This window comes from Mastigocoleus testarum BC008 (assembly GCF_001456025.1).
GTDB lineage: Bacteria > Cyanobacteriota > Cyanobacteriia > Cyanobacteriales > Nostocaceae > Mastigocoleus > Mastigocoleus testarum.
The window spans coordinates 1-57,671 of sequence record NZ_LMTZ01000146.1 but is presented as its reverse complement, the minus strand read 5'-3'; the positions used below and the strand labels follow the sequence as shown (position 1 = coordinate 57,671).

Here is a 57,671-nt window from a genome sequence, read left to right as displayed (position 1 = left end):
TTCCTGCAACAGAGGAAACATTAATAATTGTCCCCGTGCCGCGATCGCGCATCGCTGGTAAGACTCCCATAATACACTGAAAGACACTGGTTAAATTTAAATCTATTACCCGTTGCCAATCAGATAGTGAAGTTTGACTTAGAGTCCCTGTATAACCAATGCCAGCATTATTGACGAGAATATCTATATTCCCAAAGTCACCAATAATATTCTGGATATTTTCTGACACTGTTTCTACATTTTCTAAATCAAGAGGATAAAATTTTGAGTTTACCCCCAACGCCTGAGCTTCAGATGCGACCTTTGCCAACTTATCAGTTGTTCGACTGACTAAAGCAATACCTATCCCCGCTTTTGCAAATTCCAAAGCGGTGGCTTTACCGATACCACTACTAGCCCCGGTAATTAGGGCAGTTTTTTTTTGCTCCACACTCATGCTTTCTTCCAATATTTCGAACGCTTTGACCGCACATCTATCCCATTATTGAAGTCTCTTGGCCTGGATAGATTAAGCTGTGCTTAAAATTCAAAATTTTTTGATGATTGCTGCTATACTCCCTTCAACGGGTATATGACTCGTCGAATTATCAAATAGATTCTAAGGCACACACATATTTCTCACTAAGAAATAAGCAGCTTGCCTTGAATACCGATAGCGGCTACTCTGCAAGGACATATCCTGGCGGACCTTGTATTTCATGGTCTTAAAGTAAATAAATTAGTCCGGTACAAACCACCCTGTACTATCGAGTTAATTGGTAAAAAAAGTACAAATGCCTATGGCTGAGAAGATTGTTAAAAATCTTTACGTGCCATAGGCAATTATAGCATTGCTGTTTTATTTAAACTAAAAATTCCTACTTTTAAGAAACATCTAGTTCCTGGAAAGATCCAATGGCGCGAAATTTTTCATAGCGCAACTGGCGTCTTTGTTGGGGAGTTAGGCGAACCAATTCTTCAAGATTATCTAACAAAGCTTGTTTGAGAGTTTGGGCAGCTTGTAAAGGGTCTGAATGAGCGCCACCAACTGGTTCGGTTAATATTTGGTCGATAATACCAAGATTTTTTAAGTCGTTAGAAGTAATTTTTAGTGCTAAAGTTGCCTGCGGTGCTTTAGAAGAATCTTTCCAAAGAATTGCAGCACATGCTTCAGGAGTAGCAACGGTATATACAGAATGTTCAAACATCATTAACCGATCGCCTACACCGATTCCCAATGCACCACCGGACCCTCCTTCCCCAATCACCGTACAGATAATTGGTACTTCTAAGCGAAACATTTCCCGTAAATTATAAGCAATAGCTTCTCCTTGACCTCCTTGTTCGGCTACCACTGTTGGTAAAGCTCCAGGAGTATCAATGAAAGTTATAATCGGCATACTGAACTTATTGGCATGTTCCATTAGGCGCATTGCTTTGCGGTAACCACCGGGAGAAGCCATCCCAAAATTACGAGCAATGTTATCTTTGGTGTCCCGACCTTTTTGATGACCCAACATTACCACCGGCTGTCCGCCCAAACGAGCAACTCCACCTACTAAAGCCGGGTCATCAGAACCACCGCGATCGCCATGTAGTTCCATCCACTCATCGGTAATCGCTTGAATGTAATCTAAAGTACTAGGGCGTCGCGGATGACGAGCTACTTGTAGTCGTTGTGTTGGTGTCAGGCTACTGAAAATTTCTTCACGTAATTGCATAGCGCGTGTTTCTAGTTGACGAATCTGACTAGAAACATCGACGCCATTTTCCTCAGCAAGTTGACGAATTTGCTCAATTCGATTAGCAAGTTCTGCTAGCGGCTTTTCAAAATCTAGTAGTAGCGGTTTGCGCTCTGTAGTAGCCATTCTTAAAGTGATAATTGTTGAATTATAGAGATTTTGTTGGTATATCGGGGAAATTAAGGGCTAAATAATAGATCTTACCTGAGCTCGGGACTAAAAAATCCCTCTAAAACTCAATTAGTTTTTTAGAGGAGAAAATTTAGGTAGTGCTTCTTATCTTGCAGCCCTGGGCTTAATCTAGGTAGTAAGTCATCACAAATAGCGATTTTCCTACCCTGTTTACATAATTCCTAAATAATAGTTAAAAGCCGAGTTTATTTTTGGGCTCTATTTTTTTGGGCTTTGTTAAACTCTGCTCGGAGACATTCAAGAAGTAAACTAAATAAGTAAACTACCAAGATAGAACATCCCAGATGAGGTTGTTGACAGTTAACAGTTAACGATTGTGATGTTAATAGTCAACCGCCAACTCTCAACTTCTCGTTATCCAACAAGCAATGGTCTAAATCCGTGTTTTACGGATACTCGACCTATTTGCTCCATCTTTTCTACGGTAATCTGATTTCGTCCCCAAGAAAAGTTAGTATGTAACTTCTCGAACTCCAGTAACATTGACTCGGCAAAGCAAGCAAATAACTGACGAGCGGGAACTTCCATATTGACTATTTTCATGATTTTCCAGTCAATATCAAGAGAATGCTCTACAATTCCGCCTTTAAGTATGTGTATGTCTGGATGTTGAATTTTTGTCGCTAAATTTTTAGGGTAGCCACCATCAATCATTAAGCAAGGTTTTTTTAAATTTTTTGGATTAATTTCCATGCCCTTTGGCATGCTCGCAACCCAAACGATAATATCGGCTTGGGGAAATGCATCTTCCATCCCAATAATCTTTCCCCGTCCAAGTTGAGCTTGCAATTTTTGCAAGCGTTCTTGGTTGCGGGCGATCAGCAATAAATCCTGAACCTCGGTTTTTGTATCCAACCATCTGCAGACTGCGCTACCAATATCTCCGGTTGCGCCACATACTGCGACTGTTGCATTCTGAAGTTCTATTCCTAATTGCTTTGATGCTTCCTCAACTTGCCGACAAATTATGTAAGCAGTGTGGGTATTTCCGGTTGTAAAGCGTTCAAACTCAAGTTTGATATTTCGGACTTGCTGAAATTGCTCTAATTTGAAGTTTTCAAAAATTATTGAAGAAAAACCACCCAAAGCAGTGATGTTTATGCCATGCTTTTGAGCATGAGCCATTGCATTTAAAATCTTCCTGGTTGCAGCTTTAATTCGACGATTAGCTAACATCTCCGGTAGAAAGCAAGACTCAACATAGCGCCCCTCAATTTTTTGTCCAGTAACGCTGGTTACTGTGATAGTGTCAACAATTTGAGGGGGAGCACTACACCAAAAATCCAAACCTTGGTCGGCGTATTCTGGATAACCCAATTCTTTTGCTACTGATTGGGCGTGATTTAAGCTGGTAAGATGTCCGATTAGACCAAACATGAACTATTTGCCAACGGGCGTTTGCCTCGTGTAAAACGTGGAATAAATGTTTTGAAGTTTTGAAATTATGATTTTCAAGTAAAGACGCCCCAAGGGGACGTCTTCAGGAACAGTTATTAATGAGGAGTTAAAGGCAAAAGAAATTTTAAAGAATGTCTGATTAAATTTTTCCTTAAACTTTCTTTGAATTTAATGTATTACCGCACCAATAACCGTATCCATCGACTCAGCACTTTTGTAATTGTGTTATTTGGCTTATTAAGCGGCTCTCAGTCCATAAGCAGAAAGACGCATAATTTCACGAGTAGAGAAACCAATATTGCTTAAAGCTTCACCATACTGAATCATAAAGTCTTCAATTAAGGCGTCTTTTTCCATAGCCATATTTTCAGCATCTACAGCTACTTGTTCTAGCATTTGCCAAACTATGGGTAAGTTTTGACGGTTTGCTTCTTCCAATTCAGCTTTGGATTCCTCAAAGTGTTCTTTTAACCATACTTCGCCAAAATTAAGATGAGTGTATTCGTCTTTCACCACACCTTCGGTTATTTTGCGCGCGAATGGATCGGCAACTGGAATATAAATGTTGTATGCCGCAATTGCAAAACATTCAATAATTAAAGACTGGATTAACAAACAGGTAACAACTTTACCTTCTGAGAAAGCTGTCTGAAAATTTTGATGTAATTTAGAGAAAAATTGCTTGGCAAACTCCAAATCGGGAGTCACTTTGAGATTGCGTCCGCAAGCTTCAAATCCCTTTTTGTGACGGCTCTCCATCTTTGAGAGACGAGTTAGCTCTTGTATATGTTCTGGCAGCAGTTGTGCTAGTTGGATGTAATTTTCATGGGCTTCTTGTTCCCCTTCAATCACAATGGCATTGACACGAGTATAAGCATCTTTGTAAATCTCACTTTGATAATCCATTTCGGATTGATTTGCAAGCTGCTGCATGGTACGTTTACTCCTTTAGACGAGAACTGTGGGTTAGGAGAATTGAATATACCCTGTGACATTTAGGGCAGTATTACTGAGCTTTAATTTAACTTAGCAAGTACACTATAATTTTCACTACATTTATACTTTTTGCTTTTCGCGAGCATACTTGTTACTACTTAGCTTTTAGCAGAACAAATGACACAGAGCAAAACAAGAACAAATTGCATCACATCCGTAATATTACAACGAGAAGGCAGTGAATTAACGATTGTGACAGGAGATGCTCTAGTATTAAACAGTAGATACATTGCTATGGATTAAGTGTCAAAAACATCTTTAAATTTTAATTATCTCAGCTTTTTAAACATTGGAGTACTGCTACTGGGGAGTTTTATTGTTTTATTGCCTCTGTTAATAGTATTACTGACATCGTTCTCCCCTGAGGGTACAACCTTACAAATCATACCGAAAGATGGTTGGTCTTTAAGTAACTATAAAGAAGCTTGGAGTCGTGGTAAATTTCTTTTGGCTTTTTGGAATTCAACTTTTGTTGCTTTATCTGTAACTGGCTTTCAGATATTCACTTCGGCATTAGCTGGTTATGCCCTTGCTAGATTGAAATTTAAGGGGCGTCAAGCTTTATTATTAATTATTTTAGCTACATTGGTTATTCCGTTTCAGTTATTGGTGATTCCAACATTCTTAGTACTTAAATGGGGAAATCTGATTAACACTTATGGGGCATTAATCCTACCAACCGCAGCAAATGGCTTTGGAATCTTTTTGATGCGGCAATTTTTCCAAACTATTCCTGTTGAGTTAGAAGAAGCCGCAGCTATGGATGGAGCAAATAGGCTGCAAATACTATGGCAGGTTATGTTGCCCTTAGCTCGTCCAGCTTTGGTTACATTGTTTTTATTTACCTTTATTGGTGAGTGGAACGATGTATTTAAGCCGTTGGTATTTACCACTAGACCAGAATTAAGGACTGTGCAGTTGGCTTTAGCAGAATTTCAAGAACAATTTACTAGTAATTGGCCACTACTGATGGCTGCGGTGACAATTGCTACTCTCCCTGTCATAGTTTTATTTTTAATTGGTCAGCGTCAATTTATTAGAGGCATAGCTACTACGGGGATTAAAAATTAACTATCTATCTAAATCTTACTTCGCCCTGTTTTAATTCATTTATTATACATTGCGACAATAAATACATTTACATTTATTGGAATATTTTTCTATGCTCCAGTATTAATAAAATTAATAGATAGTATTATAAATAGTTACTAGCATTTGTTTTTCATCGATCGCAAACAGTGAATAATTCCTACTAAAGGTTAGTATTCAGGAACGTAATGTATTTACTGCTTACCTTAAACATATCCTTTGATTTTCATTAATTAATAACTGGTAATTAGTAATTTTTTCGATAATGAAAAATGACTAATTACCAGAGAAAAAGGAATACTTAGGTAGAGAATAAACTTAACAGATTATAAATTAGTAATTACCCTTTAACTTTTATATTTAATTCTGATAGTTCCGATTTATTAACAGAAGATGACAAATTATTGTACTTGCTGAAAAATCGAAAATAAACCGAACTGCAAAACTCTTTAATTGGGAAAAGTAAATAAGTTAAAGGATTAATTGTCACAATAATGTTACGAAAATCTCGCTTAGCCAAGGCAATTATTTGTTTTGCAACCCAATCTCCTGACATTACTCCAACTGGGTTGAGATTACTTTTAAATGGTCCAAGAATTAGTTTTCGCACCACACAAGGAGCATCTAACCGACGCAGAGTAACTAAATCTCCTAAAGTCCGTTTGGAAAGTTCGTAAAGCGGGCTAAAGGCTGGGTTAACCTCTGCTTCTGATGTGTTTACCCATACTTCTTTCAGCGCCATATCTTTATTAGTTCGCACAGTATCAAAAAATAACTCCATCAAGCGCCAACTAGAAAAAACGTTAATTTCATAAGATTTGGCGATCGCTTCGGGAGTTCTTTCACCATAAACATTGATACCGTGATTTAGAATCAGGATGTCAATTTTGTCCAACACTTCTTTTAATTCAGTTTCTTGACCAACTTGCCAATTAACAGTTTTAAAATTGACATCATTACCATTAATTTTTAAAGTTATAGGCTCAGATTTGGAACTGAGGGCAATAACTTTAGCTCCACGTGAGTGTAGTTGTAATAATAAAGAACGTCCCAAAGTGCCAGATGCACCAGTGACAGCTATCTTTTTCCCTTTCAAAGACAAAGCTGTACCCATAAGCTTGTCAAAAAATGTAAATGTACCGCAATAGTAAGCATTATCATTATCAAAATGATGCCGCCAATGATAAGTTCGATTGACGAACCAACGAGATGGTGATTCAGTAAAAACACCAGGTGCATGAGTTAAATCAGTAGTTTCTGCTGCCCATTGGCTACCAATACCGCGAGCAATACAACTAAATAAAAAAACTAATGTATAAAGTATTCCGATCACAGTAGCCCAATGAAAATCAGGAGCCAATTGAAAGCAAATCCACCACCCAAAGAAACCGAATAGGAGCATTACCAGAGATTCAGGTAAATCATTACGCCACTGGGATTGACGGTATACAGTATCGCTAATAACACTATAGTCACGGCGAAAAACACGATGATGCCAAACATGTTGGCGATAAAGCCAAGACCACCGATGTGAAACCATGTGGTATATGTCGCGTACCAGTTCAGCGAATAAAATCGACCCCAATCCCCAGGCTGTAGCCGTTAAGTAAAAAGATAACATTGTCAATCACACACCTTTTATCAGTTAGCAGTCTGTGGCTAAAGCCAAGCCCCCTTGGACTACGGTTAACATTTGATATTTAGCATTCAAAAGTTAACAGTAAACTGTCAACTATGTATTTATTTTTTGATTTAATCTACGAATTGGTACGCTTTTCGCAAACAAAGCTACTGTTTGCCAACTTCCCATAAATTTACGCATAATGTCAATCAGGAAGACTTTTGAGTTTTCCTAATGCAATCAAAGATTTTAGAGAATTTATATTATTAATAGAATATTGGAATAAAATCGACCCTTTGCAAAAATAGCGTGCTTGGTGAAGTAATCTCAAGTGCTTTTAAGAACAGATAGAAATTAGAAATGGATTGAAATTCATCTTCTAAATTAATCAAAAATAATCAAAATCCATCTGGTAGGTCGCTAGTTTCTTGAATATGGAGTCTAATATTACGTTCTCCAGCACTACCCAACTGCAATTCCATCACTTCACTACCTAAAGGTTCCAAACACTCCAACAAGAAACGTAGTTGTGGGGTGCTAGCTCCTGTATCAACATACAATCTGTCTGACAAGTTATTAATTCGCTTCCAAGTCATGTACATTTTGGCAATCATTTGTTCTAACTGGGAAGCTTGATTGACTAAATCGGCTGCAATACTTAAACAACCAACTCTTTGAGCTTCTTCCAAAGCTGTTTCAATATCAACTTCTTGCACGTTCAAAGCTTGAACTTGGACTGCAGCTTTGAGATACTTTGCTAAACTCCGCGCCTCAGAAGTAACTTGCTTGAGAGTATCCAAGTCCGGGTTTGAAGCTATTTCTTGTTGGATAACATTTTGATGGGGTTCTGGTAACTTCTCCATTTCTTTTACCAGAGGTGCAATGTAGCGAGCTGGTAAAGAATTTTCTGCAGCTTTTTCTTTAACTGTTTCGGGTAACAACTCCGAGGACATCGCTGTCCATTCTTCTGCAAGTTGCTTAACTTCTCGGCGAGTAATTTTATCTCCTTTTTGTGCTGCTTCGCTCACCATTTGTTGCACTTCCGGTGAAGCTTTAGCCGCTTCAACAAAAGCCCGTTTGCTAAAATTATTAATTGATTTTGGCTCTAGTTTTCCTTCCTCTAAAAGAGTATCAGCACTGTTAGCGAGTTGGATCCATGAATATGCCTGACTTTTACTAATTTCCCGTTCCTTCAACCAATGAAGAAAACCAGTACCGCGACCGTCACCACCCCGCTTCTCGCGATCGCGTACCGCTCGTAAAATTCGCCCCCGCCAAATATCCGTTTGTAAATCAAAGCGATCGCATACCTGCCATGCGACATCTACCTGTTTGAGGAAATCTGATTCGGGAATTTGATCGTCTTCAGGGTCGGGAAGTTCAAAAGTCAAATCTGCTGGCTGCTGTAAAGCTTCCGCCAGCTCATTGATATTGTCGGTCAGTTGCACGGCTGAAAATTGGTAAGGTTTGCGATCGGCTTATTATTGCACAATCTGGGGACAATGGTTATCCATGAGTACCACTTTTTTCTACAGGATTGGGCAAGAATTAGCTGCTTTAACTGTGATCAAATTTCACCATATCAAATGAATTTATGTCGTTAAATTTTCTAATATTTGTAATTCTTCGCAATAATTAACAACAATAAAAACAGTGCATCAAAAAGCACAAATAAGTTTCATGCTGTGTAAATATCCGACGCAAATTATTTTCCTACCCTATTTGAGGTGAATAAATATCAAGGCTAATCACAGTAAATTAAGGGATTTTCGAAATAAAATTTTCAAAATAAAACTTGCAAAATAAAACTTTCAACTAAATATCATTCCTAAGAGAGTTGCTTTTTCTTATTTGTTATTAAATAACAAAATACAGTACTATATTTTATTTTTTACACTAAATAAGTCAGCTTACTGTATAGTTTAATATTAAAATCTTAAAATTATACATATATTCCCACAAGCAAAGTAGATTTTTAACAGTACAACAAGAAGCTAAATTTTAAGATAATGTTTTTACAGGGGTAGATAAAGTTTTAAAACATGGGATCAAACTTTACAAACAAGGAAAGGCATAATCTCTAAAAAAGAGGAAAATCAAATTAGAATAAGACCTTATAATTTGCTAAAAAGATAAATCATAAAGATTATCAAGCAGCATTATTTTTAATGATTGGTCGTATCCATTATGATTTAGGATAAAACCAAAAAGTACTTAATTATTACAATCAAGTATTACTACTAAGCTGTGAGTTTGGGGATAAGCTTGGAGAAGCAAGTACTTTGGGTAATATTGGTCTTGTCTATGTTTTGGAATAAAGCAAAAATTACTCAAATACTACAACTACTTTTAAGAAAATTCCGTGTAGTAGGCGGTAAGGTTAGGGAAGCTTGAATGCTAACACTGTTGCAAGTTAGTTGGGACAAAATACTTGGCAATCGTCGTAGATGGTATATTAATATTCCTTTTGCAGTATTAATCCATCCCTATTAATCCAGTCAATGGGAAATATGGAAATACCTGATTGTTGCTCTTTATTCTGGTGATAAGTTTACAAGCAACAATAGATTAATTAAAAGAGCAGTCAAATTTAAAGTGTCCCATCTGGATGAATTTTTAGCTAGAAATTAACTTTAATTACAGCAATAAAATTTACTAGTTCTAAAGATGTATAAATTGTAAATAAAAATCATTCATTTTTTATCGTCAACTACCAAAAGTCAAGGTTTTGCTGTTAATAATCAAAATAAAATGGGACCAAATTTACTTTCAATTATAAATATTTTCTATACAAAGAATTTTTGGTGATTTTTTTTGTATCAAGCAAAAAACTTTATTTTAGAAAGAATCTCAGGTCTGATTTGTGAATGAAAAAACATTGGTATACCTGTATTTATTGGGTTGAACAACAATCACTCAATCCAATTAAATAAAAAATCAAAATAATAAGCCATGAATCAGGTAGATTATCTCAGGATTAGTTTAATCGATCGTTGCAATTTTCGTTGTCAGTATTGTATGCCAGAGGGTGAAGAATTAAACTATATCCTCAGGCAAGAATTTCTCACAGATACAGAATTATTAGCCCTGCTTGAAGAAGTTTTTATTCCTCTTGGTTTTACTCGGTTTCGTCTAACTGGCGGCGAACCTTTATTACGCCCTGGAGTCGTTAGGTTGGTCAAAGAAATTGCATCCCTTAGACAAACGAAAGACCTTTCAATGACAACTAATGGTTTTTTGTTAGCACCAATTGCACAAGAGCTTTATGAAGCTGGGTTGCGTAGAATTAATATCAGCTTAGATTCTTTAGAACCAGATACTTTTAAAGCAATTACTGGTCGCCAAGGTCGGCAAAGTTGGGAAAAAGTTTGGAATGGGCTGCAAGTTGCCTATAAAGTTGGTTTCAATCCGTTAAAAATCAATGTGGTGGTAATCCCAGGCGTCAACGACAGTGAAGTTTTAGATTTAGCCGCACTTACTATAGATAAACAATGGCATGTACGCTTTATCGAATTCATGCCCATTGGCAATAGTTTATTATTTTCCGATAGGGGCTGGATCGCATCTGAGGAGTTACGTGACAGGATCCGGCGAAAATGGGGATTAACAGAATCTCAGGTTATTGGAAATGGACCTGCAGATGTGTTTAAAATTCCAGGAGCAAAGGGAACCTTGGGATTTATTAGCCAAATGTCTGAATGCTTTTGTGACCGGTGCAATAGAATGCGCCTGAGTGCAGATGGTTGGCTGCGCCCTTGTTTGTTAAATGAGGCTGGTCAACTGGATCTAAAAACGGATCTACGCAATGGCGTGAGTCCAGCAAAACTACGAGAGCAAGTAAGAAAACTGTTATTAATAAAGCCAGAAATTAACTTTAAGCAGCGCGACAATGGTAATCAGACAGGAGTCTACAATCGTACCATGTCACAAATTGGTGGTTAAGAAAAAGTGACAAGTCAGTTGTCAGTTTTATTAACTGACTGACTACTGACCATTGACCACCAACGATTTTTTTAAGCTTTCCGTGAGTAGTATTCCACCACCAGCAGTTCGTTGATATTAAGTGCCACCCATTCACGTTCGCATAGACCGTTAACCTTACCAGTCATAGTATTTTTATCAAATTCCAGATGACTGGGAAGATTAGCCAAGCCCGGATATTGTAAATTGGTTTCTACCATCTTGCGTGACCTGTCATTATTCCTGACAGTAATAACTTCTCCAGGACGACATTGGTAGCTAGCAATATTGACTTCTTTACCATTAATCAAAATATGACCGTGATTTACCAACTGACGTGCAGCCGGGATTGTTGGAGCCATACCTAAACGGAAAATGGTATTATCCAAACGCATTTCTAACAATTGCAGTAGTACCTGTCCGGTAGAACCTGTTACGCGTCTGGCTTTACGCACATAACGCAGCAATTGCTTTTCTGTGAGACCGTAGTTATAGCGAAGTTTCTGCTTTTCTTCCAAACGAATAGCGTACTCGGAGCGCTTTTTACGATTCTGACCGTGTTGACCGGGAGGATAAGCGCGTCTAGCACTTTTGCGAGTCAATCCTGGCAATTCTCCCAGGCGGCGTGTAATTCTTAGACGTGGTCCTCTATATCGGGACATGAGTTTCCTTAACTATATTCCTCTTTAAATTTTACTCAGACATACCATTGTGACATTCCTTGGCTAAAAATGCGAGAATTTTTTAGTCAATTTTGTCAATATCTTAATTTGCCTGAGAGCATGGGTGAATTATCTAGCGTCTCATAACAATAAATTGTATTTACAGCATTAAGCACATAGGTTAGGAAATTATATTTTGCGAAGAAGGGACCAGGGAAGAGGGAACAGGAAATGTTCTGACCTCAAGCCACAGCCCTATATTTCCTGAGGTTATATAATTAAAAGCTTTTAACGGAAAGAAATATAATTCACATTAATCAAGCTTTCTAGAAGGAGATTAATATGATGAAATAGCAATAATTATGGTGTTTGGAGATATTTAATGCTATTCAAATCAAACAACAGGCATATTTTGAATTCACGTTCTGAGTATAAGAACACTGGAGAACAGCAAAAATATAACTTCAATGATATAGGTACTGGAATGCTTCTACATAAATTAATGAAAATCGCTGTACCAGTATTATCAGTTGCTGGTGTTGTAGTAATTTCTTTTCCAAGTCCGGCAGATGCTGTTTTTAGCAGACAAACAAATGGTTACCGAGTATGTGCGGGAAGATTAGTAAATAGTAATGTTAGTCCGGAAGCCGCGTCAAAAGCTTGCGCTAGAGCACTTTATCCACAAAGATTATCCACATGTCTGACGAAAATTGTTAAACAGACTCAGTTGGAAGCTAAAGATGCGCTAGCATCTTGTGAAAAAGCACGACGTCCTGAGGAATTAGCAAGTTGTGTAGTCGGTATAAGTAGAAACAGTAAAGAATCTGTTGACCCAGAAGTTTTAAATTTTTGCGATCGCAGTCTCTTACCAATACGTTTTGCTCAGTGTGTAGTTGGTTTAAGAAGCGAAATCGATCTTGTTCCTACCCAAGCCATGGAAACCTGTATTGATGCAAGCGATCCTATAACTAATATTTCGCCTTGATATGGCAAAAATTTAAGCTCGAAATACAATTTGCAACCTATCCACTATTTATCAAAATGGATAGGTTATTTATCAAAATGGATAGGTTTTTGCTAAGGGAAATAGTATTAAATACAAGAATTTATAGCCATAGATAATGGTAAAGGCTAATTAACAGTCTGCAATAGGTTCAAGGGTCAATAACTCAGGGCTAAAGCCGCTGAGCTTGTAAGAAACAGTTCTTACTGAGAATTGACTAGGTTATAAGCCGTTCCGTTAACTGCTACGAACTTACCGATGCTTCCCCAGTCTGTATTATCTTCAAGTCTAATTGTTTAGACGTTGCGTCAGGGCAAGACATGTTGTTAACGGTAGCCGAGGGGACTAATAACTTTACTCTTGAGGATTATATCCATGTTAAGAGTTCCAGTGATCGATAAAAATGGTAGGGCTTTGATGCCAACAAAACCCAGCAGGGCTCGACGTTGGCTAAAAGAAGGTAGAGCCAAGGTGTACAAAAACGATTTACAGGTATTTGCAATTCAATTGACTTTTGAGCCAAGTGACCGTAAAGAACAACGTATCGCAGTTGGAATTGATCCAGGGAAACACTTTACGGGCATTGCGGTACAGTCAGCCAAATTTACCTTGTGGTTAGGACATTTGTATTTACCATTCCAGAAAGTCAAAGTATTGATGGAGCAACGAGGGATGATGCGTCGTACTCGCCGCAGTCGGAGAATTAACCGCAATTTACCGGTGCGCCAACGTGCTCACAGACAAAAAAGATTTGACAATCGTCGTCAAAATAAAATCCCCCCTTCAATCAGAGCTAATCGTGACCTAGAGAAACGGGTGCTTGACGAACTAGAAAGATTATTTCCACTGTTATTTAATGTAGTAATTGAGCGAGTTAAAGCATACGGCAATAAAGGATTTAGTCCTGTAATGGTCGCTCAAGAATGGCAGTTAGACAGATTAAGTTTTGATTACGGGATTGAAACTATTGAGGGTTGGCAGACGGCACAAATACGACGTGAATTAGGTTTAATCAAACAAAAGGACTCCAAGTCTGACGCCGTAGTAGCTACCCATGCCGTAGATGGCATTGCCTTAGCTGCCAGTCAATTCATGAGTTATCAAGTTACCTCAGTTAATTCTAGAGGTTGGGTTGGCAGTGTTGATGTTACTGCTTGTCCATTAACTGTTATTCGTCGCCCTCCCGTCAGTCGCCGTCAGTTGCATTTATTGCAATTCAGCAAGGGTGGCAGCCGTCGCAAATATGGCGGAACTGTCACCAGGCACGGATTTAGAAAAGGCGATTACGTTGAGGCAAATCAAGGAAAGAAAATCGTTAGAGGTTGGGTGAGCGGTGACACCAAAACACAAATTTCTGTCAGCAATGCTGACTGGAAACGGCTTGGCCAGTTTTCTAGAAATAAAATTCAACTACTTAAACGCTCTAACGGCTTAATTGTCCAATGTGGTTAAAACCACCGGGGCGTTTCTTGCTCGGCGTTCCCTTGCAACTTGCGTTGTTGCGGGGTCCGTTCGCGTAGCGCGTCCAAGCGCTGTTCCTCTCAGCTATAAATAGGCTGAGTTTCCTTAGCGCAGCGTTCGGCTACGCCGCGTCTGTGCGTTAGCATAAACTACCGCGAGGTTTTTATGAAAATTTGCAGTCAGTGATGAATTCCCCAAGCAAATAATGATAATGAGGAGCTACACACCCGAGTCCTGAAACCCTACATGTACTTTACCCTTCATCCCTCAAGCCCTACAAGCATTTCACCCTACATCCCATTATTTTTTTGGAGCGGTATATTTTAAATGTACTTTTTTCCAAACCTAAATATTATTTTGGGTATAGGTTTTACAGCCCATACCCATTTGTTCGATATTGTAGGTATACACCCAAAGTAGGTAATTGATAAGTCTACGTCGTCAAAAATAAACTAGAATTATTCTTGTATTTTGGATTACTGTAATCCAAATCAAGGTGCAAATAGTTGAAATTAGATTTCCAAATAAAATTTGGATTGTAAAATAAATAATTTTAGATGCGGCCCCGACAAAGTATAAATTATTTAACAACTAACTTGCTAGGCAATTAGTTATATGGGCAATTTATTTGCTTCATTAATCTTTCAGAACATATCCACAGTAGATTCAAAAATCTCTACTTACTCATTTTGTTTAAACAAACTAAGTCTAGATTTGATTTTTCTGCAAATTAGAAACACTCCCTTTCCTGAAAGACTAAAACCTAAACTGAAATGCTTAATTTTTGCAGCCCTATAAAAATCAACCTAAAGATAGATTCTTAATCTCTTGATTAGTTGTTAAATCCTTTCTGCGAGGAAAAGATAAATATTACGTAGATTCAAGGCTTTTATTCGTCTTGTTCGCCAAATACCATTTGTAATACCATCGAGGTCTCACCTTCTTGATGATATTTATCTGCCCAAGCGCGAATAATTTCATCTAATTCTTCGTAAGCTTCTTGAAAGCGCCCTGATGGGATATTTAATGTCTCTAAAATTCTTTTGACATTAGGCTGTTTTTCTGACCAATCTCTCATCATGCGGAAAAATCGTGCAGTATCTTCTACCATGATGTATTTACGCTCTTCGTCATTAGCAGTTGCGTAATATGGACGAGTAAGTGCGTAGAAAGGCATGCCCCAAGGTGAGTCAATGCGGGAAACGGTTCCCGAATAAAGTAGACGACGTTTGATATGTTCTGCCAATGCTTCACTTAAAGGCATTTGGTTTTTTGGAGGAAAGTCTTCCTGAGACCTATTGTGGAGAAACTCGATGAGGTCAAGAAACTCAAATGAGGTAATTAGTTGAGCGTCAGGTAAATTTGATGGTAACTTCTGCTCTATCTGTTTTTTTTCTTCACTTGTTAAACTTGTGCCCGGAATACGAGAGCGTCCTGGTTGCCAAGGATATTTTTCCATCCAGACGTAAGGTAACTGAATCAGGTAGCGAGGTTCTTGAGAACCAAGCATTTTTAATAGTTTACCTTTGGTTAATGCTTGTCGTACTTCTTCAACAATGACTTTAACCCGCTTTGGCTCTAGATGGTGTAAATGACCAGTCATTCGCAGGTTTTCCCCTTGCTCCAGGTAGGTCATGTAAATAGCACATTTTGCCGCAGTTGCTGCTGCATCAAGAAAAGCCCCATGTCTGTGCCCGCTAGTTCGCATTGCACTAAATGCTAAGTAGAGCATGATCTGATCCATCGCGCTGGGGTCTAAGCGTTTAATCAGATCTACATCGTTAGTCATATTACAAACACTTTAATAATACGTTGATAAAGTTCTAAGTTTCAGTTGAGATCGGTAGTATACACCCAAGTTAATAAAATATCTCAAATATTAGATGATTTTTTTTGAGTTGTCGTTTTGACATCAGTAATTCAAGTATCACAATCAAGAGTGTATCAGTATTTTCTTGCATGTAGGTACAGGTAGGCAAGATAATAGCATATACTCAAAATTTCGTCTTTAGCTTTGCATCAGTGTAAATTAAGCTAAGAATGTAGCCACAATGGGTAGCTTTAAAATAGAGAATTAAAAGTTACAGCAGACATTAGATCTCTGCTTTGATTTTGTCGTGACAAGTAAGCAAGTTTACAAATTATGTAAGCGGCATCTAAAGTACAAACCAATTGTGTCACAGCCCAAGTACAACCCTAATTTTATTTTTTGTGTGAGAAATCTTAATTAACAAGTTTTACTTATTTAATCAGTAAATCAAAGTTAGGCTGCAAAACCCAAAACAGACTCTACATATTATGGTTTGGTAATGCCCGTTATTCTAGGTCGCAGTACTTAAACGATTCCTCTACAAATCAAAGTTAACCCTTTTCGCAAACAAGTAACTCAAATTCCTATTCATTGTTGTTAACAAAGTTATTTGATTAAAGTATACAGAATCGTAGCACTGGGCAACTTAAAATTACGTGCGAAATAATACATTGAATGGATATATGGCTGGGATCGTAATTATAACTCAGTGGTAGTTAAGATTTGATTAATTTAAATACCTAACTTAGTTTAAGCTGTACTTTGGAATGGTAAGTTAAGAATTACGATCGTAAAAGTCTGAAAAGTTTGTAGAGACGCTGTATTAAACGTCTCCACCAAATTTATGGAAAAAATTTGCTTTTACGACCTCAAGTTAACAATAGCTTGAAGTGAGTAAATCAATTTTAATCTTCATCAAGAGCAGGGAAAAATTCTTCGATTTCCCACAAATTATCTTTGTTTTCCAGAAACCAAACACGAGTTTCTAGATTCAGTTTGCTCCAAATATCCTCAACGGGTATGTGAGGAGAAGAGTACTGGTACTCTTTACCAAGATGTTTGAGATTTTCCGCAACTTCATAAGGAATGCCAAATTCTGACCAGTTGATCTCTCTAAACACCCCAGATACCCCCTTCCCTGGGTCATAAATTAATTGTGCTGCTCTAATTAAGTCCGCAAAGTGTACTAATTTAAGCTTACTCAAATCAGATACTGGAAGGGCATTTTCATTTTCTTGAGACATAGTTTTGACTGGAATTAGGTTAGTAAACGTCTTTCGGACTTACAACCAGAGACTTCCACATATGCCTAATTTTAGTTGAGTTAACAGTAATTGAGGGGATAAATATGCTTTAAGAACGTAATTGTGCCACCATTGCTGCAGGATCCCAGTAGGCTCGGGTTGTTTTAATTTTTCCGGAATCATTAAATTCAAATACAGTTATACCTTCAAAGATTACAGTTTTGTTAGTTTTGCTAATTCCTTGGATTTTCCACTTTACAGCAGCTTCATGACCGGCAATAAAAATATGTTCTGTGGTGGCTTCAAGGCTTGAAAATACAGCTTGTAGTTGTCCAATAAATTCCCGAAATCCCTCATGGACTTTAGCGGGTGGTTCGCCCACTGGATCGTGACTCACAGCATCTTCGGCAAAGTTTTCTACCCATCCCTGAGGATTCATCGCCGCCATATTCGCGTAGTAGGTGGCTATTACTTCTTCGATTGCTTCTGGCGACATGAATTTAACTTCCTTTCCCGAGCGACTAAAATTTGCAATATCAAGATGTTTATTGCAGTTTAAAATAAGGTAGCCCATGCGCAGAACCCTAGGATTCTTAATTCACATGGGCAGTAAGTTGTTTACCCTGGCTTAGCATTGTAACAGCAGTTTGTTGTTTCCTATTAACCCAGTTATTAATTCTCAATTAGGACTGTTACTGCTGCAACTGCAATCAACATTTCGTCATTCTTGTCTTTAAGAACGGGAATGGCTTTTCCTTCAACTACCATCCCACCAGATTCAAGTGTCAGAGTCTTCTTACCAAAAGGTAATACAGCTAAAACTTCTTCTTCTCTTACTTGTTCTGGATAAGGTACCGCGACTTGTACCTCCACTATCATCTCATTTGGATCGTTTAAACCAGCAACTTCCCAAACACCAGGTAAAGCATTATGAGCGATCGCATTTCTTACCGCCCTTGCTGCTGCGACTGTGGGTTCTTGTCCGTGTTGGTCAATTCCCATAGCCATTTCGATGATCAAACGTTTGCGTGGCACAGAAAAACCTATACCTGAATTTTAATATTTCAACTTATAGTTTATAGCTTAGGGGCACAAAGCCCACTCTTTCTGGGGGTAGGAGTTTCAAACAAGCCTGTGTGTGTAGAGCGACAGTGAATTATTTTTCTGGATTGCTTGGTAATAAAGTCCAACCAGCTTTCAATAGTTTTTGGTAAGTTGCAAAACCTTTAGAACCGCCAGGAATTTGGTAATCTGGCTCAATATATTTTCCAAAAGCTGTATATGGACGCCATGGTTCGTGAGATGCACAGCGCAAATGTAAAATTTTCTCACCATCCTGACCAGAACGAGATAACCAGCACATTTGTCCTTTCACAACAAACTCCCTTTTATTTATTTGGAGATGCACGAACTGACGTTAGTATTTATACTTTTAAGTGATATTTTTGCAAGTTTTAAATACCCGAATTAAATACTTGAAATTAGTTGCAATATAAAAAACCACAGACATTGTAGGCTTTACAATACAGATACGTAAGCAATTTTGCAAATAAGTTATTGTTAGGTACTTGCATGCATCCAATATAAACTGTGGTTAAAAATATTGCGTGTATCTATAAATACTTAACGCTAGATAATCCCGTACTATACGGATGGAGCATATAGTTTGTCACCAATTAAACTGCGAATTTTCTCAACTAATTGTGAGTAAATATAATCTCCTAATACTGGTGTTGAACGAGAAACATCAACATGTTCCGCTAAATCAATCCACGATTTACAACCCGCATATTGCCGACGATAGATAATTTCTTGGCTTTGGGGTAACTTATAAGTTCTTAGTAATAGAACATACAGTGGTTGTGATGGCTTCCACTTCAAGCGATCACAAATAAAGTATTTGTTCCAAATATGAAACGGTAGTAGCAAATTAACAATTGATTCATTATTAATTGGCAAAATGTCAGTAATAGAAGCCCAACTACTAATTCGAACCGTTTCTGGACGCCAACCAGGTGTTACAGGAGAGATGATATCGGCGTACTCAGATTTGAGCATAAATGCCTGTTGGTGCTCATAGGTCGGATATAGCAAAACTTCCTTTTGAGCAACATGGAAACTACCACCTCTTTCATGAATGCCTCCTTTACGAAGCAACATAATCGTTTTACCTGTTTCCAAGGCTTTAATAGCAACTGCCCATTCTTTTAGTGCATGAGAAGTTGTCTTCAAATCTTCCATAAGCATCTACTGTAACCCCGAAATTAATTTAACCCTAAGACTTATAGGCGACGAGACGATGAAACAATTCTGGGAAATCAATTAGTATCCAGGAAATCAGAAAAAGTACCAAAAAGCAACGCTGTAAACAATTAAACGTCGTAATTAGACGTTTCCTGACTAATCCTGGTAAGAAAATAACCAGTAAAAATTAATGAGTTGTAAAGTAAGATACTAACTCATTCAAAAACGTTCCTGTAATAGTTAAAACTGGTATTCCTACCATTGATACAGTTGAGGTCTAGAAAGACGAACATTTGAAATAAATTGTTGCCAACTGTTGATTAGATATCTACCTATAAGTGGAGTATGCCACAAAAGTCAATTAATACCTATCGCAAGAGAGATGAGAAAGATTTTTTCATGACTTTCACTTTTAATTCCATATTTAATTCCGCGATCCAACGACGCGAATGTAAACATTACAGTAATATTGATTCCGATCGCCTTGTAATCTCAGATCTAAATATTACTCCCTTTCCGCCGAGATGATTACCTATGAAAATTTATCCTTTTCTTCCCACACTTCCCCCTCTCACTCAATTAGGTAATTTTCCACCAAGGTGGGAGTAGCTTCCTCTTTATGTTCCTCAGTTCTACCAAGCTAACGCTCAAAAAATAACTATACGCAGCAAATATAACGAAATACTAGTCTTTGTTGAGAACTTTAAAGACTAATGAATTTAAGTAAAAAAGGCGAGACAGAACTAGCCACCAGTGATACCTTAAAAATATAAAGACACCAAGCAAAGCGCAATAACAATTTACAGGGTTGTTGACAAGGTGTCATCGGTCCCCAGCCCAAGTAAGCTCCAGTATACATATTGAGGTGGCAAAGTCAGTGCTACAAAATGACACAGCCAGATCCCTATGCGGAAAAACAAAAGTACGTGGAGTTTGCAAGTAATAGAGTAAACCTTAGTAATTTTTGACAGTTTCTTTAGATTAAAGTTAGTAGAAATTTGAACAAGAAGTACTTTCTGTAAGAACCCAGTCTCCCTAAGACTGGGTTTTGCTATTGCAATACATGTCAGAATATTGTATTAAAATACACGGATTTTTTACTTGTGGTCGGTATTCTCCATTTTAGTCCTTACACCATCTACACTTATTGCTTTGTCCTGAGTAATACTGGTAGAGAAAGAAATCAGTAGGATAATGGAAAGTCTAATTTTATTGACTAAAAGGAGAATTTAATCGTGTATTTCCGCTATTTGCAATTTTTTTTTATATTTATTTTGGGAACATTATTAGCAGCATGTGATGAGCCTCAGGAAAAAAAAGTACAAAATGCAAATGATTTACCCTCTCAAGAACCAACCACAATTGTTTATGAGGATTTGGTTGTTAAAAACCAATCAGATTACCTATTAATTCCTGTGGGGATATCCCCAGATAAGAACGAACAAAGAGAAGGTTTATTTAGTCGTAAATCAAATAAAAGCACAAATTTCTATAATATAATTTTTTATAATAAAAAAACTGGAGAAACTAGTCTTTTATTAAATAAGCAAGCAATTATTAAATCTTTTAATTTTTTAGAAATTGATGTGCCACCAATAGCAGAACAGGCAAAAAAAACATCGAAAAATGTTTGGTTATACCGAATGATTACAACTGATACCAATCAAGATGGGAAATTAGATGATTTAGATGCAATCATTGGATATATTTCTGATTTTGCAGGGAAAAATTTACTTCAGATTACCCCACCAAATACTCAGTTAGTAAACTGGTCTGTTTTACCAGAACAAGGAGAGGTTTTAATTAAGCTTATAAATGATTCAGATAAAGACTTAAAGTTTACGGACAAAGATAAAATAAATTTTATCAAAGTCGATCTTAATAAACCCAAGATAGGTACTAATTTTATAAATAATGAACTAGAACAGAAAATTAAATCTTATTCACAGCAGGAAGAATAAATGACATATGTATGCATTTTGCAGATTCTATAAGTACTTTAGAGTAACTGTAGTAATTCATTACAGTTTTTTTATTAATTTCCATTCATTTAGTTATCTATTCCCCTGTAAGCAAGATATTATGCTTGAATCTATAGATTATCACTGGCTTTAATAGCATTGTAAGCATATCCATCAAAGGAATTTAGTAAGCGTTCGCGCCAAATATAAATTGAATCATCTCGTTCGAGTATCTTAGTAGAAGATATGCTTGCTATCCACATGAAACTAGCAAAAATAATATAGTCAGCAAAATTTGCTTCATCTCCACCAAGATAGGGTTGAAATTTCAGAGTTTTCCGTAACGGTTGGAGTGCTTGGTTTAAAGCTTGAACAGAATCACGATTTGGTTGAGCAAATTCTTCGAGAGTTTTTCCCAGTTTTGCTTCACGAGACTTGCGGAAATAATCTTTATCTTTCTCGTGCAGTTTTTCAAAAACATCAAGAACGACAATCTTAAATATTATTGGATCGATTTGTGTCTCACACCAAAATTTAATAAATAATGCTTCTGACTCAGCAAATTTTCCTCCAAATAAACTTGGTTGTTGGGAATAATTACTTTCCAAGTAACAAGCAATATCCCAACTATCAACTATAGTTTTATTGTCATCGACTAATACTGGAACTGCTATTTGTTTAGAGAAAGCTATAACTTCTTTTTCTACATAGCGCCAAGGAATTCCTTCAAATTCCAATCCTTTATGCTTTAATGCCATTTTTACCCGCCAGCAGTAAGGGCTAAACCGAATATTATCTTCTGCTCCTGCTAAGTCATACAGCTTCAGAACCATCTCTCCCTCACCCGTAATATTCTCTGGCAATATATATTCTCTAAAAAGAAATTTTATTCTGCTTTCTAATAATATTTTTGGTCTCTATAAATAACTTAATTTATTAATTAAGTATTAAATTAATTAAACAGTAATTTTATTAAGCACCTTGGTTATAATAGATGAAATTCAAATCAATTAAAAATACTCTAAGCAATACTTCTTAAGTATCTACATGAATTTCAATTAATTTGTGCCGAGATGATGCACCAGACTTAATGGTGACATTGGACTTGGGAATATTAAACTTTTTCGCCAATATCTTAATTAATTCTTGATTGGCTTTACCATCTACTGGTGGTGATTTGAGATGAACTGTCAAACTACCATCTAATTCTTCTATGATTTTTTGCTGTTTAGAATTTAGTTTGGCTTTTACTCTTTTTTGCATTGGAAATTATGTTGGTGTGTATGGCTAAATTTACAGGATGCAGTATTAGGCATTCTGGAACAACACACCAAATATCTAGACTAATAATGATTCATAAATTTATGTTGATTCATTAATCGATCTAAAAGATTTTACTCCCAATATTTGTAAGCAGTATATGCTAAGGTTACAACTCCAGTAATAATCGCCGATTCATCAACTTCAAATTGGGGGTGATGTAAAGGATGATTGATTTCTCGATCTTTAAACCCCACACCCAAACGAAACATTGAACCTGGAGCATGTTGTAAATAAACAGAGAAGTCTTCTGCACCTAAGGAAGGTTCTGGTAAAACTTGAATGCGATCGCTTCCCCAAGCCTCTTCACCTGCAGATTGTAATATTTGAGTTATGTCATAGTCGTTTTGAACGCTGGGTACGCCTTGGCGATAATCAACTTGATATTTTGCACCGTAGGCTTGACAAACATTACCGACAATTTCTTCGATCCATTTGGGAAGTTGTTGGCGAGTTTCTGGATGCAGCGATCGCACAGTTCCCACCAAAGTAACTTGATCGGCAATAATGTTTGGTGCTTTACCACCATTAATTTGTCCGATACTTAATACCACCGGACGTAAAGGATTTTGGGTGCGGCTAATTGCTTGTTGTAAAGTTGTAATGACTTGAGAAGCAATCCAAATTGCATCTATTGCTTCATGGGGACGAGCACCGTGACCAGATTCACCAAGAATAACTATCTCTAGTTCATCTGCAGCAGCAGTTAAAGCACCATAACGTAATCCAATGGAACCACCAGCAATTGAAGGAAAAACATGGACTCCCAAAATTGCAGAAACATCATTCATTGCTCCATCTTGTACCATCCAGTTAGCACCTTGGGCAATTTCTTCTGCTGGCTGAAATAAAAACCGGATATTCCCTGATAAATGTTGGGTCATTTCAGCAAGTATCATGGCTGTTCCCAAGCCAACGGTTGTATGTACGTCATGACCGCAAGCGTGCATTATACCTTCGTTACGGGAAGCAAAATCCAAACCAGTGCGTTCTTGAATAGGTAAAGCATCCATATCCGTACGAATCGCCAAAGTTCGTTTGGAATTACCGTTACCTTCTAACTCCCCAATCACACCTGTTTTACCGACACCTTCTTCGACATGTAGACCAGTAGAAGACAAAACACCAGCAACAAAAGCAGCCGTTTGATACTCTTGACCGCTCAATTCAGGATGTGAGTGGATATGGCGGCGAATTTCAAGCAAACGGGGTGATATTTTTGTTGCGATGTCTTTAATTCGGCTAAGCATGTAATTAACTAAGGTAGATTTTTTCCATGATAGATTTAGCTTTACATTTTATATTCAACTTAAGATTCAATTGTTGCTTTGCGTACATTTGATATTTAATAATTAACAGTTAACTGTCCGATGCAATCGCCAAATTATTCCTTAGAGGCAAAACAGTCAACTGTTAATGCTTATTAGTTTGTGTTTTCTTTTTTGTTTTTCCGAGATTTATTTAATTCTTCCAACTCTTCCTGTAGAGCCCATGCATAGGGTTTGTCGGAAGTGACTAATCCTGTAGGCATAGTTGTTAGACGAAAATGTGCCCCTCTAAAGTTAGTCAGGAGAAAGTTCGCACCTTGAAAGTTTGCACCTTCTAAATTAGCTCCTAGCAAACCAGCAAATCTTAAATCTGTATTTTGTAAGGATGCTGATTTGAGAACTGCACCAGTCAAAGAAGCATTGCTAAGATCTGCTCCATCTAATATTGCTCCGTCCAATATTGCTCCTGTTAAATCTGCACCTCCTAAATTCGTTCCAGATAAATTAGCACCCATAAGATTTGCATCGCGCAAATTTGCTCCATTTAGATCTTGCTGTGTTAAGTCCGCTCCAGATAGATCGCAACGAGGACAAGTATTAGAAGCTTTTAGCTGTTCCACATCCTGTGGATTAAGTGCTATTGCTTTGTGTCCTAACCCAAATATACAAGCCAAACTTAAGAGTCCAATACCAAATTTTTTTTGTTTCATCTTTAATTTATGTCAAGCAGTTTTATGTCAAATAATGAAAACTTACATAAGCTTTTACAGCCATACCTAAAATATACGACCACCCAAGCAAATGACAGTAATGAAGTCAGTATGAAGAAGTAATGAAAAATTGGCAAACTACAGGTTGAGTTGGCATTACACTATAGACACAATATCTAAACTAATACTATGGTTATTTGTTTACGCTACAATCACTTATAGTAGGATCGCCGGTCAAATGAAGTAGATATAAACTAGGTGTTAAATTAAGATAAATTATCGCATCTAATGTAGTCAAAGTTCGAATAAGTATCCTACAATAAGAACATCAACAGATATACCGAAACTCTATAGTCAACTAAATATCTAATCCCCCTGGGCCTCATATAAGCAAAGGCTAGGGGGATTTAATATTTAATTAGAATTTATAAAAATTTTAGATATCAAAAGTAGTTGTGAAAACAATAATTTAAGACTAGTAAGTTATCTTAAAATAAAGTAAAAAATACCAATTTTTAGTTATTATCGAGCCTTGTTTTTGAAAATCAAATAACTGCTTATTGTGAATGAGCACACAACATAAACTATTTGTTAAATCTAGATAAATAATTAAGACTAAGAATGCCACCCCAAAAGGCGCAATCCTGGCAAGATTATATAATAAGTTATTCCTAAAAATAAACTTGATAAAATACCTACTAAAACAAAAAATACTAGAGGTACTAATAGCTCAAACCATTGAGGAATTGGATTAAATTGAAATAAATCGCTGGGGAAAGAGCCAAATTGGAGCAAAACAGCAATTGGAACGGATGTACCAAACGCTGTAGTAATTGCATAAATTACATGATGACTGCGAAATCCCAAACCAAAAGCGAGAAGGGGAACTGCAACTAGAATAAATCCAATTAATCCCTCAGCACTATTAGCAGGAGTAACCACCTGTAAAGTCATCCAACCTAAACTATAACCAATTAGACCAGTTAAAGCTGACAGAAAGTAACGCCTTCGCTGACCAAAACATCCTGCTGTTGTTAGCCCCCAAGCTGTTCCCAGACCAGTTATAGCAAATAAAATCATTGTTGCACCATTTATTGTCTCCGAATCGGAAGTAATATACGGCAATCCAAAAGATATAAATTCTGCAAATCTTAATCCCCAAATAGTTCGGTATGCCAGGATAAATCCAGCAGTTGTACCGAGTAAAGCACCTATTGCTGTTAAACACATAGACCAAACTGTATTTAAGCAAGCTTTCAAAAAGTTGAGAATGAATTTGAAAGTAGAAGTAGTAGTTTGGTTGACAATCGTAGTTGTGTTAGTCCAAATGGTGTTAAATTTCTCTTCAATTCTAGAGATTAATTCACTGTATTTGGGTGGTAAAGTAACAGGAATGTTGAAATTAACAGGAATTTTGGGATTTGATATCTTAGGATTAACCTTAGGGTTAGAAATAGGTTGATTATTAACGTTAGTAGTAGCGTTGCTTTGATTTTGGGAACTGGGGATAGAGTTGAGAGATAACTGAAAAATCTTTGCCAAGCGTTTTTTGATTATTGCAACACTTCTCGGACGCGATCGCACATCTTCATCCGTCATCTCATCTAATAAGTCTGCTAGATAAGGATTAACATCAACTAAGTTACGCCACTTTAACTTATGTTTTACTGGGTCTTCAAGTTTTTGGGGACTTTTTGCAGTGAGTAACTCAATCATTGTTCGACCCAAAGCATAAAAATCAGCAGCAGGTTCAACATTACCACCAACTATTTGTTCTGGGGGACTATAACCTGAGGAAAATAACCTGGTAGAGTGTGGTTGAGCAGATGAGGAGTTTTCAAATTGTTTGACCCCACCAAAATCAATCAGTACCAATTGAGAACCCAAAGCATATTTACCCACCACAGGAGAAGGTGAAGGGTTTCGCAGCATTAAGTTAGAAGGTTTAATATCGCGATGAATAATTTTACGTTGGTGTAAGTGTCCTAAAATTTCTATGGCTTGGGTTAACCAATCTAAGACTAAATCTGGAGGACAACCATTGGGATATTGTTGCTTTACATTTTCAAGAGTTTGACCCTCAATTTTTTCCATAACTAAGCAAGGTAAATTTTGTGGTCCTTTACTACCAGTCCAGTTTCTGTGAAAATAACCACTCCGCTCTACTTTGGGAACGCCAGGATGACGCAAGCTGATTAAAACGGAAGCTTCTTGAGCAAACAATTCCCGTGCTTTGGGAGAATCTTCAATTAATACTTTTAATACTTTTTCTGTTTGGGTTTCTCTATCCCATACTGTATAAATTTGTGCAAATCCTCCGGACCCCAAACGTCCGAGGGGTATAAAGCGATTTAAAAGTTGTAAGGGCGCGCCACAACTGCTACAAAAGCGATCTCCCCAAATTTGCGGATAAGGGCGGGGACACTCAGGATTTACGCAGTGAATTGTACTTTTGTTAGTGTTGGGCACAACCGTAAACCAGAATATTTTCTGAATTGATTGTACACATTAATTCAGTTATCAGAAATCAGGAGTCAGAAGTCAGAAGTCGTAGAGACGTAGCATGCTACGTCTCTACAGAAGTCAGGAGTCAGGAGTCAGAACAGACCGCACTCTAACGAGCGTTAACGCCTAGCGCAGCGTACCGGATGCGCAAGGTAGCGCAGCTATAGGTATTGTGGGGCGTCAGCACAGCAGAAATCAGAAGTCAGGGATTAAAAGTAATAAATTACTCATTACTTATTACTTATTACTTATTACTTATTACTTCTTCCCTGTTCTCCATCAAAAACTATATCCATTCCAACGGTGAGGAAAAGATGAAAATAATAAGTTTGAGTCAGATTCGCTATCGTAATTGCGGGTTTCTTCATCAAGAAATTTGATGACTTTGTTGTAAGTGTCTTCTGCTTGTTGGGAAGAATCACCAATACTTGTTAATCCTAATTTTCCAAACTGAGATAAACATCCCATTAAGTGAAATACCGTACCTGTTTCCGTACCGGTGTCAAAATGTAATCTATGATGGGCAATAATATCCATTAAATCGTTAGGCAAAAGTCCTTGATAACGGTCTTTTTGTAAGTTATCTGTGGCAATGTAATATTTTGGCTGTCCTTGTTGTGAATAAAATAAACCTGTAGAAAGGTCATAGCGACCGGTGGTTAATAATTTCAAGGTCATGAATGGATGGGTTGTTCCACCCTTGCGTAGATTAATTTCAATTGCTTGAATATCCCATTTTCCCCCATCTTGCTCCACAGCAATGACATCTAAACTATATCTTTCCAAAGCTCCTTTTTGGGCTAATTGTCTGCCAACTTTTAACCCCAAATCTTGCAAATGCAATCGATAAGCTTCATCTGCGGGAAAAGTACAACCAAGATATATTTGACCATCTGGACCACCTAAAATCTGGTCGTGAGTTGAAATAATCTCTACTTCTCCGGTGGGTGTAATTCTTCCTTGGACGCTGGGTGAACGCTTAATTTTTCCTTCAACAAAAGCTTCAACAATTGCTCCCATCTCAACAATTTTGCCGGAAAAATTTTCCCAGGTTTCTTGTGTGGCTTGAAAGCGTAATTCAGGGAAACTTTTACTTATGGCTGTAACTCTTTGAGGGTGAGAACTATTGGGAGGTGCAAAATCAATAATTGGTTTGAGATCTAGTAAAGCATTTCCTTCCCCAGAAAAACCTTCATTGAGTTTGATTACCATCCTTTTCAAATCTGGTTGACGTTCCCACAACTGAGCTGCAACTTTTGCTAAATCCTTTTTATTCCAAACTCGTTCGCTTCCATCGGGATGGGGAACTCCACTTTCAGCAAAAATTTGTCTGCTACCACTTTTTGTCCCCCAGATTTGTAAATCTGGTGCAGCAGCATATAAAGGTACCCCTAACTTCAATGATAAATCTGATTCTAAACTGGTGGCGTTGTAACAAATCATAAAGGATTTATCTAATCTCAAGGCTTGACCAATACGTTCGATTAAACGAGGACGCTCCAAAATTTTTTGAGTTAAGGGTTTAAGGGAAGCATCGTAGGTAGACAGTAATAACAAACGGTTGCGAGCATGGGAAAATGGAATTCCTGGCAGTAATTGCAAATAATAATCAATTATACTGGGATGCAAAGGTACTGATGTGACGTATATTAAGCGATTTCGAGGATTTCGCAGCCTAATCAATGAAAATAACAATCTCTCTTCATAATGCTCGCAACCTTCAACTTTTTTGAGTTCTCGCTGGTCTATGCTTAGGGAAGGTACAACCAAAATATCTGCATCGCTTTTATCAAATAGCTCGATTGTTCTCCAGCGTTCTCCCAGGTGAGATTGTAATTTACGAAATTGGTCTGCATTTTCAAAGTGATAATCGTCAAAGCTTTCCATATTAATTTCCCAGCTTCCCATCCTTTATGATGCCTTATTCTGTCATAACCCAATAAGGACGCAGATATTGATGATGTAACAGTTCTTTGAGTTATAGCAGCGGATATAGCGCTTAAATAAGTATATTTTTGCTTTTTAAGAGGATAGTGAAGAGTGTTGACTGATTTTTTCTCCATCGCGATCGCATTAATTAACAACAGGAATTTTTTTATCAGGTGTAAATTAATTGCGCCAAGGTCATGATAATGATACAAAATATGTTTTGTGAGGCATCAAACATCATAAAATGCCACAACTTATTTTTATGAAACACTTCAAGATATTCATATCACTTACACTATTTTTTATTAGTGCATCTTCTCCTGTAAACTCAAAAAAACCACCCAAATCTTGGGCGATGTTAGCTCGTAAAGACCTTACAGCCATTAAACTTATACTAGAGAAAAATCATCCCGGAGCTTTAGATACAGCTAATCCTAAGTTTATCGAGTGGTTAGAAAATGGTTATATCAAAGTATCTAACTTAGCAAAAAATAGCAGTAGTTTTGGGGGTTACTATTTTGCTTTGCGTCGATATACAGATGGTTTTAATGATAGCCACCTCAGTATCAAAATCCCTGAAGAATTTCAAAATGAAGATAATCAATGGCCAAATTTTGCCCTATTCTTACGTAATGAAAGGTTTGTAGTATCCGATTTATCAAGTCTGAACTTGAGTGATGTTGCAAATACAGAAATTCCTCGAGTTGGAGATGTACTAATAGGTTGTGATGGAAAGTCCGCAGAGGAAATTTTTTCTACTAATGTACTTCCATTTTATGGAATTGAAGGACTTGCAGACTCGAGGCGCGATCGCGCCCCTTTAATTCTGTTTGATGAAGGTAATCCTTATATTAAACGTCCAAACCAATGCATTTTTGAAAATAAATCGGGTCAATACAGTCTCAATCTCAACTGGCGAAGAATTTCTTTTGAGAAAAAGCAACAGATATTTCAACATATTCTCAAGCTTAAACGTCCAAAAATTGATTTTAGAAAAGTAAAACCAGGTTTTTTTTGGATTACTTTATCCAGCTTTGGAACGATGAGACTGTCTGAATCTGGCTTGGAAGTAGATCCCGAAGAAAGTAAACAATTGAATGGGGTGATAAAAACAGCTAAAGAAAATCGAGATGCTTTGCAAAAATCTAAGGTCATTGTGTTCGATATGCGCGGAAATACCGGCGGTAGTTCAATTTGGGGTAGTAAATTACTAGATGCTATCTGGGGTGAAGGATTTATTGAGCGGTTATCTGGCGCTAATGTTGAAGCTGTGGAATATCGAGCATCTCCCGGTAATATTGCATGGATGAAGAAGATTCAACCCAAGCTAGCAAAGATTTACGGGACAAATAGCGATACTATAAATCGCTACAAAGAAATAATTGCTGGGATGAAACAAGCTTTAGCTAAGGGTGAAAATTATTATCGGATAGCCGGTGAAGTAGTCAGTAATGAAAAAGCGATTCGTGCTGGAGAAATTACTCCAAAAATTTATTTATTGACTAATGGAGGTTGCTCAAGTACATGTCTTGATTTCGCCGATTTAGTTATGTCGATTCCCAAAGCAGAGTTAATTGGTACTGAAACTTCTGCAGATACAGAATATATCGAAAATCGTATCGCTCAATTACCAAGTCAAAAAGCCTGGTTATATTTTTCGATGAAGGTATATCGAGGTCGAGTTCGCGGTTCTAATCAACCTTATCTACCAACATATCGCTGGAATGGTAAAACTTGGGATACCAAGGAACTAGAGAATTGGGTTTTAAAATTATCGAGCGAAAATATTTGAAATCGCACCTAAAGATTGGAGAGAAATCATCAACTATTAAACTATTTTCTGTAAACTATTTCCTGCATCTACCCTACCTCATTTTTAGTTTTTATTAATTTCAATGAATGAATTTAATTTATATAGCTAACTGAACCAAAATATTCCAGGTATAATTCTTCTGTTTCCCATGCTTTAACAGTTCCAGTGTATCTAAAATTAAATAATAAAATCACAGTATTAAAATTTTGATTGAGAGGACTAATAAACTCAGCAAACCTAGGAATAATTACACTATCATAGGAGAAACCTTTAAGAAGACCTTCGATATTGTTATCGGACTGTGCCAAAAATTCTGCTTCCCTGAAATCTTCATCGTAAAAATCGATTTCAAATGCTTTTGTAAAAGTAGAACCAGCAAAATCTCCATCTTCCGAATAAAAGATTTGTAAAATATTTTCTAAAGAATCCAGTGAATCTGTTTTTCCCAGCCACAAGGATACAATACCAACTTCTTCCATACAACTAACAAAATTGCCATTAAAAACAACTAGTTCTTCGCAGAACTTGTTTTATCAATAAAAAATTGACCAACCCAATATACTAAAATCCCGGCTAACATCCCAGGAAAGACTTCCGATATCCCAGTTGCAGTTTTAAAATTTAAGTTCCAAATTATAACTGATACCATACCCATACCCATCATCAGTAAAGCAATAGGGGTATCAATTGGTTTTTGCCATACCCTTACTATTAATAATGGTCCCAAAGCTGAAGCGAGTATTGACCAAGAAAAAATCACTAACGCAAATACATTGTTATTTTCAGCTAAAGCAATAGTCATAACAATTGCAGTCACACTTAAAGTTCCTAATTTTGCCAACTTATAAGACTTCGCCAACTGGGGAAAAATATCCTGGGTAAGGGCTGCAGAACATGAAAGAATTTGTGAATCTGCGGTAGACATAGTTGCAGAAAATAGTCCCGCTAGCATCAAACCCACAAATACTGCTGGTAATAAGCTCAATGCTAATTGTGGTAGTGCTAATTCAGTATCAGTCAACTGGGGTAAAAGAATTCTTGCAGTTAAACCAACGAAAATAGCGCTGAAAGAAGTAACTAAACCAGCAACTGTTTTTATATTACGAGCAAAAGCAACATTTTCAGCAGAGTCGATCGCCATTGCTCTTACCATAATATGAGGTTGACCTACTACACCAAATCCTGCAACTATCCACCCTAATAAAAATGGTACAAAACCAAGGGGTAATTTGGGGGGATTGAAACTTACCAATCCAGGATCTATGGATTGCAGCCCATTCCAGAATTCTCCAAACCCACCAATATTAGCAATCGCAACTATCAAAAGTAATAACAGAGAGCCAATCATCACAATTGCTTGTGCTGCATCTGTCCAAATTGAAGCGCGAATACCACCAGAGAAGCAATAGACGACAACAATTATCGTCCCGATAATTACGCCTAAATAGTAATTCCAACCAAATAAAACATTTAAAGCCTTACTTCCTGCAACTAACTGCGCTGCAGCATAGGTACCCAAAAAAGCAATGGTTATTAATGCTGAAACTATGGTGACCCAGCGATGATTACCAATACCATCGCCCAAAAAACCTGAAACTGTCTCCGAGGAAGTGTTTTCAGAAACCTCTCTTAAATCCCGAAAAAATAACCACCATGCAAGATAATCACCGATAGCCCAACCAATTGTCAGCCAAATTGCTGAAATTCCAGAATTATACGCAAAACCAACTTGACCAATAAACAAAAATCCACTTTGACCAGTAGCCATAGCTGAGAGTGCTGTCAACCAAGGGTTAACATTTCTATTGGCGAGCAAGTAATCAGCTGTTGTATCTTGTTTGCGGGTGGCTGAATAGACGCCAATTAAAGTAAATAATAGTAAAAAAGCAACAAAAGTGACTACAATCCATACTTGATTAGACATAGAAACCGGTCAGGATGGGAAATATAAATTTTATGACATTTATAATTGTTACCGATTTTGTTTCATCCACCAAAGTATGAATGAGACGTTATGTGGAACGCCCCAAGATTATTTCATTTCTCAAGATAATCTCCCAAGAAATACATATCCCCATTCACAACTACATCATTTTACGTGGGATGTGGGGGATAGTAATATCCGAATAACTAGGATGTACAACAATAAAGCGTTTTATCCCAATATCTAAGTTCGCTAGCATTTGAGCATCCTTAAGTATCAGCGCTCGTTTATCTGGATTTTGACAATGTATATAAATTGTTCTAGTTTGGGGGTCGAATTGAAAATGACAAACTCCCCACCAAGGAAATTTTTGAAGAAGGAATTCTAAAACTACCTGCATAAAGGTCATCTTTTATTAACCTCATTCTTCTGGGCATTGCAGTATGCTTTTATTCGTTAAAAAAGTTGCTGTTATTACAATAATCTTCATATCCGATTTATCTTACAGTCTCGTCTTTTATTTACTTAAAACACAATTTTTTTTGTTAGTAAAATATTATAATCATTTCTTAAAAATTATGAATATTAACAAAATATTTTCCTGTCTTTACCTTAGTTTTTGTTTCAGAAGCATTGATTTACCTAGATTTCGTAAGTTTTTAATCAAGAAAATTTATTTTTTATTACTATATATTATATTGGCAAATAACATATAAATGTAGATATTTTGAATTGTAAACATTATGTGAGAGATTTATTTGATTGTATAAATAGAGATAGTTTTTAAATTTGTTTTGTTAAATAGCAATATTTTTTTTCAGGATTGCTTATTCTACATTGGTTGTCAAATATTTTCTCGATCTGATTATTACAAGAATAAGGATTTTTTGGATTAAAAATATTCTAAGAAATTAGTTACGTTATTTTAAGAAAATGTATAATTTAAAACTAACATGTAAAATTTTGCCGATCTACTTCTAGTTCAGCGTTACTGCTTATACTACAGGTGAGCGCAGATTACTTTGACATCAACTTTAAAATAAACTTTTTTAAAATAAATTTTGAAATCAAGTACATCTAAAAAGCAAAAGCCCAACCGCAAAGATTATTCCACTCCTGACTTCTGTTAGCAAAGCGGTACGCTACTGCGCACAATTTTGACCGAAGGTCTTCGATCTTCTCTCGTTGTGACTCCTACAATTCTAAAACTAAATAAAAATCCAAGTGCAAACATGATCGGCAAAACAAACTAAAAACAAAAAAAGGAAGTAACGAAAAGTAAATTGTTAACAAATATCTAAGATTAAGAGTGTATTCTAGTAAAATATAGATTTTCAATATTCGTTCGCGACAATTCAAAATATCTACAATTTTGTTCGTAAAATTGTGGAGATAGTTTGCCTGAAAGGTAGAAACTGTTTGCCTCAAAGATATTTATACGTTCTTTCCGTAGTTTTTCTTGCAAATAGTTACTTATCCACAGGGTAATTTCTAAAGGTGGATGATTACTAATTTTCAACTGCTTATATTGACTAGAAGATATTAACTAAGCCAATTCTTGCTAAGCCAATTCTTGATTTATAGCTTCGCCTCGCAAATAGTATTTAGTTGCTATGTTAAAAGCTGCCACAAGTTTCATCGTAGCTTCTTTTTTGGCTTTATCTTCAGAATTCTTTTCTTCAATATAATACCAATTCAATAAATCATTGCAACAGATTCTCCGGTAGAGACGTTGCATGCAACGTCTCTACAAAATCTATCTGTCTCATTATTTTTCCAAATTGGTATAAATTGAAATTCCACGAGCTAGATTTCGGGAAGTACCACCAAACCTCCCCGTAATTTTTTTCTTCCTAAAAGCGATCGCGAGCCGTATTAGTACGAAGAGCTAGTAGTAAACTCAAAACAATATTTAAGCTAACTACAATATTACGAAAAACATCACTATCGCTGAAAATCGAAGTTTGGGTAAAGTGATTAATTATAGAGATTGTCAATCCATACACACAGGATAAGAAAAGCAATGCAAGAATAACAGGAATACAGTTACTGTTAAGCGTAAGCTAATCTGTAAACCATACAGGTGTTCCCCTGTATAAAGACGAAATTTTTCCTTGAATGACCTTTGCCAAAATCTTTTCTTCACCCCAAAAGAAGAACTGCTTCTAGAATAAGAAGCAGGCAAAACATTCTTCTTAGGTTTATAAACTTGGCGAGGATTATTTTTTCTCAGTGGTGCGACCATCTGCTAACCTTCGTCATTTTAAAAGATTTTATTACACTCGGGTTAGTAAATGTATCAATTCAAGAGAAAACTCTTACATACTTGTCATCTGTAGGTTATGTACGTTCAATTCGAGAGACAACTAATTTCCTGCCAAGAAAATGAATCAATTATTCGTTCATATCCTTGAGAGTCGCAACTGCAGATGGGGAAATCCGACTCAAATATCTGAATACCCAATACTTGAAGATAGTATCCAAGATAACCGGGAAGGTCGCGATGAAAAGATTAATCGCACTTCTATTTGGTTCCACACCTAAATGACCTGCGATTCCTTCAAGTAGTACATCCCATCCGTGTGGAGAGTGAAATCCTACAAAAATATCTGTGAACAGGATCAAGATAAAGGCTTTTGCTGTATCGCTCAAACCATAAACAAGATCGTCAAGAAAAGATTTAAGAACGATAAAATCTTTCCGTCTAACTAATGCTACAATCCCAAAGACAACAAGTGCGAACATATCAGCAAACACATTACTGACAGCACTGTTACTTTTTTCACGGAACTCTTCATTCAGTTCTTCTGCTTTCTCGGCTAATTTTTCTTCAATAGCTTCTTCAGAAAGTTCAGGAGATTTGGTAACAAAATGCTGAAACTCTAAAGTTTCCTTATAAGTATTCAACTCTTTGAAAGCTTCTTCCTTCATTTCATTGTGAAGGAAAGGTGAAGCATTATTGCTTTCTCTGAATTCCGAGACTATCGGGCTAATAATAAATTGCTTAGATACGTGCTGTGCAATCAGAGGTACAACTATTAAGATAATTGCAAACCTCAGGGCGATTCTGCTCTTAGCTTTAGAACTACGAAAGGTTCTAATATAATTCTCTTCGCCTTTGGGATTAAAATCAGTTTTCAATTTGCTAATTGTTCTACCTAATGATGTTCTACCTAACGAACTTTGAAAATCCCCCGCTGTATCCAACTCATCTAGAGAGGAAAATTCACCACTTATAGAGGAGTTACTAGAAGATCCACTCAAGAGGGGTACTATTGCAGCTGATGATTGGGAATCACTAGCTTTATATCTAGCAATAACTTCTTCAACCACCTTTAATTTAGAAATGTTCTGACGATCTAATTCGCCAAGAACAAAACTACTAGCTTTAAACTCAGCTAATCTCAGTTTTGCAATTGTTAAATGCTTATCAACATCTGCTCGTATTACAGAGGATAAAACAGTACTTTCTGAAACCGCATCAGAAGTAATTGTTTCACCATAAAAGTATTCGTCTTCTAAATCTTTTATTTTTAGAGTACACTCGTATGCTTTCTCCAGAGAACGTTCCGGAGTTCGAACAATCCTGCGAGTTGTAAAACTGAAATACTCTTTGACTTTTCCTATCAAATATGCCTGCTTCTTAGGAGGACTAGAAGTCATGAGAAAACTCCCGTGGAATCAATCAATAACATCCTGACTTTTGAACGGATTGAACTAATAATTCAAATGGTAAGAAGCATCCCGAACGCCACAATTAAACCTGTAACTCGGCTCGGCTGGTAGATTAATTTGGACGGTGATGAAATAAAAAGTTTTGATAGAGAGTAATCTATCGATACCGGTAATTCTTTGTTGGTACTTATGTTTTCCATCGGAATAATAGGGATCGCTAAAATCTGAACTTTACCTTACCTCTCAGGTTCAGACCGAGTACAAACTGTAGAAACTAGCTGCTATTGATGACTTTTAACCTGGGAACTGTCATGATATCTTCTTCCTAATGTATGGACCCGCTATCAGCCTAGATTTTAGGTCTTTAGCTTTTTAGTGCAGAAAATTTGATCGCTGCTGCTAGTTGTCTCTACCATTCAGTTTGAAGAGATTTTGACAGACTGACGTCACTCCATTTAACCAACAATTAGAAATAACAGAAGTTCTGTTTAAGCTGCTTGAGCAGTTTGATTTTCTTCGTGTTGGTAACCAATAGCTAATTCTTGATTTACATGTACTACTGCATTATTCAGACTATTGACAGGATAAGTACTAGCGATCGCAGACAGACTATCGGATTTTTCTCGTGTAGACTGCATTCCAACAAAGGTATAATGGCCAAATTTAGCTCGAACTTGTGCTTGACATTGATGAGCTAGGGAAACAGGTTTATCAATATAGACTTCATCAAGTTTCCCATTGGCTTCCACTATAGCTTCTTTAAGAAACTCACCATTTTGATAACTTCTTAGTACATCATGAATTAAAACACAGTCTCGCATATTTACATCATCACCGATCCACATTAGTTCAACTTCATCACCTAGTAAAGATGGAGTAGGTTGAACCATTAATTGCTTACCGGATAAAACATTACCGTCTACAGTAGCTAAGGGATGAATGTAAGCAGTAGAATCTACTATTGGCTCTTCGATTTTTTCCGCGCCACAATAAGCACGGAGATTGGCTTGAATACGAATATTGTACTGGTCATGACTCAGTGCAATCATACTATTCATGTCAAAATCTCTTTGCCTCCCAAAAATTTGGGGCTCTGCAGTCGTTGCAAAATTAGTCGTTATCTCAAGGTTAAAATCACTGAGAATCAAAAAATATACCTCGAGTAATTCTAATTTTGAAGTACAAGTAAAATACTTTCCACGGAGGAAAGTCAAGCGTAAAATTTACTTGTACTTGCCTGTTATATTTAAATACCCAAAAGGTGACAAAAACGGGACAAAGATATAAAAAAATGAGAACGTCGGCATAATTTTAACTGACATTAATCAATTTAAATCCCTGTCATTGACAGATATTCAGCAATTCTGGCATTTATTTTTATAATTTCGTCGTCATCGCGACACAAACTTTGTTTTACACCAAGATCTTTTTCTCTCAGACATTTTGTTGAATACTCCAACAACTTAGCGCTAATTTTTGCAAGCTAGGTATTTTCAAAATCGCTTTTATGCCTGTCATTAACTATTATCACCCTACGGTTGATTTGCATTATCGCCAAAAGTTTCTCTGAATTTGAGATATGTATGCTGTCAATTTTCAAGTGACTAATAAACATTTGACTTTGACTTCAATATGTATGCATTTCCGAACCGGAAGGTGAATGTAAGCAATGTTAACGTTCATATGTAAAGAGTTGTCGACTAAAGCTCAATAAACCTAAACTGTACCTACTATCTATGCTCTGCTCAATCCATTATTGAATTTAATTTCAAAAACTATAGACAGTATCTAAAGTGTCACATATATAGTTAGACACAATAGAATATATAGCAGAGTCAGGCAATTGCTAAAATACTGCTCGAAAATCAATGCGCAATTTTCTTTGTTTTAAGAATAACGCCGAGATTTTCACATGATTTATATAAAATAACTCGTTTCGCTTATTATTTTTCAAAACTTATTAAGAAAATATATATAGTTTTCATAATAAAAAACAATCATTGGTATATTGACTCAGAATATTGGACATGCATTTTAAATATTGAATACTAGATTTAGATTATTTGATTTAGCGCCTAAACACCTTTCACATAAGGCTGATGGACATATCTTAATCAATAAAAAACAAATGATGACATGTCGCTAGGCAGTTAAAAACATGACGAATAAATAACTTAATTTTTTTGAGCGACTTGGTAATATCTACCTGAAATCTATATTGAGATAGGGATATTTATCTGGGAGCGATAGATTTTAAAGTTGGGGAAATAATTAGTTTGTTACGCCAAGACTAAATCTTGAATTATCGCAAGACAAGTTTTCTGTTAATGTTTATAACTACCCTTGTACACCTCAACTTGTAAACCTTTGACTTACAAAATTTCAAAGTATGTACGGTTAGAAAAGTGTCCCAAGGAATAAAATTACAAAAACTATTGATTGTAATGTTACTGATGTGAATAAGCGTTTTATCGCTAAATCAATTCCAAAATCGTTATATATATTGCGTTTTGCAGGAGTCTATCTAGTTTTCAATTGCACCAATTTTATTTGCAGAGCCACACATTAAATCAGCTATCTGCATCTTGTTTTTTGAAATGTTGACGATCAAGATATTTATTAACTATGAAAATATTGCTAGCAGAAGATGATTGTTGCGTTGCTCAGTCGCTTACAGCAGCACTTGCCGAACAACATTACCAAGTCGATGTAGCTACTGATGGACAAAAAGGCTGGGAGTTCGTTAAGGCTTTTTCATATGACTTATTGCTGTTAGACGTAACATTGCCTAAGCTTGACGGAATTAATTTATGTCAGCAACTGCGTTCTCAAGGTTACAGAATGCCTGTGATGATGTTGACAGCACGGGATACTGCAGCGGATAAGGTTACAGGTTTGGATGCAGGTGCGGATGACTATGTGGTCAAACCATACAATTTGCAAGAATTATCAGCTCGTATCCGTGCCTTATTACGTCGAGGAAGTAACCCATTATCAACAGTTTTAGAGTGGGGTAATCTGCATGTAGATCCTAACCTCTGTCAAGCAGTTTATGAAGAAAAGCCACTTTCTTTAACACCGAAAGAATATCGCTTGTTGGAATTATTGGTACGCTCCGGTCACAGAGTTTTGAGTCGTAGTGCGATACTAGAGAATTTATGGTCTTTTGATGAACCACCGACAGAGGGTGCTGTTAAAGCTTTGGTTAAGCGGTTAAGACAAAAGCTTAAATCAGCTGGTGCAAGTAATGACTTTTTAGATACGGTTTATGGTTTTGGTTATCGTCTAAAAGCTTATTCTTAAAACTTGCTCGATTATTCGGACATACTATGATATGTGATTATTCAGTTTCATAACGTCAATCATATATAATGTTTTAATTTGATATTACTTTATTCCCTTTCTGGGGATTTTTTTTTGCTCTTTTTTCAAGATTTAGAAGTTTTAGATTTGAAGCTTTTAAAATTTGCAAGTTTAGTAGTGAATGTTGAAAGTAAGGTTGTGAAGCATTGAAGTTATATTTTCTGCTAAATCATCACCATTTTTTATTCGAAGAAACTTAAAAGCATCGTAAATTAAATTGCTTTTTTGCCTTTGAAGATAGTTAGCATTGAATCGAGATTTATTCAAATTCAAGCTTTTTGCTCGAGTAAAGATTCAAGTTTTCGGTATATACATCCAGCTGAAAATATTCTAGTCACATGTCACATAATTTTGTATAAGCTTTTAAAGTAATAATTTCGTTGAATTAAAAGTTGGTGAATCAAAATACGACACTCAAAAATTATATGTTATTAATTTTATGTAATTTCTATGACAAAAAATCTTAAACATGGGGAAAATTATAACTAAACAATAATGAAAATGCAATTCTAAGTAGCTTTTATGGGGATTAGATGAATTTTAATTTTCTAATGTTATTTTTCGATATCGAGATTTAAAATCTTAAATTTAAACATATCGAGGTAAAATTCATAGAAAATATAACAAAAAAGCTAACATTGGGATTGACAAAATACGAATTATTTTTGTTCAAAACTTATTTTTACTAGCTAGCGATCGCTAAAAAATGAAAGCAAGATTACATTCATAAATTTGAAGTTGAAAATAGAAGCGCAACAAGCAAAATCATTGAGTATCAAAAGAAACTTTGTCCCAGGGAAAAGGTGTTTAGGCCATATAGGTATAATTTGTTTTTGTGTTTAATTCTAAAGTAAGGATTTGGAATAGCACAGTACATAAGGAATGTATTAAATACAACTTTTTTTAAAATTAAAAAGATATTTCATGTTTATAAGATATTAATTTTTAGAATTCATGGAAAAACAATTAATACATGATTTTTAATGGCTTGATCTCAGTAAAACAGTCCAATTAGAAACTCTTATTTGTTTCCGTAAAATAGCGAATACTGCAATAATTTATTACCCCTTTATTAGCTAAAAAGTCGTACAATTCTTGTAGATAACTGGAGTATCTAATCACCGTGTAGTGTAACGAGGTCTTATGGCTTGGGCTAAAGTTTTAAAAACCATGGAAAACAAAGTATCTAATTCTTTGTCATGGCGTCTTTGGATTGCTTATATCGTAGCAATGTCAGCCATATTTGGGATATCAGCAGTCGCAGTTTACAGTGTGTTTCACAGATCCTTACAAAAAGACCGAAACGAACACCTACAGACATTGGCTCAAGCTGCTGTTCCCAGTTTGGATAGAATTAAGACTAAAGGAAATGAGTCTTTGCAAAGAGATCTTCCTTGGCGTAGTCTTTTTGAAAAAGGTCAAAGTTTAGAGTGGTTTGACGCTGATGGAAAGCTTTTAGCCCGTGAGGGAGGAGATTTCCCTGATATTCCGTTAGTTAAAAATTCTGTTCCTGTTCGTATCCATGAAGGCTCTCCTCTAATTCAAAAAGATGGGAAACTAACTTCTGTGTCTATTGCTGTGTATGCGGATAGTGAAGACCAGAAAACCCTGAACTTGGAAGGCTATATTCGCGCGAGTGAATCTAATAAGGCTTTAGCTTCAAGATTAGATCAACTACAGTTGGGCTTAAAAATAGGCGGTATGACAGCCCTTATTTTAATTAGTATTGCTAGTGGAGTACTGACAATTGTAGTACTTAGACCAATCAAGAAAAGTTACCAGCATTTAAGACAATTTACTGCTGATGTTTCCCACGAAATAAGTAATCCTCTCACTGCGATTATCACTACCGTTCAACTAATGGAAAGTCATTCAGAGGAGTTACCTGTTGATTTCGTTAAAAAGATTTCAACCATTAGTAGTGCTAGCGAGCAAATTAAACACCTGATGGAAGATTTACGCTTTCTATCGCAAACAGATTCCCAAATTCGTCCTTCAGCCTTAGAGTATCCCACTATTCCCCTTGATGAGATACTTGAAGATATCGCCGACAACTTTGAAACTCAAGCTTATAACAAGGAATTAGGTTTCGAATTTCATTTGTCCCCTGATGTATCTATCAAAGGTGATTCTCACCAGTTAAAACGTTTGTTCTCCAATTTACTGGAAAATGCTATCAAGTACACTACCAGTGGTGGAATAGTTAAAGTGTTTCTTGAGAAGCACAAAAGATTTGCTGTTGTTCGGGTGGAAGATTCTGGAGTTGGTATACCGCAGGAGTACATTCCTTACATTTTTCAGCGTTTTTGGCGAGCAGAGAATGCTCGTAGCTACGATAAAAATGGTTTAGGACTAGGACTCTCTATTGTTCAAGCAATTGTCAAAGGACATAAAGGAAAAATTGAGGTTGATAGTAAGGTTGGGGTTGGCAGTAGATTTAATGTATATTTACCGTTAGTTTAGTAATTTCCTCTATCCTTAAATGCCATATTTTGAAACCTAAGCAGCGGTATTGAAATCTTTGCTGAAGAGATATTTTTTTCGCGCTCTTCAAGCAAATTTACCTATGTTCCAGAATAAGCTCAAGTTTTTAAACTTCTAGGTAATTTAAACTTCTAGGTAAACTTACAGCAAAAGTCGAAATCAGAAAGAAAAGAAATAGAAATAATCTACAAAGAATATTGAGATTAGTTATTTTGTTAACCTCAAAATTCTAAAACTCAACTTAAAAAACAATTATATAAATTATAAAGCCACAACGAAATAGCAAAGTGGCTTATTTCTATACTTTTTAAGTTTTGAGATGTGAGTTCAAAGGAAAGCTATAAAAAGCTTATAGGATTTAAAGTTCAGTTTGTTAATTTTAAAATTTGAACTATAAATTTATTTTAGAACTCAGGTTAGTCTTTCCTTATCGGTGCTGTGACTTCAGCTATGAGCAAATTATGATGACCCGTAGTAATTCAAAGAAAGACAATTACACGTAAGAATTAATATCCAAACCACACTCATCTGCTAGATAAGATAAAGCCCTAAAACGCAAACTTACTAACTCTTCGTAAAATGGATTAATTTTACATAGAGGTGGAATGTAAATAACTACTTGAGGAAGTAGTTCAATTTCACGTTCAAATGGACATGTGGATGGAATAAGATTACATAACCGGTGAGCTAATTGAGGATTATCAATCTCCAAGTTTTCAAGCCAACTGCGTATGGGTGCAAGTAATTCTAATTTTGATAAAAAGTGAATTGGAATTATCATTGAACACCTATGCCTCAATTACGATTGTGTACTGAGATTTACGTTTTTTATCTTGAACAATAGTAAGGACAGTTGAGTAACAAATTGAGGACGCAAAAGTGACAAGAAAGAGACAAAAAAGTTAGGAGTAAACTTACCGGTGCAATTAACTAATCAGTTAACCAATCATTCGCTCGATCGCATTACGGGTAATTTGTTGTGCGTCAAGATTTGTGAGAGATGGACGTAAATTTGGTGCATTATAATCATCCAGTCCCCAACTCCATTGGATGGAACCAGTCGCAAATACTATTGCGCCAGATGTCGCTTGATAAACTGTCATATCTGCATACCTAGTATTACCCTTGTAGGTGTATGGCGAATGGGCAACAATTGTAGTATTTGCAGGAGCGTTACCAAACATTCTGTCTACCTCATATCCTAAAAGTCCTTTGAGTTTTAGGATCTGAGGTAGCTGACTATGTAACCCTTTCTGAGATGCTTGAAGATTATTTGGCTTTAACTGAGTGTTGGCGATCACCCATTCCGGCGCATTTTGATTGATAATAATATCTGCATTTACCTGAAAAGTTTCGTACATGACCCCTATCAAAGCATCTTCGGGACGATTCAAAGGCTGGTTTCGCCAACGAGTTGTAATTAAATAATCATTATCCAAATTGCTATCTCTCGTAAATGGGTCTAAAGCAGCACTTTCTTTGTACGAAACTATGGTACGATTAATATCTTTGGTAATTTTGCTCGGCTCGAAGCGAATTTGCCAATAGCAGGTATTAGCAGAAAAAAAGCCTAAACTCAGACCTTTATCCCTAGCAACTTCGACATTGTGTCGCATTTGCCAAGACCAATATTCATCGTGTCCAACGGAAAAGAAAGCTTTATGCATTGACAGTATGCGTTTTCCTTCTCTAACAACTCGATGATTTTCGTGTGTATCTATATCTGTACAGTAACTAACATCATAACCAGATCGTTCTAACCAGCGTACCATATTATATTCCCAACCTGCATTAGAAGTTCGACGTTGGGGTTGAAAGTTAGTCAGAAATTCGCCCGCACCTACTCCATAAGCAGCTGCTGGGTTCGGACTAGCAGCATAAGGACGATTGAAAGAAACTTTAGTTGCTTGTTTCCCCTTGGAGTTCCAACGGTAAAGGGACATACCACCCCAATTATTATAAGCTTGATAGGTTGTGACGCTAGTTTGAAACAAAATGTCAGAACTTCGTTTATCATCGCGAACTACGAAATTTATGTAGCTTTGTTTACCAGTTTGACTACCAGTCAACTTAGCTAAATAAACACCACTAGTCCATTCTGTGGGGTCTTGAGGATTTTCGGGTATTTGCAAAACATAAGGTTGCAGCCAATCACATTCAATTAATCCAGTTGCTTGATCGATAATTGGTGCTGGTTGTTTAATTCCTTTACGAATAATTTTAGGTGTTACTTGTCTTGCACCTTTACCGGCATACCATCCCATCCGAAAAATTTCAATAGTATAAGTGGGGTCTTGTGTATTGACAAATAGCTCGATCTGCGAGCCGCGATCTACACTTGTTAGGGAGGCATAACCTTCTATTTCATGGTTTGTAGCTGGGTTGTTCAAGTGCCAATTATCACTACCTGTTTTTTGGTTTTCAATAACTATGGGATTATTTGGTAAGGTTACTTGAGGTTTATTTTTTGCCCAATTAACATCTAAAAATATTAAACCAAATGAAATGAGAATAACTAGCAATCCGATGAAAGGATTAATGATAGATCTTAACCTTTTAACAATAAACATTTAATTTGTATTTTTATATTTTTGAGCTTTTTGATTTATTTTGTCATTTCTACATGTAGATAAAATAGCAGTAAAATTAGCTTTTCTTTATATAAAGATAGCTGTTGATGATTTACAGCAGAATTCAGGAGTCAGAAGACAGGAGTCAGGAGTAGAATCTGCTTTATAACTGACTTTCAGTTTTTGAACTGTACCTCACTTAGTTGCAATCCGCTATATTATTAATTTGTTACGATTCAAACTTGATGTCTAACAACTAGAAGGTTTAAGCTGGAAAATTTAAGCTGGAAGATTTAAGTTTATATATTTAATTTTAAATATTTAATTTGAAGATTTAATCTTAAGATGTAATGCGAACATTTCAATCAAATATAAACTTAAATATTTAAGATTAAGCGTGCTAAATTAAAGTAAATTAAAACCCCCGCTACATCTACTGCAGTGGTAATAAATGGTGCTGACATCAACGCTGGATCCAAACGAAGCAAGCGAAACAAAAATGGTAATGCCGAACCTGACACAGAAGCTAAAATTGATATTGCTAACAAACTGCAGCCAACAACAATAGCTATAGCTAAATCTTTTTGCAGCATAACAGCCCAAACAGTAGCAATAACACCCAACATACCTCCCAATAAAGCACCTGCTAATGCTTCTCTCCCAACCACTTGAAGTGCTCCAAATGAGCGAAGCTCTCCAGTATTCATACCCCGAATTACTACTGTAGAAGACTGAGCGCCCACGTTACCCCCAGTACCTGTTAACAGGGGTATAAAAGCTGCAAGCTTCACAACTTTTGCCAAGATATCTTCTTCTGCTGTAATAATTGCTCCCGTAACAGTGTTAGTTACTAACAGTACTAGAAGCCAGACAACTCGCTTACGAGCTACTTTGAGCAAATTAATTTGGAAATAGTTATCACCACTTGATTGTACACCACCACCAACAGCATAAATATCCTCAGTATTTTCTGCTTGTAGAATATCAATTACATCATCAACTGTTACAATACCTACCAACCGTTGTTCTCTATCTACTACCGGGACAGCTAGAAAATCATAACGTTGAATTAATCTTGCGACTTCTTCTTGATCGGTATCTGTATTGACAAAAACTACCTCACGGGTCATGATTTCGCCAATCGGTTTATTGGGGTGTGAAATTACCAACTCCCGTAATGATACGATCCCGCTCAAGTGCAGAGCATTATCCGTGACGTATAAGTAATAAATGATTTCACTGGAATCCGCCAGTTGACGAATTCGTCCCAGAGTTTGTTCTACTGTCAAATGTTCTTTGAGGGAAATTAACTCTGGGGTCATGATTCTTCCAGCTGTCCCTGCTTCATAACCCAAAAGTTGAGCTGTAGCTTCTCTTTCCGTGAGGCTTAATTCTTCCAAAAGACGGTTGACAACTTTTGCAGGTAGTTCGTCAAATAATTTTGCACGATCATCGGGTGACATTCGATCTACAACGTCCCGGACTTCCTGAGAACGCAGTTCTGAAATTAATCTTTCCTGAATGCTGTAATCCAGATATTCGTAAACTTGGATTGCTTCATCTTTAGAAAGTAAGCGAAAAGCTAAAGCATGCATTGCTTGTGGTAAACCTTCAACAGCTTCAGCAATATCTGCAGGTTGGACGGGTATCAAAATGGCTTTTGCACCTGCTAGGTCTCCAGCTTCAAGCAACATTTGTAATTGCGCTCTGACTAAATCCCGTAGTTCTTGACGTGATAAATCTATGCTAGATGTTGTATTATTTGTATCGCTCACGGTCTATTTCCCTAATTTTGAGCCAAAGTATTAAATATTCATTATTATCTCAAGACTATATCCACTTCCGATAACAGCAAAGTTTGCCATACTTCTTGTCTAATAAGAAAATATCTCTATAAGCTAGTTTACACAAGACTTTCAAGTAAAAGCTTCAAAGTTTTTTTCGAGCGAAATTTTTGATTGGGTTGGAGCAAAATTTAATTTGCAGTTTGGGGGTTTTACTGATGTGAGAATGTTTATAGAATTTATTAGTCCTAATGTGTTCAAGTATCACCATTAGGTCTTGGTAACAAAATGTGCAATTTTTGCGGTTATTTTTCTAAGTGTATTAACTGATGTTTTACTTGTAACTAGCAACTTGATTTAACACTAAAAATGATTACACAAAACATAAAATAAAATTGAATTATGTAATTACTGCAAATAAAGTGTGTTTTATGTGTAAAATCAACAAGTATTACATCAAAAAAATATTTTTAAATGACAATAAATACAAAAACTTTTCATACTTTACTGGGTATTTTCGTTAATCTCTAAGTAAATATATGGGGGCGACTTAGAGATGACAAATCAGCAAAAAAATTTAGAAAAGTTTTTTCATAAAGATATATTGCAAGCATTAAAAGATAACAGCAAAAAGATTGATATCATAAATAATGATATTAGCAAAATAACCTCTAGTGCAAGTCTAGAATTAGCTATAAAGCTAGGCTTCATTGAGAATTCAATTGAGATTAAAGATATCTCCGTAAATGGATTTTCAATTGCAGGAATAGCAACAGAAGGAATAAAATTTTATCGCGATAATATTGAGGGACGTCCAAGTTTAGAGGAATATGCATTAATTGCTGGTAGGTTAGCTTATATAGAAAGCTTCGAAAATATTTTGCTAACAACAGCAAACCAATTCGTAATAAATCAAATTTCGAAATTAGTAGTTTCTCAAGAATATACAAATATAGAAGATAATTTAGAGTTTGAACTTAGGATGCTAGATCCTAATAAAACGATTCATTGCTTCCGCGAGACTAAAATTGCTAAATACTTCAACAAGAATTGTTTTGCTTTATTAAAAAATGCTGGTCTAACAACATATGAGACAAATACTCTAATACAAAGAATAGCTTGGAATGCCCAGCGATACATAGATATAGCTTTGAGTAGTATTGCAGGTTTGCAAACAAGATATTTTGGATTGCGCAAGAGTACTTGGCGTAAAAGATTGATAAAGTACCAGATTATTGATAATTACCTAGAGTCACATATTGGTAAGCTATCTCAGCAAACGATGTTTACGGAGCAATTTACTTTACAAGATATCTACGTTCCTCTAAAAGCACAGCGACTAAATAAGAAAGGTCAAATAAATAAACAACAATTACCGATTGACTTAGAAAGTTGGACATTAAATCTACTTCAAGACCCAAAGAAGCAAGATAAAATCATTTGGATTCAAGCAGAAGCAGGAAAAGGTAAGACAGTATTTTGTCGTATATTTGCCGAGTATATCAGGCGAAATTTACATCCTGTTTGGACACCAGTTTTAGTGAATCTAAGAGATATAAAGAAGGTAGAACAAAAGTTTGAAGATACATTGAAAACAGTTCTTGATAAAGATTTCTGTATTGCTCATGATGATAATTGGTTAAAAGAGAAAAATACTCGCTACTTATTTTTACTTGATGGTCTTGATGACTTACTACTCCAAGATAGAAGTAGTTGTAATTTAATAGAATTTATTAGTCAAATAGCAACCTTTCAAGAAAAATGTCAACAAAATCCTGGAGAACTTGGTCATCGAATATTAGTAACTACTAGAAGTTCAGTTTTACAAAGTCTTGAAAGTAATTTACCAACGAATTTAGACAGAGCAAAAATTTTGACGATGGATAACCATATCCAAAAGAAATGGTTAAATAATTGGTCAGCACAAGTTGGAACAGAACCGGCTTTAGCATTTCAACAATTTCTCCAAGATAAAAACTGTCCCAATATAGTTCAAGAATTAGCACAAGAGCCTCTACTACTATATTTATTGGCAGCTATTCATCGAAATAGTGAATTAACAGGAGAAATGTTTGAATGTACTAACTCAACCCAAGCAAAAATCAAGATTTATCAAGAAGCATTAAAATCTGTTTTTGCACAACAGAAATATTCAATTGAGTTTATTCATAAAAGTTTGAGTGAGTTTTTGTCCGCTGTAAACCTGAAAACTAAACTAGAAGAATGGATAACACCAGGTATATGTTCTACTGGATTTCACGTCCCCCAAAACATAATGGATTCGGAACTCTATGATTGGTTGGGATGCGATATTTTAACACCAGAAATAGTGGATTATTTGATGGTTTTGTTAGCTCAGGAATTTAGTCTTAAACCAAGTTTACACGTAAGTTCAAGATTTGATATCCCTTTAATCAAGCTGAGTATGGGGAATAAAGAGAAATCTTTGAGTGTGACTCCAGTCAAGAATGGTAATAAAATTAAAGATTTTTCATACATAAGAAGTAGTCGGGAAGTAAATAATAAAATTCCTGAACCAATACAACTATTTGAGCGTATAGAAAATTTTCATCAAAAATGGTGCGAGGGAGAATTTATAGATACCCACGAACAAAACTTACCTCAGAAAAAATCATTACAACTGCATTTAGAAAATATTCACTTAGGACAGCGTCAAGTTGATATTTATGTAGGATTAAATATCACCATATTGCTTTTAGAATTGCAACGAGTTAATCACAAACAAGAGCATTTAAGAACAAAAATTATCTTTAATCCATCTACTCCAACAGATAAGATAAATTCTTGGAAATTTCAACTTCTCCGCATTATTAATTATAGTGATTTGATTCATCCAGGAACCTTTAACAGCGTGGTTGGACAATTTCTCAGGGGTGCAGACCTTAGTAACATCGACTTAAGGGGTGTATCTCTGAGTGGTGCAAATCTTAGAAGTGCAGACCTAAGAGGTACATATTTGAGGGGTGCTGATTTGAGCAACGCATACCTCAATGGAGCAGATCTTAGTGGTGCGGATTTGAGTGGTATTAACCTAAGGGGTGCATATCTCAGGGGTGTTAATTTGAGTGGTGCAAATCTTATGGGAGCAGATTTGAGTGAATCCGATTTGAGGAGTGCGGATCTTAGGAATATAGATCTCAGAGGTGCATATTTGAGTCGAGCTAATCTCAGAAGTTCAGACCTGAGTAACATGGACCTTAGAGGTGCACAGCTGGAGGGTGCAAATCTTGAAGGTGTAAATTTAAGCAACGCAAATCTCGGTGGTACAGATTTCAGAGGTGCGCAATTGAATAACGCAAACCTTAGAAAAGCACAATTAAGTAATGCAGATCTCAGAGGTGTACGGTTAAGTAACGCAGACCTCAGGGGTGCAAAACTCAACAATTCGAATTTTAGGGGTGCACATTTGAAAGGTACGAATATCAGTAATGCAGATCTTAGTGGTGCAGATCTCAGAGGTGCTCGTTTGCTTGAAGCGCAATTAAGTGATAGTTTTTTGGGAGATATTAATTGGAATAAGGATACTAAGTGGGAAGGTGTGCGGAGTTGGAAGACCGCACATAAAGTACCAGAATCTTTAAAACAACAATTAGATTTGCAGTTATAGCCCAATACGGTTCCGTTAAGCATTTTCGTAGGTTGGGTTAAGCGACAGCGTAACCCAAGAAAATCTGATTATTGTTGGCTTTCCTCCGTCAAGCCAACCTACTTCAATCTTGAGATTTAGCCTTAACTGAACTGTATTGAATTATAGCTAATATGGTTTGGGAGACCTCTATAGAACAATAGGGTTAATTTAAAGATTTATTAGCAATAATAGGACTTATGCAACGTTAGCATAACGTGTCCGTAGGACATAGATTTGTAATTGCGTAAGTCCTGAATTAATAAGAATAAAATGAAAAATATCCACTAAGAAAACTAATTTCAAGCACCCCAATCTTGACAATCTTCTTTCATCTCAATTGGATGTACTGCACAAGGTAAAAGAGGATTATCTGAATAATACTTACACTTGGTACAGCGATATGGAATATTAGGTTTTTCAAATACTTCTATATTTTGGGTTTCGGGTATATCTTCGGTATGTCTGTCGGTAATTGTGTCATATATTGTCGCAACAGCTGCACAACCAGAAATCCCAGCAATTCCTAATAATGCAGTATTAGTTCCTAAGTATATTGATTTATTGATTAGTTTGCGGTGTGGTTTTAAAACTTCTGCAAGAAATATTACGAGATTAGAAGAAAGCCCAGCACTGAGAAATAAAATACCCGGAACAAATATTGCCATGACCGAGACCAAAACCATTCCGGGAAGTAATTTTTCTCTAAACCAATTCATATTTTTATAGTTATTACAAAAATGATTAAATATTTATAGTCAAATCTTCTAAAATCAAATTTTTAATCGTAAAAATTCTGAGGATGAAACCTTTGATAATCAAATTTTTTATAATCAAATTTTTTATAATCAAATTTTTTATAAATTGAATATACATTTTACTCTTTCAAATATTTCAACACCCTTAAGGTAAATATTTTTAAACTATAGAAACCTAAAGTATAGAAATCTAAAGTATAGAAAATATCCCGACAATAAAAATATAAAACTTACTGCTCGCAACTTCAAAAATAGAAGTGGAGAATATTTCTAACAGGTTTATACCTATTATTTTTGGTAAGTTCCTATTTTATTGAGTATAGATTACGGACTCATAAGTATTGAAAAATCACTAAGTTTTAATTTGACGGTAAACCCAATTAAATGTGAGTGTCACCATTTAATCTTTAATTCATTGCGAATAATGTGTCAATATTTTTACCAGTTTTTTCGCAATATTTTTGATTTGTCTCAGCTTTGCACGCGCAGCGTCATATTAGACGCCCGCGTTAATAAGCACGGTGAATGAGATTAACTGCTTACTTATGGGAATTCATAACCCTTAACTCTTTATTCTGCGTTATCGTCCGGATAATTGTGAGAAACAAAGGGAATTTCTACGACTTCTCCTTCTGTATCTCCAACTTTCACTTTTAATCCTACACCACCGGCTTTGGTACGTATGTATCCTAGCCCAAAGTGTCCTTCTGAGGTTTCGGTGTAGCTAGTAAGTTTACCAACTTTTTGGTCTTCTGCAAAAATAACTGCACCTGCTTCGACTGGGGAATTAAGTCGAATACCCCAAAGACATTGTTTTACACCTTTATATGTATTCAAGCGAGCGATAGTTTCTTGACCTATATAACAACCTTTATCAAAAGAAATTGTTTGCCATAAACCTGCTTCTAGGGGATTATAATCATCTGTTAATTCTTGTTCTGGTGCTGGACGTCCTTCAATAATTCGTAATGTTTCCCAAGCATTTTCACTCAGGGGAACTGCACCATTTTCAATGATTTTTTGCCAAATGGCTTCTTTCTCACTTGCTGGGATAATTAAAGTATATCCGGGAGATGCTAAACCACTTCCTACTGCTATTATTCCTTCTGTATTATCTGTGTTACCCAAAGAGAATGAAATATGGTTTCCGTGGGGTTGACCGATAATTTCTTTTGCACCTAGTTGTTCTGCGATCGCATCACTACCCGTACCAATTATACTCAAAGTTGCTGTTTCGTCGGTAACATCGGTTAACTGTACTTTATCCGCAAAGAAAATATATCTATCTAACCATTGAAATAAAAACTCTCGTTTTTGAGGTGAGACTAACAATAAAACGGCATCATCAGTTACATAAGCACTTGCTAAATCAATTGTACGAGCGGTGGAATTAACAAAAACAGTATCGCATCCCTGACCTGATTTTAGACTTTGAAAATCGTTAGTACTTTGGTTATGTAAGAAACGCAAGCGGTCATCATCAGATACTTTGATCCGTCCCCAATTACTGCGATCGCATACTGCAACTCCTTGAGTTATTACTTGAATTGCTGCTGTGTCATTTCCCTTTTGGACTAATTCAGACATGGTTTTTAAGAGGATCCTGCATTGCAAATGCTATCAAATCAAGGTTTTTCGCTTCAACAAGAATCTATAGGTAATTCAGCGACTCAACATAATTCCAATGTATGGATGCGATGTGATGCAAATATACAGACGTGACATGAAACTAATGTACAAAGGATCGATGAGGGATGTTACATAATAATGCACTACACTACATACAAAATAAGACTTGTAGCAACGTTTAGGTGTAGGATAAATAAGTATAAATTCTGTGTGTACTGTTCAAAAACAAAACAAAATTTATGATTGGTCTTTACCAGACTAAAACCTGAAGACTTAAATTTGAGTCTTCAAAAATTTTAAACCGTTTTTTACACCAGTTTTTTTTCGATTCTTAAATAAGAGGATAAGAACGTGGCAACTTACAAAGTTACATTAGTCAATGAAGCAGAAGGATTAAATACAACTATTGATGTTCCTGACGATCAATATATTGTAGAAGCTGCTGAAGAACAGGGTCTTGACTTACCTGTTTCTTGTCGTGCTGGTTCTTGTTCCACTTGCGCGGGTAAAATTGTTTCTGGAACTATAGATCAATCCGATCAGGTATTTCTAGATGACGATCAGATTGGTGCTGGTTTCGTCTTAACCTGTGTTGCTTATGCGACTTCTGATTGCACTATCCAAACTCATCAAGAAGAAGAAATTTACTGAATATTAGCAATCATATTTGATTTATGAATAGATCAATCCTGTAGAGACATTGCAGAGCCTGCGGCGTCGGCGTTAGCCTCTGCAACGTCTCTACAATATCGAAATATCGATTCTCACGAATGATTTAGGATTGCTTATATCCCACCACATTATTAGTTCTAAAGTATTGTAGAGACGCGATATATTTCCCTGCGGGAATGCTCTTGAAGACCTCGTCTCTGCAATCTTTTGTAGGAAAAGAGCAGAAAATACAGGTTATTTTAAGTATAGTGATGGGTAAAACTTTCTAGCGCATTTTATGAAGTATTACTGTATTAACTCACCTAAGTATTTGTACTATATAAAACATTCTAATTGATCTCATTATTTTCATGGACACGTAATCTCAGTAATTATTCTGATGTTGTATGTGATACATAAAATTATTATCGAGATGAGAATTATATTGGCTTGGCGTACTTATTGTGCTTAAAAATAAAATATTAAATATACTGAAATGCTCTTTAGCTAAATTGTACTTAGTGTTGCCAATATCACTATGTAATTTTGGAATTATATCTTCATATCAATATAAAGATAGATTATTGTGTCGCGAGTCTTAGATTGCAGGAAATCTGATATCTCTGGTTCTCGTATCTCTACAACATCATTGGAATTTATTTGAAAAGGCTGTTTACTTAAATTCTGCCTTAATTTTTTGTATCAATTAAATCATAAATATTGAAGATCGATTTTCGAGTTTATTCAATCATAGGTTTTGCATATCATGACTGTTGACACACAAGTTTTGCTTCAGGGTAATAAGTTTCAAGAGATTCGGACCCAAGAAATTCAACCCCAAGAGATTGCTTTTTTTGACACTACCGTTAAAGATTATCAAAGTTTAATTGCGGGTTTGCGATCGGGTATTGAAGTAGTTATTCTCGACCCAGAAAAAGATGGTGTTAAACAAATAACGACTGTTCTGGCAAATCGCTCCAATATTGCCAGGATTCATGTTATTTCCCATGGTTCGCCTGGTTGTTTGTATCTTGGTAATACTGAATTAAGCCTTTCTAGTCTTAATCTTTATGCTGAATATTTAAAAAGTTGGTTTAGAGATAAATTATCTAATTCCCAACTTCTTCTCTACGGTTGTAATGTTGCAGCAGGAGATGGTGGGGAAGAATTTATAACCAAGCTTAGTCATATTACTGGAGCCGAAATCGCCGCATCTGAAACACTGACTGGAAATCTAGTCCTGGGTGGCAACTGGAATCTAGAATTCACCACAGCCGATTTTGAAGTTCCTCTGATTTTTCATTCAAAAGCAATAGTAGCTTACCAAGCTGTTCTTGCCATAGATGTCACCAGCCCCACGGATCGAGGGTGGAATGCTATCACGCCTTCGGGGGCAAATGCCTACGATTTTGCTCAAGATCAGCAGACAGGAAGTACGGAAAGTGACTTGACAGGTGATGCTGGTAACCCCATGTTTTATCTCCAGTTTGATGGAGAAGGGGACGCAGGACTGACCAACGGAACAATTGCTTTCCGACTTCGAGTAGGTGAAGATGGTAACCCATCAGGCTTTTCTCGTAACCTATTTATCGGAATTGATGTCACTGGCGATGGGGCTGTAGACCTTTATGTTGGGGTTAATAACCAGGGTAGTACAGATAGTCTTGCAATTTGGGATCCTGGTACGGGCGCTAATAATTCGCCATCAACCACAACAATTGTTTCACCACCTTTATTAACTTATGCACAAACTGCTGACAATTACAATTTCTCTCCTGTTGATAGCACCATCGATCCAGGTATTACTAACACTGATCTCAACGGTGACAGCGCTAACGATTACTTCTTAAGTTTTAGTATCCCTTTCAGTGACATCGTTACACAATTAGCCACTCTTGGGATAACAGGGGTTGATGAGACAACAGCAGTCAGCTTTGTTGTGGGCACTGCAACCCAAGATAATTCCTACAACCAAGATATTGGTGGTATTGATGGGGGAATTAATTTAGATACAACTTGGACTGATTTAGGAGCCATCAGTAACCCTATCCGTTTTGATGGCAGTACTCCAAACAATCCACCGGTAGGTGTAGCTGATACAAGCACTACTCAACAAGAGACTCCTGTAGTCATTGATGTCGCTGCTAACGACACAGACAGTGAGGGTACAGTAGATCTCACCACAGTTGCGATTGATAATGGACCTGGTAATGGTACTACCGCCATCAACCCTATCACAGGTGAGATAACTTATATTCCTAAGGCTGGTTTCACTGGTACTGACACCTTCACCTATACAGTAGAAGACGATGCAGGTGATGCCTCTACTCCAATTACAGTTACCGTAAATGTCACTCCAAGCGATACTCCCGCAGTTACTATTCCTGTAACAGAAAATATAACTGACGTCGCGAATATTACTATAGAAGACCCAGATGGTGACACATTGACATACAGCATTGGTGGTGGAGATGACGCTGGCTCTTTCACCATTAATCCTGAAACTGGATTGCTCAGCTTTAAAACTGCTCCAGACTTCGAAGATCCAACTGACACCGATGGGGATAACGTCTACGAAGTAGAAGTTATAGCCACTGACCCTGATGGAAACACTATCCTTCAAGCAGCAAACATTGAAGTAACCGATGTTGATGAATCAGAACCAACAGCACTAAAAGTTACTATCACCGAAGATGCTGATGATGATGGTGTAATCAGTCTTGATGAACTGGATGGTGATATTAAGGCTGTTGTAGAATTACCAAGTAATGCAAAAGTTGGTGACACCTTAGTAGTTACTGACCAAGGTGGTATAGAACTCTTCAACGAACCCATTACTCAAGAGCATATTGATAATGGCGTAGCTGTAACTACCACTGCACCAGAGGATGGTTCTCCAGTAAACATCACAGCGACCTTAAATGGTGATACAGCTAATGATGTAGCAACAGTCGAAACTCCAACTCCTGTGGGAATTATCACCGTACAAGAAAATATAACTGATGTTGCGAATGTTACTGCAGAAGACCCAGATGGTGACACATTGACATACAGCATTGGTGGTGGAGATGACGCTGACTCTTTCACCATTAATCCTGAAACTGGATTGCTCAGCTTTAAAACTGCTCCAGACTTCGAGGATCCAACTGACACTGATGGGGATAACGTCTACGAAGTAGAAGTTGTAGCCACTGACCCTGATGGAAACACCATCCTTCAAGCAGCAAACATTGAAGTAACCGATGTTGATGAGTCAGAACCAACAGCATTGAAAGTTACTATCACCGAAGATGCTGATGATGATGGTGTAATTAGTCCTGATGAATTAAATGGTGAAGTTGACGCCATTGTAGAACTACCAAGCAATGCAGTAGTAGGTGACACCTTAGTAGTTACGGACCAAGGTGGTACAGAACTTTTCAATGGACCTATTACCCAACAGCATATTGATAATGGCATACCTGTAACTACCACCGTACCGGAGGATGGTTCTCCAGTAAACATCACAGCGACCTTAAATGGTGATACAGCTAATGATGTAGCAACAGTCGAAACTCCAACGCCAGCAGCAACAATTACCGTACCAGAAAACAGAATTCCTGTTGCTAACGTTACTGCTACAGATCCAGAAGGTGACCCCTTAACCTACAGTATCGGTGGTGGAGATGATGCAGATTCATTTACCGTAGATCCTGAAACTGGATTGCTCAGCTTTAAAACTGCTCCGGACTTCGAGAATCCAAGCGATACCGATGGGGATAATATCTATGAAGTAGAAGTTGTAGGTACTGACCCCGATGGAAACACCATCTCTCAACCGGCGAACATTGAAGTTACCGATGTTGATGATACAGTAATTGCTTCACTGTTAATCACCTCACCAGAAACCACCGACGATACAACACCAGAAATCACCGGTACCGCAGAACCTGGTATCACAGTAATTCTGGAAGTAGATGCTTCGGATGACGGTACACCAGAAGCAACCTATGAAACCATTGCTGACGACGAAGGTAACTGGAGTGTTGATTTAGAAACTGCAACACCAACAGACGGTACGACCCCTGTATTAAATGGTGGGGACAAACCTCAAATCAGTGTGACAACAGTTGATGACGATGGTAATGTTAGTGACCCTGTAACTCAAAAACTCACTATTAATCCTTTGGTTCCAGATACACCAATTGCTCCGGATTTAGCACCAAGTGATGACAGTGGAGTTGATGATGCAGACAACATTACATCAGAAACCACACCAACATTCACTGCTCCAGCAGAAA

Annotated in this window: 44 protein-coding genes (1 of these 44 running past the window's edge); 13 read left to right on the top strand and 31 right to left on the bottom strand. The window is 36.6% G+C overall.

Translation table 11 applies throughout. The annotated features are described in order from the left end of the window. From BC008_RS39250 to BC008_RS39235, 4 genes are all read right to left on the bottom strand, one after another. Positions 1 to 436 carry the 5' portion of an SDR family oxidoreductase gene (locus tag BC008_RS39250; RefSeq protein ID WP_027841715.1) on the bottom strand. 290 nt of this gene lie to the left of the window's left edge, so the window shows 436 of its 726 coding nt (coding positions 1–436); the start codon lies at positions 434 to 436; its stop codon lies off the left edge, out of view. A gap of 427 nt (positions 437 to 863) precedes the next feature. Beyond that, positions 864 to 1,847, bottom strand: a complete 984-nt coding sequence (locus BC008_RS39245) for an acetyl-CoA carboxylase carboxyltransferase subunit alpha (RefSeq protein WP_027841714.1) — start codon at positions 1,845 to 1,847, stop codon at positions 864 to 866. 420 nt (positions 1,848 to 2,267) lie between these two features. Then, positions 2,268 to 3,290: a long-chain acyl-[acyl-carrier-protein] reductase gene (locus BC008_RS39240; protein ID WP_027841713.1), complete on the bottom strand. Its 1,023-nt coding sequence runs from the start codon at positions 3,288 to 3,290 to the stop codon at positions 2,268 to 2,270. A 258-nt stretch (positions 3,291 to 3,548) separates the two neighbouring features. Further along, positions 3,549 to 4,244 carry an aldehyde oxygenase (deformylating) gene (locus BC008_RS39235; RefSeq protein ID WP_027841712.1) on the bottom strand — a complete coding sequence of 232 codons (696 nt, stop codon included), beginning with the start codon at positions 4,242 to 4,244 and terminating at the stop codon, positions 3,549 to 3,551. Positions 4,245 to 4,550: 306 nt separating this feature from the next. Here BC008_RS39235 and BC008_RS39230 point away from each other — a divergent pair, with 306 nt between their 5' ends. After that, positions 4,551 to 5,378: a carbohydrate ABC transporter permease gene (locus BC008_RS39230; protein ID WP_027841711.1), complete on the top strand. Its 828-nt coding sequence runs from the start codon at positions 4,551 to 4,553 to the stop codon at positions 5,376 to 5,378. Positions 5,379 to 5,736: 358 nt separating this feature from the next. Here the strand turns inward: BC008_RS39230 and BC008_RS39225 are convergent, their stop codons facing one another. Together BC008_RS39225 and BC008_RS39220 are read right to left on the bottom strand one after the other, a co-directional pair. After that, a complete protein-coding gene (locus BC008_RS39225; RefSeq protein WP_036264849.1) occupies positions 5,737 to 7,017 on the bottom strand; it encodes a bifunctional sterol desaturase/short chain dehydrogenase in 1,281 nt (426 codons plus the stop codon). A 398-nt stretch (positions 7,018 to 7,415) separates the two neighbouring features. Beyond that, complete coding sequence (locus BC008_RS39220) at positions 7,416 to 8,465, bottom strand: hypothetical protein (RefSeq protein WP_027841710.1); 1,050 nt, start codon at positions 8,463 to 8,465, stop codon at positions 7,416 to 7,418. 1,504 nt (positions 8,466 to 9,969) lie between these two features. Here BC008_RS39220 and moaA point away from each other — a divergent pair. Then, a complete protein-coding gene (gene moaA, locus BC008_RS39215; protein ID WP_027841709.1) occupies positions 9,970 to 10,959 on the top strand; it encodes a GTP 3',8-cyclase MoaA in 990 nt (329 codons plus the stop codon). A 71-nt stretch (positions 10,960 to 11,030) separates the two neighbouring features. Here moaA and rpsD read toward each other — a convergent pair whose 3' ends face one another. Next, the gene (gene rpsD, locus BC008_RS39210) at positions 11,031 to 11,639 is read right to left on the bottom strand and encodes a 30S ribosomal protein S4 (protein WP_027841708.1); all 609 of its coding nucleotides are present in this window, start codon (positions 11,637 to 11,639) and stop codon (positions 11,031 to 11,033) included. Between the two features lie 382 nt (positions 11,640 to 12,021). Here rpsD and BC008_RS39205 point away from each other — a divergent pair, with 382 nt between their 5' ends. Together BC008_RS39205 and BC008_RS39200 are read left to right on the top strand one after the other, a co-directional pair. Next, a complete protein-coding gene (locus BC008_RS39205) occupies positions 12,022 to 12,624 on the top strand; it encodes a hypothetical protein (RefSeq protein ID WP_235596008.1) in 603 nt (200 codons plus the stop codon). 393 nt (positions 12,625 to 13,017) lie between these two features. After that, positions 13,018 to 14,094, top strand: a complete 1,077-nt coding sequence (locus tag BC008_RS39200; protein WP_027841707.1) for an RRXRR domain-containing protein — start codon at positions 13,018 to 13,020, stop codon at positions 14,092 to 14,094. A gap of 898 nt (positions 14,095 to 14,992) precedes the next feature. Here the strand turns inward: BC008_RS39200 and hetR are convergent. From hetR to BC008_RS39170, 6 genes are all read right to left on the bottom strand, one after another. Further along, a complete protein-coding gene (gene hetR / locus BC008_RS39195) occupies positions 14,993 to 15,892 on the bottom strand; it encodes a heterocyst differentiation master regulator HetR (protein ID WP_027841706.1) in 900 nt (299 codons plus the stop codon). Positions 15,893 to 16,818: 926 nt separating this feature from the next. Continuing rightward, the gene (locus BC008_RS39190) at positions 16,819 to 17,157 is read right to left on the bottom strand and encodes a hypothetical protein (RefSeq protein ID WP_027841705.1); all 339 of its coding nucleotides are present in this window, start codon (positions 17,155 to 17,157) and stop codon (positions 16,819 to 16,821) included. A gap of 109 nt (positions 17,158 to 17,266) precedes the next feature. After that, positions 17,267 to 17,653 carry a nuclear transport factor 2 family protein gene (locus BC008_RS39185; RefSeq protein WP_027841704.1) on the bottom strand — a complete coding sequence of 129 codons (387 nt, stop codon included), beginning with the start codon at positions 17,651 to 17,653 and terminating at the stop codon, positions 17,267 to 17,269. Positions 17,654 to 17,829: 176 nt separating this feature from the next. Continuing rightward, a complete protein-coding gene (locus BC008_RS39180) occupies positions 17,830 to 18,192 on the bottom strand; it encodes a Lin0512 family protein (protein WP_027841703.1) in 363 nt (120 codons plus the stop codon). 121 nt (positions 18,193 to 18,313) lie between these two features. Continuing rightward, positions 18,314 to 18,532: a hypothetical protein gene (locus BC008_RS39175; protein ID WP_072207811.1), complete on the bottom strand. Its 219-nt coding sequence runs from the start codon at positions 18,530 to 18,532 to the stop codon at positions 18,314 to 18,316. A 269-nt stretch (positions 18,533 to 18,801) separates the two neighbouring features. Next, complete coding sequence (locus BC008_RS39170; protein WP_027841702.1) at positions 18,802 to 19,404, bottom strand: DUF1802 family protein; 603 nt, start codon at positions 19,402 to 19,404, stop codon at positions 18,802 to 18,804. A 1,232-nt stretch (positions 19,405 to 20,636) separates the two neighbouring features. On the opposite strand from BC008_RS39170, the gene BC008_RS39165 reads away from it, so the two are divergent. Then, positions 20,637 to 21,362 carry a hypothetical protein gene (locus tag BC008_RS39165; protein ID WP_058184574.1) on the top strand — a complete coding sequence of 242 codons (726 nt, stop codon included), beginning with the start codon at positions 20,637 to 20,639 and terminating at the stop codon, positions 21,360 to 21,362. 131 nt (positions 21,363 to 21,493) lie between these two features. Here the strand turns inward: BC008_RS39165 and BC008_RS39160 are convergent, their stop codons facing one another. The 5 genes from BC008_RS39160 to BC008_RS39140 form a co-directional block, all read right to left on the bottom strand. Further along, complete coding sequence (locus tag BC008_RS39160) at positions 21,494 to 22,195, bottom strand: glutathione S-transferase N-terminal domain-containing protein (protein ID WP_027841700.1); 702 nt, start codon at positions 22,193 to 22,195, stop codon at positions 21,494 to 21,496. Between the two features lie 202 nt (positions 22,196 to 22,397). Beyond that, the gene (locus BC008_RS39155) at positions 22,398 to 22,625 is read right to left on the bottom strand and encodes a DUF167 domain-containing protein (protein ID WP_027841699.1); all 228 of its coding nucleotides are present in this window, start codon (positions 22,623 to 22,625) and stop codon (positions 22,398 to 22,400) included. A 131-nt stretch (positions 22,626 to 22,756) separates the two neighbouring features. Continuing rightward, positions 22,757 to 23,932: a M20 family metallopeptidase gene (locus BC008_RS39150; protein WP_027841698.1), complete on the bottom strand. Its 1,176-nt coding sequence runs from the start codon at positions 23,930 to 23,932 to the stop codon at positions 22,757 to 22,759. Between the two features lie 173 nt (positions 23,933 to 24,105). Next, positions 24,106 to 24,660 carry a pentapeptide repeat-containing protein gene (locus BC008_RS39145; protein WP_027841697.1) on the bottom strand — a complete coding sequence of 185 codons (555 nt, stop codon included), beginning with the start codon at positions 24,658 to 24,660 and terminating at the stop codon, positions 24,106 to 24,108. A 615-nt stretch (positions 24,661 to 25,275) separates the two neighbouring features. Continuing rightward, entirely contained in the window at positions 25,276 to 27,129 is a 1,854-nt protein-coding gene (locus BC008_RS39140; protein ID WP_027841696.1) for a serine/threonine protein kinase, read from the bottom strand. Between the two features lie 26 nt (positions 27,130 to 27,155). Between BC008_RS39140 and BC008_RS52370 the strand changes: the two genes are divergently transcribed. Continuing rightward, positions 27,156 to 27,278 (top strand): hypothetical protein, encoded by a 123-nt coding sequence (locus BC008_RS52370; protein WP_268768283.1) that lies wholly within the window; start codon positions 27,156 to 27,158, stop codon positions 27,276 to 27,278. Between the two features lie 166 nt (positions 27,279 to 27,444). On the opposite strand, the gene BC008_RS39135 is transcribed toward BC008_RS52370, so the two are convergent. Further along, positions 27,445 to 29,052: a peptide ligase PGM1-related protein gene (locus tag BC008_RS39135; RefSeq protein ID WP_027841695.1), complete on the bottom strand. Its 1,608-nt coding sequence runs from the start codon at positions 29,050 to 29,052 to the stop codon at positions 27,445 to 27,447. A gap of 286 nt (positions 29,053 to 29,338) precedes the next feature. On the opposite strand from BC008_RS39135, the gene BC008_RS39130 reads away from it, so the two are divergent. Continuing rightward, positions 29,339 to 30,886 (top strand): S41 family peptidase, encoded by a 1,548-nt coding sequence (locus BC008_RS39130; protein ID WP_027841694.1) that lies wholly within the window; start codon positions 29,339 to 29,341, stop codon positions 30,884 to 30,886. A 113-nt stretch (positions 30,887 to 30,999) separates the two neighbouring features. On the opposite strand, the gene BC008_RS39125 is transcribed toward BC008_RS39130, so the two are convergent. The 7 genes from BC008_RS39125 to BC008_RS39105 form a co-directional block, all read right to left on the bottom strand. Next, positions 31,000 to 31,386, bottom strand: a complete 387-nt coding sequence (locus BC008_RS39125; protein ID WP_027841693.1) for an immunity 22 family protein — start codon at positions 31,384 to 31,386, stop codon at positions 31,000 to 31,002. Positions 31,387 to 31,415: 29 nt separating this feature from the next. Then, the gene (locus BC008_RS39120; RefSeq protein WP_027841692.1) at positions 31,416 to 32,831 is read right to left on the bottom strand and encodes a sodium/proline symporter; all 1,416 of its coding nucleotides are present in this window, start codon (positions 32,829 to 32,831) and stop codon (positions 31,416 to 31,418) included. A gap of 160 nt (positions 32,832 to 32,991) precedes the next feature. Then, positions 32,992 to 33,240: a hypothetical protein gene (locus tag BC008_RS39115; RefSeq protein ID WP_027841691.1), complete on the bottom strand. Its 249-nt coding sequence runs from the start codon at positions 33,238 to 33,240 to the stop codon at positions 32,992 to 32,994. Between the two features lie 1,152 nt (positions 33,241 to 34,392). Continuing rightward, on the bottom strand, positions 34,393 to 34,569 hold the full coding sequence (locus BC008_RS50055; RefSeq protein ID WP_161938216.1) for a hypothetical protein: 177 nt from the start codon (positions 34,567 to 34,569) through the stop codon (positions 34,393 to 34,395). 255 nt (positions 34,570 to 34,824) lie between these two features. After that, a complete protein-coding gene (locus BC008_RS48950; protein ID WP_153009738.1) occupies positions 34,825 to 35,076 on the bottom strand; it encodes a hypothetical protein in 252 nt (83 codons plus the stop codon). 149 nt (positions 35,077 to 35,225) lie between these two features. Beyond that, positions 35,226 to 36,494 (bottom strand): proton extrusion protein PcxA, encoded by a 1,269-nt coding sequence (locus BC008_RS39110; RefSeq protein ID WP_027845399.1) that lies wholly within the window; start codon positions 36,492 to 36,494, stop codon positions 35,226 to 35,228. 500 nt (positions 36,495 to 36,994) lie between these two features. Then, positions 36,995 to 37,564, bottom strand: coding sequence for an LbetaH domain-containing protein (locus BC008_RS39105; RefSeq protein ID WP_027845400.1), 570 nt, complete (start codon positions 37,562 to 37,564; stop codon positions 36,995 to 36,997). A gap of 1,567 nt (positions 37,565 to 39,131) precedes the next feature. On the opposite strand from BC008_RS39105, the gene BC008_RS39100 reads away from it, so the two are divergent. Together BC008_RS39100 and BC008_RS39095 are read left to right on the top strand one after the other, a co-directional pair. Further along, a complete protein-coding gene (locus tag BC008_RS39100; protein WP_027845401.1) occupies positions 39,132 to 39,809 on the top strand; it encodes a response regulator transcription factor in 678 nt (225 codons plus the stop codon). Positions 39,810 to 41,039: 1,230 nt separating this feature from the next. Further along, entirely contained in the window at positions 41,040 to 42,332 is a 1,293-nt protein-coding gene (locus BC008_RS39095) for a sensor histidine kinase (RefSeq protein WP_027845402.1), read from the top strand. Positions 42,333 to 42,846: 514 nt separating this feature from the next. Here the strand turns inward: BC008_RS39095 and BC008_RS39090 are convergent. Both BC008_RS39090 and BC008_RS39085 read right to left on the bottom strand, forming a co-directional pair. Continuing rightward, positions 42,847 to 43,134: a Mo-dependent nitrogenase C-terminal domain-containing protein gene (locus tag BC008_RS39090; protein WP_082650733.1), complete on the bottom strand. Its 288-nt coding sequence runs from the start codon at positions 43,132 to 43,134 to the stop codon at positions 42,847 to 42,849. Positions 43,135 to 43,291: 157 nt separating this feature from the next. Beyond that, a complete protein-coding gene (locus BC008_RS39085) occupies positions 43,292 to 44,923 on the bottom strand; it encodes a N,N-dimethylformamidase beta subunit family domain-containing protein (protein ID WP_027845403.1) in 1,632 nt (543 codons plus the stop codon). Between the two features lie 40 nt (positions 44,924 to 44,963). Here BC008_RS39085 and BC008_RS52365 point away from each other — a divergent pair, with 40 nt between their 5' ends. Further along, a complete protein-coding gene (locus BC008_RS52365; protein ID WP_268768282.1) occupies positions 44,964 to 45,092 on the top strand; it encodes a hypothetical protein in 129 nt (42 codons plus the stop codon). A gap of 208 nt (positions 45,093 to 45,300) precedes the next feature. Here the strand turns inward: BC008_RS52365 and mgtE are convergent, their stop codons facing one another. Continuing rightward, positions 45,301 to 46,698: a magnesium transporter gene (gene mgtE, locus BC008_RS39080; RefSeq protein ID WP_027845354.1), complete on the bottom strand. Its 1,398-nt coding sequence runs from the start codon at positions 46,696 to 46,698 to the stop codon at positions 45,301 to 45,303. A 565-nt stretch (positions 46,699 to 47,263) separates the two neighbouring features. Here mgtE and BC008_RS39075 point away from each other — a divergent pair. Further along, on the top strand, positions 47,264 to 50,335 hold the full coding sequence (locus BC008_RS39075; RefSeq protein WP_058184568.1) for a pentapeptide repeat-containing protein: 3,072 nt from the start codon (positions 47,264 to 47,266) through the stop codon (positions 50,333 to 50,335). A gap of 320 nt (positions 50,336 to 50,655) precedes the next feature. On the opposite strand, the gene BC008_RS39070 is transcribed toward BC008_RS39075, so the two are convergent. Together BC008_RS39070 and ygfZ are read right to left on the bottom strand one after the other, a co-directional pair. After that, entirely contained in the window at positions 50,656 to 51,072 is a 417-nt protein-coding gene (locus BC008_RS39070) for a hypothetical protein (RefSeq protein WP_058184565.1), read from the bottom strand. A 609-nt stretch (positions 51,073 to 51,681) separates the two neighbouring features. Continuing rightward, a complete protein-coding gene (ygfZ, locus tag BC008_RS39065) occupies positions 51,682 to 52,698 on the bottom strand; it encodes a CAF17-like 4Fe-4S cluster assembly/insertion protein YgfZ (RefSeq protein WP_027845356.1) in 1,017 nt (338 codons plus the stop codon). A 393-nt stretch (positions 52,699 to 53,091) separates the two neighbouring features. Here ygfZ and BC008_RS39060 point away from each other — a divergent pair, with 393 nt between their 5' ends. Then, a complete protein-coding gene (locus BC008_RS39060; RefSeq protein WP_027845357.1) occupies positions 53,092 to 53,391 on the top strand; it encodes a ferredoxin in 300 nt (99 codons plus the stop codon). Positions 53,392 to 54,157: 766 nt separating this feature from the next. Further along, positions 54,158 to 57,671, top strand: a 3,514-nt coding sequence (locus BC008_RS39055) for a DUF4347 domain-containing protein (RefSeq protein ID WP_058184564.1), incomplete at its 3' end; no start/stop codon positions are given.

Excerpts from the sequence above, each read along its gene's own strand:
- BC008_RS39105 (WP_027845400.1), bottom strand. The coding sequence starts at position 37,564 with ATGAATAGTATGATTGCACTGAGTCATGACCAGTACAATATTCGTATT.
- BC008_RS39090 (WP_082650733.1), bottom strand. The coding sequence starts at position 43,134 with ATGATAATTCCAATTCACTTTTTATCAAAATTAGAATTACTTGCACCC.
- BC008_RS39130 (WP_027841694.1), top strand. The coding sequence starts at position 29,339 with ATGCCACAACTTATTTTTATGAAACACTTCAAGATATTCATATCACTT.
- BC008_RS39200 (WP_027841707.1), top strand. The coding sequence starts at position 13,018 with ATGTTAAGAGTTCCAGTGATCGATAAAAATGGTAGGGCTTTGATGCCA.
- BC008_RS39135 (WP_027841695.1), bottom strand. The coding sequence starts at position 29,052 with ATGGAAAGCTTTGACGATTATCACTTTGAAAATGCAGACCAATTTCGT.
- ygfZ (WP_027845356.1), bottom strand. The coding sequence starts at position 52,698 with ATGTCTGAATTAGTCCAAAAGGGAAATGACACAGCAGCAATTCAAGTA.
- BC008_RS39075 (WP_058184568.1), top strand. The coding sequence starts at position 47,264 with ATGACAAATCAGCAAAAAAATTTAGAAAAGTTTTTTCATAAAGATATA.
- BC008_RS39100 (WP_027845401.1), top strand. The coding sequence starts at position 39,132 with ATGAAAATATTGCTAGCAGAAGATGATTGTTGCGTTGCTCAGTCGCTT.
- BC008_RS39190 (WP_027841705.1), bottom strand. The coding sequence starts at position 17,157 with ATGTCTCAAGAAAATGAAAATGCCCTTCCAGTATCTGATTTGAGTAAG.
- hetR (WP_027841706.1), bottom strand. The coding sequence starts at position 15,892 with ATGACTAACGATGTAGATCTGATTAAACGCTTAGACCCCAGCGCGATG.
- BC008_RS39125 (WP_027841693.1), bottom strand. The coding sequence starts at position 31,386 with ATGGAAGAAGTTGGTATTGTATCCTTGTGGCTGGGAAAAACAGATTCA.
- BC008_RS48950 (WP_153009738.1), bottom strand. The coding sequence starts at position 35,076 with ATGGTCGCACCACTGAGAAAAAATAATCCTCGCCAAGTTTATAAACCT.
- BC008_RS39085 (WP_027845403.1), bottom strand. The coding sequence starts at position 44,923 with ATGTTTATTGTTAAAAGGTTAAGATCTATCATTAATCCTTTCATCGGA.
- BC008_RS39095 (WP_027845402.1), top strand. The coding sequence starts at position 41,040 with ATGGAAAACAAAGTATCTAATTCTTTGTCATGGCGTCTTTGGATTGCT.
- moaA (WP_027841709.1), top strand. The coding sequence starts at position 9,970 with ATGAATCAGGTAGATTATCTCAGGATTAGTTTAATCGATCGTTGCAAT.
- BC008_RS39160 (WP_027841700.1), bottom strand. The coding sequence starts at position 22,195 with ATGGTTCTGAAGCTGTATGACTTAGCAGGAGCAGAAGATAATATTCGG.
- BC008_RS39145 (WP_027841697.1), bottom strand. The coding sequence starts at position 24,660 with ATGAAACAAAAAAAATTTGGTATTGGACTCTTAAGTTTGGCTTGTATA.
- BC008_RS39150 (WP_027841698.1), bottom strand. The coding sequence starts at position 23,932 with ATGCTTAGCCGAATTAAAGACATCGCAACAAAAATATCACCCCGTTTG.
- BC008_RS39245 (WP_027841714.1), bottom strand. The coding sequence starts at position 1,847 with ATGGCTACTACAGAGCGCAAACCGCTACTACTAGATTTTGAAAAGCCG.
- rpsD (WP_027841708.1), bottom strand. The coding sequence starts at position 11,639 with ATGTCCCGATATAGAGGACCACGTCTAAGAATTACACGCCGCCTGGGA.
- BC008_RS39235 (WP_027841712.1), bottom strand. The coding sequence starts at position 4,244 with ATGCAGCAGCTTGCAAATCAATCCGAAATGGATTATCAAAGTGAGATT.
- BC008_RS39115 (WP_027841691.1), bottom strand. The coding sequence starts at position 33,240 with ATGACCTTTATGCAGGTAGTTTTAGAATTCCTTCTTCAAAAATTTCCT.
- BC008_RS39240 (WP_027841713.1), bottom strand. The coding sequence starts at position 3,290 with ATGTTTGGTCTAATCGGACATCTTACCAGCTTAAATCACGCCCAATCA.
- BC008_RS39155 (WP_027841699.1), bottom strand. The coding sequence starts at position 22,625 with ATGCAAAAAAGAGTAAAAGCCAAACTAAATTCTAAACAGCAAAAAATC.
- BC008_RS39110 (WP_027845399.1), bottom strand. The coding sequence starts at position 36,494 with ATGACTTCTAGTCCTCCTAAGAAGCAGGCATATTTGATAGGAAAAGTC.
- BC008_RS39120 (WP_027841692.1), bottom strand. The coding sequence starts at position 32,831 with ATGTCTAATCAAGTATGGATTGTAGTCACTTTTGTTGCTTTTTTACTA.
- BC008_RS39225 (WP_036264849.1), bottom strand. The coding sequence starts at position 7,017 with ATGTTATCTTTTTACTTAACGGCTACAGCCTGGGGATTGGGGTCGATT.
- BC008_RS50055 (WP_161938216.1), bottom strand. The coding sequence starts at position 34,569 with ATGCAACGTCTCTACCGGAGAATCTGTTGCAATGATTTATTGAATTGG.
- BC008_RS39205 (WP_235596008.1), top strand. The coding sequence starts at position 12,022 with ATGCTATTCAAATCAAACAACAGGCATATTTTGAATTCACGTTCTGAG.
- BC008_RS39185 (WP_027841704.1), bottom strand. The coding sequence starts at position 17,653 with ATGTCGCCAGAAGCAATCGAAGAAGTAATAGCCACCTACTACGCGAAT.
- BC008_RS39170 (WP_027841702.1), bottom strand. The coding sequence starts at position 19,404 with ATGCTTATGGAAGATTTGAAGACAACTTCTCATGCACTAAAAGAATGG.
- BC008_RS39070 (WP_058184565.1), bottom strand. The coding sequence starts at position 51,072 with ATGAATTGGTTTAGAGAAAAATTACTTCCCGGAATGGTTTTGGTCTCG.